Annotated in this window: 44 protein-coding genes and 1 pseudogene (1 of these 45 cut by a window edge); 32 read left to right on the top strand and 13 right to left on the bottom strand. The window is 39.2% G+C overall.

Annotated features, from left to right (window positions below; genetic code table 11):
• Positions 1-174: 174 nt before the first annotated feature.
• Both CSV79_RS06410 and CSV79_RS06405 read right to left on the bottom strand, forming a co-directional pair.
• Entirely contained in the window at positions 175-1,167 is a 993-nt protein-coding gene (locus CSV79_RS06410) for an NADPH:quinone oxidoreductase family protein (protein ID WP_099688212.1), read from the bottom strand.
• A gap of 176 nt (positions 1,168-1,343) precedes the next feature.
• Positions 1,344-1,940: a TetR/AcrR family transcriptional regulator gene (locus CSV79_RS06405; protein ID WP_099688211.1), complete on the bottom strand. Its 597-nt coding sequence runs from the start codon at positions 1,938-1,940 to the stop codon at positions 1,344-1,346.
• Between the two features lie 322 nt (positions 1,941-2,262).
• On the opposite strand from CSV79_RS06405, the gene CSV79_RS06400 reads away from it, so the two are divergent.
• The 4 genes from CSV79_RS06400 (at position 2,263) to CSV79_RS06385 (ending at position 6,936) form a co-directional block, all read left to right on the top strand.
• Positions 2,263-3,063: an enoyl-CoA hydratase gene (locus tag CSV79_RS06400; RefSeq protein ID WP_233201383.1), complete on the top strand. Its 801-nt coding sequence runs from the start codon at positions 2,263-2,265 to the stop codon at positions 3,061-3,063.
• A 54-nt stretch (positions 3,064-3,117) separates the two neighbouring features.
• Positions 3,118-4,314, top strand: a complete 1,197-nt coding sequence (locus CSV79_RS06395; protein ID WP_099688209.1) for an iron-containing alcohol dehydrogenase — start codon at positions 3,118-3,120, stop codon at positions 4,312-4,314.
• Between the two features lie 25 nt (positions 4,315-4,339).
• Complete coding sequence (locus CSV79_RS06390; protein ID WP_099688208.1) at positions 4,340-5,797, top strand: CoA-acylating methylmalonate-semialdehyde dehydrogenase; 1,458 nt, start codon at positions 4,340-4,342, stop codon at positions 5,795-5,797.
• Positions 5,798-5,886: 89 nt separating this feature from the next.
• Positions 5,887-6,936 (top strand): enoyl-CoA hydratase/isomerase family protein, encoded by a 1,050-nt coding sequence (locus CSV79_RS06385; protein ID WP_158232482.1) that lies wholly within the window; start codon positions 5,887-5,889, stop codon positions 6,934-6,936.
• Positions 6,937-7,035: 99 nt separating this feature from the next.
• Here CSV79_RS06385 and CSV79_RS06380 read toward each other — a convergent pair whose 3' ends face one another.
• A complete protein-coding gene (locus CSV79_RS06380) occupies positions 7,036-7,596 on the bottom strand; it encodes a cupin domain-containing protein (RefSeq protein ID WP_099688206.1) in 561 nt (186 codons plus the stop codon).
• Positions 7,597-7,865: 269 nt separating this feature from the next.
• Between CSV79_RS06380 and CSV79_RS17280 the strand changes: the two genes are divergently transcribed.
• The 9 genes from CSV79_RS17280 (at position 7,866) to CSV79_RS06350 (ending at position 13,298) form a co-directional block, all read left to right on the top strand.
• Positions 7,866-7,988, top strand: coding sequence for a hypothetical protein (locus CSV79_RS17280; protein ID WP_255407423.1), 123 nt, complete (start codon positions 7,866-7,868; stop codon positions 7,986-7,988).
• A gap of 360 nt (positions 7,989-8,348) precedes the next feature.
• Entirely contained in the window at positions 8,349-8,471 is a 123-nt protein-coding gene (locus tag CSV79_RS17275; RefSeq protein WP_255407422.1) for a hypothetical protein, read from the top strand.
• 54 nt (positions 8,472-8,525) lie between these two features.
• The gene (locus tag CSV79_RS17270) at positions 8,526-8,648 is read left to right on the top strand and encodes a hypothetical protein (protein WP_255407421.1); all 123 of its coding nucleotides are present in this window, start codon (positions 8,526-8,528) and stop codon (positions 8,646-8,648) included.
• Positions 8,649-8,745: 97 nt separating this feature from the next.
• Positions 8,746-9,414, top strand: a complete 669-nt coding sequence (locus tag CSV79_RS06375; RefSeq protein WP_233201382.1) for a TetR/AcrR family transcriptional regulator — start codon at positions 8,746-8,748, stop codon at positions 9,412-9,414.
• An 18-nt stretch (positions 9,415-9,432) separates the two neighbouring features.
• Entirely contained in the window at positions 9,433-10,272 is an 840-nt protein-coding gene (locus CSV79_RS06370) for a substrate-binding periplasmic protein (protein WP_099688205.1), read from the top strand.
• Positions 10,273-10,293: 21 nt separating this feature from the next.
• Entirely contained in the window at positions 10,294-10,935 is a 642-nt protein-coding gene (locus CSV79_RS06365) for an amino acid ABC transporter permease (RefSeq protein WP_099688204.1), read from the top strand.
• Between the two features lie 14 nt (positions 10,936-10,949).
• Positions 10,950-11,696, top strand: coding sequence for an amino acid ABC transporter ATP-binding protein (locus CSV79_RS06360; RefSeq protein ID WP_099688203.1), 747 nt, complete (start codon positions 10,950-10,952; stop codon positions 11,694-11,696).
• 19 nt (positions 11,697-11,715) lie between these two features.
• On the top strand, positions 11,716-12,138 hold the full coding sequence (locus tag CSV79_RS06355) for an OsmC family protein (protein WP_099688202.1): 423 nt from the start codon (positions 11,716-11,718) through the stop codon (positions 12,136-12,138).
• 209 nt (positions 12,139-12,347) lie between these two features.
• The gene (locus CSV79_RS06350) at positions 12,348-13,298 is read left to right on the top strand and encodes a bile acid:sodium symporter family protein (protein ID WP_099688201.1); all 951 of its coding nucleotides are present in this window, start codon (positions 12,348-12,350) and stop codon (positions 13,296-13,298) included.
• Positions 13,299-13,347: 49 nt separating this feature from the next.
• Here CSV79_RS06350 and CSV79_RS06345 read toward each other — a convergent pair whose 3' ends face one another.
• Positions 13,348-13,536 carry a hypothetical protein gene (locus CSV79_RS06345; RefSeq protein ID WP_099688200.1) on the bottom strand — a complete coding sequence of 63 codons (189 nt, stop codon included), beginning with the start codon at positions 13,534-13,536 and terminating at the stop codon, positions 13,348-13,350.
• A gap of 113 nt (positions 13,537-13,649) precedes the next feature.
• Between CSV79_RS06345 and nagZ the strand changes: the two genes are divergently transcribed.
• From nagZ to CSV79_RS06320, 5 genes are all read left to right on the top strand, one after another.
• Positions 13,650-14,918 carry a beta-N-acetylhexosaminidase gene (gene nagZ / locus CSV79_RS06340; RefSeq protein ID WP_099688199.1) on the top strand — a complete coding sequence of 423 codons (1,269 nt, stop codon included), beginning with the start codon at positions 13,650-13,652 and terminating at the stop codon, positions 14,916-14,918.
• Positions 14,919-14,932: 14 nt separating this feature from the next.
• On the top strand, positions 14,933-15,565 hold the full coding sequence (locus CSV79_RS06335; RefSeq protein WP_099688198.1) for a PGAP1-like alpha/beta domain-containing protein: 633 nt from the start codon (positions 14,933-14,935) through the stop codon (positions 15,563-15,565).
• Positions 15,566-15,669: 104 nt separating this feature from the next.
• Positions 15,670-17,172 carry a Na+/H+ antiporter NhaC family protein gene (locus tag CSV79_RS06330; RefSeq protein ID WP_233201384.1) on the top strand — a complete coding sequence of 501 codons (1,503 nt, stop codon included), beginning with the start codon at positions 15,670-15,672 and terminating at the stop codon, positions 17,170-17,172.
• A 146-nt stretch (positions 17,173-17,318) separates the two neighbouring features.
• Complete coding sequence (locus CSV79_RS06325; RefSeq protein WP_099688196.1) at positions 17,319-18,113, top strand: VLRF1 family aeRF1-type release factor; 795 nt, start codon at positions 17,319-17,321, stop codon at positions 18,111-18,113.
• Positions 18,114-18,340: 227 nt separating this feature from the next.
• The gene (locus tag CSV79_RS06320; protein ID WP_099688195.1) at positions 18,341-19,636 is read left to right on the top strand and encodes a purine/pyrimidine permease; all 1,296 of its coding nucleotides are present in this window, start codon (positions 18,341-18,343) and stop codon (positions 19,634-19,636) included.
• 42 nt (positions 19,637-19,678) lie between these two features.
• Here CSV79_RS06320 and CSV79_RS16755 read toward each other — a convergent pair whose 3' ends face one another.
• Both CSV79_RS16755 and CSV79_RS06315 read right to left on the bottom strand, forming a co-directional pair.
• Complete coding sequence (locus CSV79_RS16755; protein ID WP_158232481.1) at positions 19,679-19,852, bottom strand: hypothetical protein; 174 nt, start codon at positions 19,850-19,852, stop codon at positions 19,679-19,681.
• A gap of 142 nt (positions 19,853-19,994) precedes the next feature.
• Positions 19,995-20,618 carry a Yip1 family protein gene (locus CSV79_RS06315; RefSeq protein ID WP_099688194.1) on the bottom strand — a complete coding sequence of 208 codons (624 nt, stop codon included), beginning with the start codon at positions 20,616-20,618 and terminating at the stop codon, positions 19,995-19,997.
• Positions 20,619-20,762: 144 nt separating this feature from the next.
• Between CSV79_RS06315 and namA the strand changes: the two genes are divergently transcribed.
• From namA to CSV79_RS06290, 5 genes are all read left to right on the top strand, one after another.
• Complete coding sequence (gene namA, locus CSV79_RS06310; protein WP_099688193.1) at positions 20,763-21,782, top strand: NADPH dehydrogenase NamA; 1,020 nt, start codon at positions 20,763-20,765, stop codon at positions 21,780-21,782.
• A 121-nt stretch (positions 21,783-21,903) separates the two neighbouring features.
• Positions 21,904-22,272, top strand: coding sequence for a carboxymuconolactone decarboxylase family protein (locus CSV79_RS06305; RefSeq protein ID WP_099688192.1), 369 nt, complete (start codon positions 21,904-21,906; stop codon positions 22,270-22,272).
• Between the two features lie 143 nt (positions 22,273-22,415).
• Entirely contained in the window at positions 22,416-23,150 is a 735-nt protein-coding gene (locus CSV79_RS06300) for a YqcI/YcgG family protein (protein ID WP_199171879.1), read from the top strand.
• Positions 23,151-23,227: 77 nt separating this feature from the next.
• Positions 23,228-23,566, top strand: a complete 339-nt coding sequence (locus CSV79_RS06295) for a CHY zinc finger protein (RefSeq protein WP_369824928.1) — start codon at positions 23,228-23,230, stop codon at positions 23,564-23,566.
• Between the two features lie 142 nt (positions 23,567-23,708).
• Positions 23,709-25,244 carry an AbgT family transporter gene (locus CSV79_RS06290; RefSeq protein ID WP_099688190.1) on the top strand — a complete coding sequence of 512 codons (1,536 nt, stop codon included), beginning with the start codon at positions 23,709-23,711 and terminating at the stop codon, positions 25,242-25,244.
• A 55-nt stretch (positions 25,245-25,299) separates the two neighbouring features.
• Here the strand turns inward: CSV79_RS06290 and CSV79_RS06285 are convergent, their stop codons facing one another.
• Complete coding sequence (locus CSV79_RS06285; protein ID WP_099688189.1) at positions 25,300-25,707, bottom strand: YugN family protein; 408 nt, start codon at positions 25,705-25,707, stop codon at positions 25,300-25,302.
• A gap of 173 nt (positions 25,708-25,880) precedes the next feature.
• Here CSV79_RS06285 and CSV79_RS06280 point away from each other — a divergent pair, with 173 nt between their 5' ends.
• A complete protein-coding gene (locus CSV79_RS06280) occupies positions 25,881-26,117 on the top strand; it encodes a hypothetical protein (RefSeq protein WP_099688188.1) in 237 nt (78 codons plus the stop codon).
• 48 nt (positions 26,118-26,165) lie between these two features.
• Here the strand turns inward: CSV79_RS06280 and CSV79_RS06275 are convergent, their stop codons facing one another.
• Positions 26,166-27,740: an amidohydrolase gene (locus CSV79_RS06275; protein WP_099688187.1), complete on the bottom strand. Its 1,575-nt coding sequence runs from the start codon at positions 27,738-27,740 to the stop codon at positions 26,166-26,168.
• 349 nt (positions 27,741-28,089) lie between these two features.
• Between CSV79_RS06275 and CSV79_RS06270 the strand changes: the two genes are divergently transcribed.
• Positions 28,090-28,392, top strand: a complete 303-nt coding sequence (locus CSV79_RS06270; protein ID WP_233201381.1) for a YunC family protein — start codon at positions 28,090-28,092, stop codon at positions 28,390-28,392.
• Positions 28,393-28,435: 43 nt separating this feature from the next.
• Here CSV79_RS06270 and CSV79_RS06265 read toward each other — a convergent pair whose 3' ends face one another.
• The gene (locus CSV79_RS06265; protein ID WP_099688185.1) at positions 28,436-28,672 is read right to left on the bottom strand and encodes a hypothetical protein; all 237 of its coding nucleotides are present in this window, start codon (positions 28,670-28,672) and stop codon (positions 28,436-28,438) included.
• A 29-nt stretch (positions 28,673-28,701) separates the two neighbouring features.
• On the bottom strand, positions 28,702-28,893 hold the full coding sequence (locus CSV79_RS06260) for a hypothetical protein (RefSeq protein ID WP_099688184.1): 192 nt from the start codon (positions 28,891-28,893) through the stop codon (positions 28,702-28,704).
• Positions 28,894-29,540: 647 nt separating this feature from the next.
• Between CSV79_RS06260 and CSV79_RS06255 the strand changes: the two genes are divergently transcribed.
• On the top strand, positions 29,541-33,389 hold the full coding sequence (locus CSV79_RS06255) for an AAA domain-containing protein (protein ID WP_099688183.1): 3,849 nt from the start codon (positions 29,541-29,543) through the stop codon (positions 33,387-33,389).
• Between the two features lie 4 nt (positions 33,390-33,393).
• Positions 33,394-34,128, top strand: coding sequence for a hypothetical protein (locus CSV79_RS06250; RefSeq protein ID WP_099688182.1), 735 nt, complete (start codon positions 33,394-33,396; stop codon positions 34,126-34,128).
• 76 nt (positions 34,129-34,204) lie between these two features.
• Here the strand turns inward: CSV79_RS06250 and CSV79_RS16985 are convergent, their stop codons facing one another.
• Positions 34,205-34,366 carry a hypothetical protein gene (locus CSV79_RS16985; RefSeq protein ID WP_199171878.1) on the bottom strand — a complete coding sequence of 54 codons (162 nt, stop codon included), beginning with the start codon at positions 34,364-34,366 and terminating at the stop codon, positions 34,205-34,207.
• 200 nt (positions 34,367-34,566) lie between these two features.
• On the opposite strand from CSV79_RS16985, the gene CSV79_RS06245 reads away from it, so the two are divergent.
• From CSV79_RS06245 to CSV79_RS06235, 3 genes are all read left to right on the top strand, one after another.
• Positions 34,567-34,863, top strand: coding sequence for a con-10 family general stress protein (locus CSV79_RS06245; protein ID WP_099688181.1), 297 nt, complete (start codon positions 34,567-34,569; stop codon positions 34,861-34,863).
• 112 nt (positions 34,864-34,975) lie between these two features.
• On the top strand, positions 34,976-36,322 hold the full coding sequence (locus CSV79_RS06240; RefSeq protein ID WP_099688180.1) for a sodium-dependent transporter: 1,347 nt from the start codon (positions 34,976-34,978) through the stop codon (positions 36,320-36,322).
• 263 nt (positions 36,323-36,585) lie between these two features.
• The gene (locus CSV79_RS06235) at positions 36,586-37,389 is read left to right on the top strand and encodes an alpha/beta hydrolase family protein (RefSeq protein WP_158232480.1); all 804 of its coding nucleotides are present in this window, start codon (positions 36,586-36,588) and stop codon (positions 37,387-37,389) included.
• A 107-nt stretch (positions 37,390-37,496) separates the two neighbouring features.
• Here CSV79_RS06235 and CSV79_RS06230 read toward each other — a convergent pair.
• Positions 37,497-37,768 (bottom strand): annotated as a pseudogene (locus tag CSV79_RS06230) (Fe-Mn family superoxide dismutase); the annotation flags it as partial.
• 149 nt (positions 37,769-37,917) lie between these two features.
• Between CSV79_RS06230 and CSV79_RS06225 the strand changes: the two are divergent.
• Entirely contained in the window at positions 37,918-39,843 is a 1,926-nt protein-coding gene (locus CSV79_RS06225) for an alkaline phosphatase family protein (protein ID WP_099688178.1), read from the top strand.
• 134 nt (positions 39,844-39,977) lie between these two features.
• Positions 39,978-41,024 (top strand): calcium/proton exchanger, encoded by a 1,047-nt coding sequence (cax, locus tag CSV79_RS06220; RefSeq protein ID WP_099688215.1) that lies wholly within the window; start codon positions 39,978-39,980, stop codon positions 41,022-41,024.
• A gap of 42 nt (positions 41,025-41,066) precedes the next feature.
• On the opposite strand, the gene nspC is transcribed toward cax, so the two are convergent.
• Positions 41,067-41,835, bottom strand: the 3' portion of a protein-coding gene (nspC, locus tag CSV79_RS06215) for a carboxynorspermidine decarboxylase (protein WP_199171877.1). The gene runs 368 nt beyond the window's last position; 769 of the gene's 1,137 nt are visible here — the last part of the coding sequence; its start codon lies off the right edge, out of view; it ends in the stop codon at positions 41,067-41,069.

The following is a 41,835-nucleotide window of genomic DNA, read 5'->3' as shown; positions in this document are numbered from 1 at the left end:
CCAGATCTGTAAAGTTCGACAATTGTTTGTTTAAATTCCTGGTTATAACGTTTTTGTTTCATTCCGGACACAACCTCTCTATTTATAGGATAGAGACTTAACTAACTTGTGTCCATACATCTATACTAGCTCCAAACTGATAAGTGGAATTGAAAGTTAGCGTCGCTTTACTTGTTATAATTTTAGAACCATTCTTCCTTTAGTTTTACCTTCCAAAATTAAAGACAATGTTGAAGGTAACTCTTCTAACATTACTTCGGTTGTAATTGTATCCAAGTTCGTAGGTTTCATATCAGTGGCCATTCTGTTCCATAAGGCACTACGAGTAGACATAGGACAATAAACAGAGTCAATCCCAAGTATATTCACAGCCCTTAATATAAATGGGAAAACAGTGGTTGGGACATTAATTCCGCCTGTTAATCCACTTACGGCTACGGAACCACCATATTTCATCGTGCTGACTATATAGGCAAGAGTATTGCCTCCAACGGGATCAATCGCTCCAGCCCATAATTGCTTATCTAAAGCTCTTAATTTTTCTGGTTGTAGATCTTGGCGTGAAATAATTTCATTTGCTCCAATTTCAACTAAGTAGTCATGCTCATCTTCTTTACCAGTGCTAGCCACTACATGATATCCTAACTTAGAGAGTATGGATACTGCAAAACTACCAACACCACCCGTTGCACCGGTTACAAGAACAGATCCCTTATCCGGTGAAAGACCATTCTCTTCCAATCGTAGTATTGAAAGTGCCGCGGTAAAGCCAGCTGTTCCGAAAGACATCGCTTCTTTCATGGACAAACCGTCTGGCAATGGAACAATCCACTCAGCAGGGATCCGCGCAAATTCACTAAATCCACCAAAACGTGAAACGCCAATTTCATAGCTTGTCGCAATTACTTCATCACCTTCTTTATAACGAGGATCAGTAGAAGAAATGACTGTACCCGCCATATCAATGCCTGGAATATGTGGATAGGAAGTAACGATTTTACCATTAGGAGTTGCTGCAAGTCCATCTTTATAATTGACACTGGAGTATGCAACTTTTATAAGAATATCACCTTTTGGTAAATCACTTACTTTAAAGTTACTAATAGTTGTTGTGAATTCATTTACATCCTGATTAACCATTAAAGCTTTAAATTGTGTGTTATTCATAATTAAACTCCTCCAATTGTGTATGTTATTCCGGTAGATACTGACCAGTCAATCTTTTTCTTGGTATACCTCAAGAAAATTAATGAGGTATTAGTTGGCTTCTCAATAAAAGCTACATGATATCCATTATACAATAAATATGTGACCGGTCAATCTTTTTTGGTAAGTAAGCATAATTATGCTTGCTTATAATTTAAGTAGGTAAGGATGGTTTCATAACAATTATCACGATAATAAGTATGTAGTGATTTATTATCTCTCATCAACCATTGTAAAAGACATCCATCAATTAACGCACGAATCATATGACTTCCGCTTTCAATTTCGACATTTTCAAAAATTCCCTCCGATTGACCTTTTTGAATAATTTCACTTCCAATAAACCAACAATTTTTATAGAAAGTATTATTCACCTCACGAAAGCGTTCATTTTGATTTACCTGAGCAAGAAATTCTAAGTAGACTCTGTAGAACACTCGGTTATCATCGGGGCTTTTAAAAGCTGCATTTACATAGGCTCTTAATTTATCAACGGCATATTCCTCTTTTTGGATAGCGGCATATTCATTTTGAAAAATTCGATCTGTCATTGCCGCTAGTAAGTGATAAAAAACATCTTCTTTGTTTTTAAAGTAATAACTAATAACTCCTTTACTAACATCAGCATAGTCTGCGATATCTTGTAAAGTAACCGTAGTAAAACCCTTGTCGCAAATTGCATTAAGTGTCGCACGTAATACTTGCTTTCTTCTTTCTTCCGCCTTTGTAGACATTGCTTCATCTCCTTAAGTTAAATCTATTAGTAAAATTATATCATTAAAATATCGATGAGAACAAGGTTATGTAAATGAATATTACTTCGTAACTACAATAAGCAAGTGTAAAAAGAAAAAAACATTCTGTCCGGTCAGATTTTCGTTGACTATATTTAACGGACGTATTAGACTAAGAATGTAAAGTATTTTGTTAATTTGAATAATTAAGAAAAGAGATTAAGGGGTATGGATTATACAAAGGGGAGGCAATGAATTCTAAATAACATCTAATATAAAAATCATGAAGGAATATACTATACCGAAATGGAGTGGAGAATAAATGATGAATGTAAAAACACAAGATTTTACTAATGTTGAGTTGAAAGTGGAAAATGGAGTAGGTTATATCTCAATTAATTGTCCTCCAGCAAATACATTAAGTACAACAACCATTAAAGGTTTGTCGGCATGTGTAGATTTTATCGAAGACGATCAGAGCATTAAAGCAGTCGTGATAACAGGTGAAGGTAAGATGTTTCTTGCGGGTGCCGATATTAAAGAATTCACAGATGCTTTTCATGATGAAGAAAAAGGTAAGAAGCTATCTGTAGATGCGCAAACAGTATTAAATAAAATTGAGAATTTAACAAAACCTGTCATTGCAGCAATTAATGGTGCGTGTTTAGGTGGAGGATTAGAACTCGCGATGAGTTGCCACCTTCGAATTGCTGCAAATGAAGCGAAACTGGGCCAACCGGAATTAAATTTAGGACTGATCCCTGGTTTTGGTGGTACACAACGACTGCCACGACTAACGAATAAGGCAAAAGCGCTTGAGTTAATACTGACTGGTCAATTTATAAGTGGGGTTGAAGCTGAGAAAATTGGATTGGTCAATAAGTCAGTTCCACTTGAAGAGTTACTAGATGAAGCAAAGAAACTTGCTGAATCAATTGTTTTGAATAAAAGTACACAATCGATTCAGGCGGCAATAACGGCAGTTAATGAGGGGACGAAAACGACGCTTGATGAGGGATTGAAGATTGAAGCAGAGCAGTGGGCTAATTTATTCGTTACTGAAGATATGGTAGAGGGCGTTAACGCATTTATTGAAAAACGTAAGCCGGTGTTCAAAGGGTGAGTAAAATTAATAACTACTACTTGATGTAACAGATGAAAGTTAGGGGGGGAATTAATGAATAGTATTCATGAGTTATTAATGCCAAGTGTAGTTCTATATGGGATTGGCTCTTTTCAAAAAGTTGGAGAAAAAGCAGCGGAATTAGGCGGAAAAACCTTAATAATCAGTGACCCCATTATGAATAAAATAGGATATGTTCAGGAGTGCAAGAATCTACTCAAGGAGAGTGGACTAGCTTACGCAGCGTATTTAAATGTAGATTCAGAACCGACAGATCTTCATGTTAAAGAGGCTATGGATATTTGTCAGCTAGAAAAATGCGATCATATTGTTGCAATCGGTGGAGGTAGTTGTATTGATACAGCTAAAGCTGTTTCTGTCTTGATGACGAACGGCGGTATGATGGCAGACTACTTCGGTACAGGAAAACAACTTACTAATGATCCGTTACCAGTTATTGCGGTGCCGACAACTGCGGGTACTGGATCTGAAGTAACAAAGGTTACAGTAATTACCGATAGTTCAACGGATGTTAAAATGATGTTGGCAGATAAGAGTTTATTGCCGGCAGTTTCCATTATCGATGCGAACCTGACTGTGTCTTGTCCGAAAGGTGTTACAGCTGCAACTGGGGTAGATGCACTTTGCCACGCAATTGAAGCGTATATATCCAGAAAAGCACATCCGATGACTGACGTGTTAGCGCTTACAGCAATTGATCACATTATAGGAAGTATTCGAACAGCCTATGAAGATGGAACAAATTTGGATGCTAGGTCAAACATGGCACTAGGATCTATGCTCGCGGGTGCCGCGTTCTCTAATGCTTCCGTGACACTAGTTCATGGCATGTCAAGACCAATTGGTGCGTTATTCCATACACCACATGGTATTTCTAATGCCATGCTCCTACCAGCTGTTTTAGAGTTTACTCTGGAAGAGTGTACTGATAGACTTGCAGAAATAGGTAGACGAATTAGCAAGGATACGGATGGTTATTCAGACAGAGAGTTAGCGATAGGAGTAGTAAATGAATTGAAACAACTATGTTCTGATCTTCATATTACTAATATGAGAGCATATGGAATAGATGAAGAATTATTTATGAACTCTTTAGCAAAAATGGGGGCCGATGCTATTGCAAGTGGCAGTCCTGCTAACACACCTAAAATTCCTACTTTGGAAGAGATAAAGGAATTATACCAAACGTGCTATGATTATGATTTTAGTCAGAAAATGCAATTAGTCTAACATACAAAATGAGGAGGGATTTTTAATGGTTGTTAAAATAAATGTAGAAGAAGTTAAGAACTTTATTGGTGGGAAATGGGTGGCTGCAGAAACGGGTCAATTTGAAGATGTTCCTAATCCAGCGACAGGTGAAATAATTGCTACTGTACCAATCTCATCTAAAAAAGATGTAGAGCAAGCAGTAACGGTTGCGAAAGAAGCCTTCAAAGTGTGGAGTAAAGTAGCTGTACCTCGACGCGCTCGTATTCTGTTTCGTTATCAGCAACTATTAGTTGAAAATTGGGTAGAACTAGCGAAGATTATTACGATTGAAAATGGTAAGAGCTATACAGAAGCATACGGAGAAGTCCAACGCGGCATCGAATGTGTAGAATTTGCAGCAGGCGCTCCTTCTCTAATGATGGGTGAACAATTACCAGACATTGCAACAGGCGTGGAGTCTGGAATGTACCGTTATCCACTAGGGGTTGTGGGAGGAATTTCACCATTTAACTTCCCTATGATGGTTCCGTGCTGGATGTTTCCGCTAGCAATTGCTGTAGGAAATACATTTGTCCTAAAACCATCAGAACGCACACCACTCCTTGCTAATCGTTTAGCAGAACTATTTAAAGAGGCGGGCCTTCCAGATGGAGTGTTGAATATTGTGCATGGTGCACATGACGTGGTCAATGGTTTAATGGAAAATAAAGAAGTGAAAGCCATCTCATTTGTTGGTTCGCAACCAGTTGCAGAATATGTTTATAAAACGGCTGCAGCAAATAAAAAGCGCGTTCAAGCATTAGCTGGGGCAAAGAATCATTCAATCGTTATGCCGGATGCAGACTTGGATAATGCGGTAACAAATATTATTGGTGCTGCATTTGGTTCGGCGGGTGAACGATGCATGGCATGTTCCGTTGTTGTAGCAGTTGGAGATGTTGCGGATGAATTAGTCGATAGACTTGTAAAAGCATCGGATGAAATCATCATTGGAAATGGCTTGAACGAAGGTGTATTCCTAGGACCGGTCATTCGTGACTCCCATAAGGAACGGACAGAAAGTTTCATCGAGATCGGTGAAAAAGAAGGTGCCACACTACTCCGTGATGGTCGTAATGATCAAGTGGAGGAATCTGGGTACTATGTGGGACCAACAATTTTCGATCACGTACATTCGGAAATGAAAATCTGGAAAGAAGAGATTTTTGCACCGGTACTATCAATTGTTCGAGTAAACAGCCTAGATGAAGCGATTGCACTTTCGAATGAATCCGATTTTGCAAATGGAGCATGTCTATATACCGACAGTGCGAAAGCCGTTAGACAATTTAGAGAAGAAATGGATGCGGGAATGTTAGGTGTAAATCTAGGGGTTCCAGCTCCAATGGCATTCTTCCCGTTCTCTGGCCATAAGGATTCATTTTACGGGGATCTCCATGCTAATGGTAAGGATGGAGTTAACTTTTACACAAGAAGAAAAATGTTAACGGCTAGATATTGAAATTATAAAATTTCACATCAAAAGGGTTAATTTAGACCTTTTGATGTGAATTCTATATTTATTTTAAAATATTGTAGGCGGTGAAGCATGTGGTCGTTATAACAGAAGTAGATAATGGAATTGGTTGGATAAAAATCAATCGTCCGCAAGTGTTAAACTCCATCAACCTAGAAGTAGTTGAACAACTAACACTGGCTCTTGAAAGATGGAAAAACGATGATGCAGTGCTCTTTATTTGTTTATCTGGAGCAGGTGAGAAAGGTTTTTGTGCGGGAGGCGATATGCGTAAATTCTACGATATGAAAGATGATGATGTTGTTTCATATGCAGAAGAATTCTTTTCAACTGAGTATCGTCTAGATGCTATGATCCATCAATATACGAAGCCAATAGTGGCATATATGAATGGTATAGTAATGGGTGGTGGTGTGGGTCTTTCGATAGGAGCCACACACCGTATCGTTACAGAAAAGACCAAATGGGCGATGCCAGAAATGAATATAGGTTTTTTCCCTGATGTCGGAGCAAGCTATTTCCTCAATAAAATGCCTGGATATGTAGGACGATATTTAGCTCTTACTTCAAAAGTAATTCAAGCTAGTGATACGATTTATTTAGGTGCTGCTGATTACTATATGGAAAGTAGTGATTGGGAAACTATTGAAAATGAGATGCGTCAAAAGCAATGGATAGCAGATTCAATTAGTTCAGATTTAGATGACTTTGTTCAATCGCATTGTTATAAAACTTTAAGCGTTTCACCAGTATTACTGGAACAGGAAAAAATAGATCGTCATTTTCAATATGAAACAGTAGAAGAAATCGTAGGTTCTTTACAAAGTGAAGTTATTTCAGGTAATACATGGGCAGAACAAACGGTTAATATTATTCTGTCGAAACCCCCTACATCGCTAAAAGTAGCATTACAACAACTTCTAAATGGAGAAAAACAATCACTTAATGAATGTTTGGAGATGGAGAAAAACATGGCACTTCATTTTATGGAGTCAGCAGACTTTTATGAAGGTATTCGTGCGGTGTTAGTAGATAAGGATCACTCTCCCAAGTGGAATCCCCCATCACTGCAACAAGTGACTACTGAGGATGTAGAAAAGTACTTTTCTGTAATTAAGGTATAAATACTCTAAGTAACTAGTATACGTATGTTGATATTACGTGTTAATCATAAGTTTTTCAAAAAAGACAAAGTACTCTTAAAAAGAGTACTTTGTCTTCTTTTATTCGTATTGCTGTTCAGTAGCGTCTGCAATTGCTTTTGTTTCATGTACGGTACCAAATGGATGCTCTGGCGGCGCATAGATTGAATATAATTTGATTGGTTGACTGCCGGTATTCTTGAGATTATGCCATTTGCCAGCTGGTATGATAAAGATATCGTCATCTTGAACGTTACGTACGAAGTCCAATCGCTCTTTCGTATCGCCCATTTGAACCAGCCCTCGCCCGTCTTCTAAACGTATAAATTGGTCAACGTCAGGATGCATTTCTAGTCCTATTTCTTCACCTGGATTGATACTCATTAATGTTAGTTGTAAATGTTTACCTGTCCAGAGAGCCGTACGGAATGTGTTATTTTGCTTTGTAGCTTCCTCTATATTGATAACAAGTGGTGCTGTGCCGTAATCAGTAAAGCTGTCGTCTCGATGGGAAACAACTTCATTCGTAGGCGTGTAAGCAGGCTGTAAAGGATAACTAGGACAAGGTATGATATAGAAGGGAACATAATAGCCGTTGTTCATAAAACATGGATGGTTGAAGATTAGACTCATTCCTTTCATAGCGCTTTTCCATCTAGTATATGATGTAGATCTATTGATGTGCCGGAAATGAAGTGAGTATGCCAATATAACAATTTGACTAAACGTACTATGCTTTAAATTCACAAACTTGACATATGTAAGCGTTATGACTTTGAATGAATTGTGAAAACCTTCACAAGATACTTCCTTTTGTTGTAGAACAGCGTATGATAAGAATAACAAAAGAAATTGGTTGGTAGATTCCATTCGGGGAAATTTATAACCAATTAAAAAGGAGACTGAACAACATGTGGGTAATTACATTATTTGATCAAGAGAACGTACGAATCTTTGAATATGCTGAGAAAGTTGAAGCAACAAACGCAATGAAGAAATTCAGTAAATATGCTGTTCTATCTTATACAAAATAATAGTGTAACAACTGTCTCACAGCCGTTCCTGCTGTGAGTTTTTTTATGTGGAAATGAAAAATTGAGATTAATTATGCTAGACGCTGGACAAAAAAGATCGTCGAATTATACATTATTTTGTTTGTATTTAAATTATGTTATTTGGGAAAGTCATGCATAACATCTCTTCCAATAACAAGAAAACGTTTGCAGACACAATTTTGCCTTATGTAAGCGTTATGACTTTGAATGAATTGTGAAAACCTTCACAAGACACTTTCTTTTGTTGTAGAACAGCGTATGATAAGAGTAACAAAAGAAATTGGTTAGCAGATTCCATTCAGGGAAATATATAATCAATTAAAAAGGAGACTGAACAACATGTGGGTAATCACTTTGTTCGAACAATCAAACGTACGGATCTTTGAATATGCGGAGAAGGCAGAAGCAACAAACGCAATGAAAAACTTCAGCAAATATGCAGTTCTATCTTACACAAACTAAGTTACGGCTGTTTATAACGGAATACCAATACAAACTCAAAGGAGACTGGAAAACATGTGGGTAATCACTTTATTTGATCAAGCAAACGTACGAATCTTTGAATATGCCGAGAAAGCAGAAGCGACAAACGCGATGAAAAAATTCAGCAAATACGCAGTTCTTTCTTACACAAAGTAATCTACTATCATCTAACCCGTAGCTAATATAGCTGCGGGTTTTTCTTATTCAACAATAATATTGACCAATCCTTTGTTTTCAGATAGGATTAATTTAATTGATCAGTCAGTCAGTTATGAAAGAGGTGAAGAGAATCCTTTCAAGTAAAACAAATCATAAAAAGTTGGACAGAAAAAGTCAGTTGATTGATATTGCTTTAGAGCTATTTGCTACGAATGGTTTTGAGGGTACGAAGATCTCGGATATCGTAGCAGCTGCCGATGTGTCACAGGGGACATTCTATTGGTATTTCAAAAGTAAAGAAAGTATAGTAATTGAAATAATTCTACTAAGTGGTAACGAGTTACTGCAAGTTGTTGGTCAAGGGTACCGTACAACTGGTGGAATGGTTCAAGAATCGGTTGATGCCTCCCGTAATTTATTTGTACAGCTATTTAATTTTGCTGAAAAAAACCGATACTTTATGGAAATTCTATTAAAAGGTATGCATTTTCAACCAGCGATTCAACGAGAGTTAGATGCTATTCGGTGTGATATTCAACATGCATTCACAAAAAACATTAAAAGAGCGCGAGAATTACAGATATTGCCTGAAACAACTTATCCAGAACGACAAGCAGCATTTTTATTATCTTTAGTGGAGGGTGTCATTACACGTTGGTTAATCGATAAGGAAAAGGGCAAATCACCTTTTGAAGGAATGACACCGGAAGAGTTAGCCGAGGAAATGGTAACATTTGAGTTCTATGGTTTAATGGGTATCTAAAAAGAAGGGAAGAGAAAAATGAAACATACAACAAAAGTGATGCTGGCAATGGTATTGATGTTATCCCTACTACTTGCAGCATGTGGTAAAGATGAAAACAAAGCAAAGGAAGGCACATCGGATAATGGGAAAGCGAGTAATCTTCTAGAAGAAATTAACGAACGTGGTGTTATTAAGATAGGCATGATGGGGACGTATGCACCTTATAATTTCCTAAATGAAAAAAAGGAAATGGACGGATTCGATGCGGATATTTCAAAGGAATTGGCAAAGCATCTTGGTGTAGAGCCTGAATTTATTGCGCAAGAGTTTTCGGGAATGATTCCAAGTCTTCAAGCAGGTAAATTTGATATCGTAGTGAGTCAAATGACGATAACAGATGATCGAAAAGAACAAATGGATTTTACGCAGCCATATATAACAAACGAAGTTAAGGTAATTGTGGTAGAGAACAATAATGATATTAAAGAAAAAGAAGATTTTGTTGGAAAGAATATCGGCGTAGGTCTTGGAACAAATGACGAGACGTATTTGCGAACAGTATTAATGCCTGAAATTGGTGATTTTACAATCAAAACGTATGATGATGTCATTACATCATTAAAAGATTTGGATGCTGGACGTATTGATGCAACGATTAATAATCTATATGCATTAAAACCAATCATTGCTGAAAATGGATTTAAAATTAAAGCTGTAGGTAAACCCGTGAAAGCTGATCCAGCCGGTGTAGCTGCCAAAAAAGGGAATGATGAATTAATTACTGCGTTAAATGAGGCGTTAACACAAATAAAAGAAGATGGAACGTATAAAGAAATCTTCAAGAAATGGTTTGGTGAAGAACCTCCAGCAGAATGATGAAAGCGGGATGGAATCTGGATGAATATAGTTATTGAAAATTTACCTTTCTTATTTAAAGGTGCTTACTACACATTATTAATTACAATAATATCCATGTTCTTTGGTTTGATCATAGGTGTGCTAACTGCGATTGCCCGTTTAAAGGGCAATCGTCTTCTTCAAGGAATCTCTCGAGTATATGTTTCGATTATTAGGGGAACTCCGCCACTCGTTCAAATTGTAATCGTATACTATGGATTAGTAGATTACGGTATTACGTTAGGTCCACTAACAGCAGCTTGTATTGCATTAAGTATAAATATAGGTGCGTACGTTTCAGAAACTTTTCGAGGGGCCATTCAAGCCATACCGTCTGGTCAAACTGAGGCAGCATTAGCTACAGGTATGTCTGAGCAACAAGCAGTACGACGAATTATTTTACCGCAAGCCATTAGAGTTGCAATCCCGCCATTGGGAAATACGTTTGTCGGGATGTTAAAAGAAACGTCGTTGGTATCTGTTATTGCTGTAACTGAATTATTGCGGTCAGCCCAATTGTTAGTTGCACAGTATTATGTCTACATGCCAATTTACTTGTCCATAGGCGTGATGTATTGGATTATGAGCACTGGTTTTACATTCATTTTAAATAAAGTAGAAAAACGGCTATCCGTGTATTAAAAGGAGGATCTGGTTTGATTCAGACGAAGAACTTATCCAAGAAATTCGTAGATAATGAAGTATTGAAAAATATTAGTGTGGACATACCAGATCAACAGGTAGTGGCGGTTATTGGACCTAGTGGATCAGGAAAAAGTACGTTTCTACGATGCCTAAACGGTTTAGAGGAAATATCAGGCGGGATTGTTGATGTAAACGGTTTGATCGTAGATGCCTTCGATGCTAAGAAAATCAGACAAAAAAGTGTTCGTTCCATTCGGCAACAAACTGGAATGGTATTTCAACAATTTAACCTATACCCACATAAAACGGCTTTAGAGAATGTGATTGAAGCATTACTTATTGTGAAAGTTATGAAAAAAAGTGATGCGGTTTCAATTGGTGAGAAACTTCTTCAACGCGTTGGATTAATAGATAAAAAGGACTCCTATCCGTCAAAGCTATCAGGCGGACAACAACAACGTGTGGCGATTGCACGTGCATTGGCAATGGAACCGGCTATTATGTTATTTGATGAACCGACTTCGGCATTGGATCCTGAACTAGTGGGGGAAGTGTTAACCGTCATTAGGGAATTAGCGGAGGAAGGAATGTCAATGATCATCGTCACACATGAAATGAGATTCGCACGCGATGTGGCGGATCGAATTCTTTTTATGGCAGATGGAGAAATTGTTGAGGATGCCACATCTGAACAGTTCTTTGAAAATCCGCGAACCAAACGTGCAAAAAAGTTCTTAGAAAAAGTAATTGAATACTAGGAGAAAGGTAGGGTTACTGATGAATGTTCAAGCGAAATGGTTAGGTGGTAGAGCTTTTACGGCAGTTGGTCCTTCTGGATTTGATATGTCAATGGATGCAACAGCAGCCTATGGAGGAGAAGGAAATGGAAATACACCGACAGAGATGTTGCTAGGTGCTTTAGCTGGGTGTATAGGGATAGATATCACGATGATTTTGAATCCCCACCTTGATCAAATTAAAAGCATTGATATAGAAGTAAAAGGTACTAGACGAGAAGAGCTACCTACTGCATTTACAGCAATTGAGATTGTTTTTACGATTGAAGGAGAGATTACTCCTAAAAAGGTTTGGCGTGCCATTAGGTTGGGTAAGGATAAATATTGCGCTGTCTCTGCTTCATTAAAAGCGGATGTTCACTTCTCACTTATGTTAAATGGGGTACAAGTTGAGGAAGTATAACTACTAGAATATTGTTCGTTTAATACATAACCCGTAGCTTTCGTAGCTGCGGGTTTTTCTATGTACTTCGTAAGAAAACTAGTTGGAATGGAATGAACGATTGATTTCATGTGCTAGAATATCTCTATATCAATCTTTTGCATATAGAATGATATAACTAAATTTTACAATTTCTATTGGAATCACTTTAATAAAGAAGGGGCTTTTTTATGTTAGCAATGGTAAATACGTGGTTACAACGAAGGATAGCGATTTTAACACCGATTAGTTTAGTGCTAGGTGTGTTATTCCACCAAGTAGGAGAGCAGTTACTATTCGTCGTCTCCTGGTTGTTTGCTTTTATGACGTTCGTAGGTAGTTTAGGCATGAATGCAAAGGAAACGAAAATGGTCGTAAAATACCCAAGTTTCGTTCTCGCAAGTATAGCTTTTTTGCATATACTCATGCCGGTTTGGGCTTATTTTCTCTCTACTTTATTCTTTGATGATCACTTACTGACGGTTGGATTTGTATTGGCCGTTGCCATACCTACTGGTGTAACAAGTATTATTTGGGTGTCAATTACAAGAGGGAATTTACCACTTTGTCTATCTATCATTTTGATCGATACGTTGTTAGCGCCTCTCATTATACCGGCAATAATTCATGTTGTGGCAGGAGAACGTATTGCGGTAGATACTACATCACTAATCTTGAATTTATTATGGATGATTGTATTACCAACGTTGCTTGGTATTGCATTAAATGAACTAACTAAAGGAAGAGTTCAAAAGACGCTAGTTCCTAAACTAGCTCCATTTTCCAAGCTGAGTTTATTTGCAATCGTCGGTATAAATGCTAGTGCTGCAGCACCTTATGTCAAAACGATTTCGTGGGAGTTGTTCGGTGTGATTGCGCTTGTACTGTTTATCGCTATTACTGGATATGCCGCTGCTTTAGTAATTGGGCATTTATTATGGAAAGATCCTGACATAGCGACAACGTTTATGTATGTGGCGGGGATGCGAAATATTGCGACAGGTGTCGTAGTTGCGACTACATTTTTTCCTCCTAAAGTTGTCGTGCCAGTCGTTTTCGGTATGTTGTTTCAACAAGTATTAGCTTCTGTCTATAGCAAGGTGGCCGAACGATATAGGGTGTATCAAGAACGCTTAGGGTAATGAAAAAACAAACTGCCGCCTTCTGTATGACAGAGAAGCGGCAATTTGATTATTTTCTTTTATTTTTTTTGTTCTTGTTCTTAGCTTTTGAATCAAATTCAGCAGACAATTCCACGTGCCTATTATCATTAGGATTGTTGTTATTACTATTGCTAGCATCTTTACTTTTGTTTTGATACGTCCCCAGTGGATTATGCGTACGTTCGTTCATCGTCTTATTATTGTTTTTGTTACCCATGTCGAACACCTCCTAAAGGATAGTATGGACGGTTTAGGGTAATTCATTCTATGCGCATGTTATTTTGAGATTAACAAAAAAGTGGTATTATATCTTGCGAAGGAGATGGGCGTATGCGGAACATAGTTAAATTTATGATCGTAGTTATCGTATGTACTTTACTTTCAGTGTTGACGGGATGTTTTAATAAACGTGAGGAACAGCCACAACAACTAGATGAGCAGCGACAAGAAGCCACAACAATCGAACCTATTTCCCAAATTGATAAGCAAAATGAAGAAATTCAAAACATAATCCACGAAATGTCATTGGATGAAAAACTAGGACAACTCATTTTAATGGGAATCGAAGGAACGCATCTAGATGCTAAAGCGAAAACCTTCATAGCGGAGCAATATATAGGTGGTATTATTTTATTCAAACGAAACTTTGACAATGTCACGCAATCGCTACGATTGATCAATGAACTGAAACAAGCGAATGCACAAGGAAGAACACCTTTACTAATTGGTGTCGATGAAGAGGGAGGTCGCGTCACGCGTTTGCCGCAGGAATTAATTAAGACTCCGACAAATCGCTATATTGGAAATGTTGAAGGTGGAAAGTTTGCATTTGATATTGGTGAAATTCTTGGAAAGAAGTTACAAGCATTCGGACTCAATTTGGACTTCGCACCTGTGTTGGATATTGACAGCAATCCGAATAATCCTGTGATAGGCGACCGCTCGTATGGTGCCAATCCGCAAATCGTCAGTGAAGCCGGAATTAGTCAAGCATTAGGAATGAAGTCGCAACACGTCATCCCGGTGGTAAAGCATTTTCCGGGTCATGGTGACACAAGTGTAGATTCGCATATTGATTTGCCGGTAATTACACACGATAAGAAACGATTGGATGAAGTAGAACTACTTCCATTTAAGAGAGCGATTGAAAGTGGAATTGATACGGTAATGGTCGGCCATTTAATTGTACAAGCGTATGATTTAACGACACCTGCTTCTATGTCTAAACCGATTATCCAAGGATTGTTGCGTAACGAGTTACAGTTTGATGGAGTAGTCATGACAGACGATTTAATCATGGGGGCAGTACAGAAAAATTACCCGATAGGTGTGACAGCCGTTCGAACGATTCAGGCAGGTGGTGATATTTTACTTGTAGGGCATGGATATGAACCTGTCGAACAAGTGCTAACCGCATTGAAAAATGCAATCACTTTAGGAAAATTGACGGAAGAACGTATAAATCAAAGTGTCGAGCGAATCTTGAAGTTAAAAAAGACTTATGAACTGGACGATATACAACATGATACAATAGATGTAGATGAACTCAATCGACAAACAAAAAAATTGCTAGAGACTATGAAAGCTAGCGAATACTAAGGGGAAATATGTAAATGAAAGAACAGGTACTTTTGCTTCACGGCTTTAATAAGACCGCACGTGATATGTTTACGTTAGCTGATAATTTGGAGAAACGTGGATATAAGTGTCAATCTATTAACCTACCACTAACTAGACATGAGTTTGATTTATCAACTGCACTTGTGGAAAATACTTTATACGATATGGCATCAAAACAAGATACGAAAATTCATTTAGTTGGCCATAGTACAGGCGGTTTGCTACTTCGCAACGTGTTAAAAGAAACGGAAGTTATTTCATCGATTGGCCGTTGCGTTCAGATTGCTACACCTAACCGTGGGAGTCAGCTCGCGCATATAGCAAGTAAAGTAATGGGGTATACACAGTATTTTAGGACATTAAAATCTTTACATAGCACCTATATAGAAAAACTGAATTTGCCTGACTTTACACCTTTCCCTATCGGTGGGATTGCCGGAACACGTAATCATTTATGGCTTGGAAAACTATTGAAAGGTGAGAACGACGGACTTGTAGAATTAGATTCTGTCCATTATCCAGGACTTTCTGATTTTATTACTTTGAATTATGGACATACAGAAATTCATCACAAACAGGAAGTGGCTGAATTAACTGCAAGCTTTTTGCAAACTGGTCGATTCTAATTGTACATTGCTATCCTTTCTGAAAATCCTTATAATAAAAAAGTATAAAAGTTGTATAATAATACAGAAAGTTATAAGAAAAGGAGCGAACCGTTTTGGAACATATGGGAATACTCTCGCTAGTGCCGCCACTTGTTGCGGTCATCTTAGCGATCATCTCGAAGAACGTCATCATTGCATTATTCTCAGGCGTCTTTATCGGCGTACTCCTTCTGGTGGGAGGCAATCCATTAACGGCTACAACAACAGCGATTGGCGATTATTTATTTCCCCAACTAATGGATGGATATAATGCTGCGGTATTGGTACTGTTATTTTTCATTGGTGGATTTGTTGCGCTAATGGAGAAGTCTGGTGGTGGTGCTGCACTAGCTACGTCTTCAGCAAAATTCTTCACAACCCGTGCAAGAGCGCAATTAGGGGCATGGTTTGGCGGAATTATTATTTTCTTCTCTGATTTAGGTACACCACTGATTGTAGGTCCTGTGTTTGAAAAGATTTTTGACAAGGCGAAAATTTCTCGTGAAAAACTAGCCTGGATCATTGACTCTACATCTTCACCGGTGGCGGTATTGATTCCGTTCATTGGTTGGGGTGTTTATATTATGGGATTGATTCGGGCGGAATTCGATAAATTAAATATTACGGACTCTGAATTCAGCACATTGATACAAGTCATTCCATTTCAATTTTATGCGATTTTAGCTGTAGCATTGGTTCCAATTATTGCCTTGACAAAACTGGATTTCGGTCCGATGGCAAAAGCAGAACGCCGTGTTCGTGAAACGGGTCAGCTGTATTGGCCTGAATCCAAACCGTTGCGTAAAGCTGAACTTACGGATGAATATACTACTGGAAGCCGTGCGATTTTAGTATGGTTACCTTTGCTCGTTTTATTTGTGACATTATTCGGTTTGCTTGTGTCATTCGGTTTCCCATTCGAACCAGTACCAGGTGGTGATTTCCGGGTCTCATTGAGCACAGCTTATTTATTTGCAGCGATTACAATCATTGTGTTGATGCTTATTTTCAAAATCAAAAAGTTTGGCGAGACCATCGATATTTATACAGCGGGCATGCAAAAAATGGTTTATGTAACAACGACTCTTGTCTTAGCTTGGGCATTAAGCCAAGTGATTGGTGAGATGGGCACAGCAAACTACATTGTGGAATTGATGAAAGGAAATGTTCCAGCATTTATCATTCCAGCCATTCTATTTGTTGTAGGTGCAGTTATGGCGATTGCTTCTGGAACTTCTTGGGGGACATTCGCCATTATGTTACCAATTGCGATTCCAATGGCAGTTGCTCTCGATGCGCATTTGTTAGTTTGTATCGGTGCGGTATTGTCTGGTGGGATTTTCGGAGATCATTGTTCTCCAATTTCCGATACGACTATTCTATCGTCCACAGGCGCGGGTGCAGATCATATCGATCACGTGAAGACGCAACTTCCTTATGCGTTATTGAATGCCATTGGCGCGTTCATCGGATTTATCGTTGCGGGAATCACTGGTAGCGTCTATACGATTTTCTTATCGGTTGCGCTCATCATGATTGTGGCGTTGATCTTATCGAAAAGACGAGCCCAAAACGTGGTCAATTAAATTCAATATAACTATCTAAACAGTACTCCTTTCATCTAGAGGGGAGGCTGTTTTTTTATTTGAAAAAATTCACAACTTCTAATACCTTTTAATATTCGTCTAAGCGGGCATGCTACCCTTGAGGGAATAGTGAGGAGGACGATTGGATGAGTATTTGCGAAGATGTGAAAAAGTTAAAGGCTTTTCGTTGTGATGACCGTTGTGTATTATCCGTATACTTGAACACGAATCCAGCAGATCCCGAACAACAGCAAGCGGCGTGGCGAATTCATCTGAAGTCTGGACTGAAACGATTGGATGAATATTTGGTCGCTTCAGGTAATGAAAAAGAATTAACTGCCTATCGTTCAGTGAAAGATCGAGTGATGAAAGAAGTGGAAGATAAACAAAATGATTTAGCGAAAGGTGTCGTTATTTTTGCGGCTGCAGATCCGGAAATTTGGTCTGTTCATTATGTTCAAGTAGCTGTCAAAACGAGTTTCCATTGGGAAAATCATGCCATGACTGAAGAGTTGGAGTATATGTTAAAAGCATACCCAGAGGCTGGAATTATACTCCCGAGTTATAGCAATGTACGCATTTTAGATACTGCGATGGGAAGAGTTCATGACGAAGTAGTATATGAATTCGATTCGGGTCTTGATGTGTGGAAAGAACAAAAAGGGGTTCAATCATCTATACAACGTGGTGTTGGGGGACATACGGACGGATTTGATATTAGGCTAAAAGAAAATCTAGATCGCTTTTACAAAGACATGGGAGCTGTTGTGGGTAAAATGAAAGCAAAACGTGGATGGAAAGAAATTCACGTGGCGGGTGAAGCCGAGCTTGCAAAAAGTTTTTCATCCATCTTGCGTGAAAAGCCTGAAAGCTGTATACACAAAAACTTCGGGAAATTGGGCAATAATCATATCATCCAAAAAGTCTTCGAATCCCGCTAATGTTGTACGGACATGCTGCCAGTGGCAGCATGTCTTTTTTGATTCGATAAGAATAAGGAGGAAAAACGATATAATTCTAAATTGTTACCGTAAAGTGGTAGGTAGGGTTAGCATTATAAAATGTGTCGTGGAAGAAAAATTACGTGTTCTAATAAAACTAAAAAGCTCTTCCGCATGTTATACTCAACTACATCAAAGGTCTACAGAAGCATCGGAGGTATTATCCAATGAAACATCTCGCAGGCGGTATCCAATGGACCATCTTCCTCATCGCTTCATCAATCGCAGCTCCTATCGCCATTGCACATGTTTTTGGAATGGATCCGATAGAAACTTCGCTATTCATGCAACGAACAATATTTGTATTAGGTATCGGATGTTTAATCCAAGCCTTTTTCGGCCATCGAATGCCAATTAACGAAGGGCCAGCTGGCTTATGGTGGGGAATTTATGTAGTATACGCGGGAATGGTCGGCATATTTTACACGACTTCAACAGATGCTCTACAAGCTCTGCAAAGCGGAATGCTTTATAGCGGAGTTCTATTTATTATTTTAGCCGCCACCGGTATCATCACGAAGATGAAGATGCTCTTTACCCCAGCGGTAACATTCACCTATTTATTGCTTCTTATATTGCAGTTGAGTGGCACATTCATCAAGGGAATGATGGGTGTCGAAGAAGCGGGGGATTATTTAGATCCTGTCATTTTAGGTGGAAGTTTTATTGTCTTATTAATTACATTCATTGCAATGGGCAATAAACGTCCCACAGTTTCCAAATATGCAGTACTCATATCGATTGTTCTTGGCTGGGGATTATTCCTGTTACTTGGCAAGACACCGGATGTTGCTAAAGTTTCAGATCAGCTCATTCAATTGCCGAAGATATTCGTCTATGGTACTCCAGTATGGGATAGTGGTGTACTCGTAACAGCTGTATTCATTACGTTACTGCTCGTGGCTAATATGCTGGCTGCGATACGCGTTATGGAATATTTATTAAAACATTCTTTTGATATCACACCACCTGACCGATTGCGTCAAGGTGCTTTTGCTTCAGGATTTATCCATCTGATTGCTGGACTATTCTCCGCAATTGGTTCAGTTCCAATCTCGGGATCGGCAGGATTTGTCGGTACGACGCGTATGCCGTCGATGAGGCCATTTATTGTGGGAAGTATATTACTAGTACTGATTACGCTTTTTCCTAGTGTTATGGCGATTTTCGCAGCACTTCCAGCACCCGTAGCATATGCTGTAACGTTCGCAATTTTTACCAAGATGGTATCTATGGCATTCAATGAACTCGATGCAGATCCGGAGAAGGATCGGGCTCGGCAAGCCGTTGCATTCGGTCTAATGGTCGGTGTCGGTACAATGTTTGTTCCTGCAGAAAGTTTATCACAGCTACCAGCTATCGTGGCTTCTACACTATCTAACGGATTGATTACAGGAACTATTTTAGCTATTTTGATTGAACAGTATATGATCCGTCGAATGAATAAAAGAACATATACATAATAAGTACAAAAGCCTAACACCAATCGTGTCAGGCTTTATGTATTATTTTCGTTTGTCTTCAGTTGCACGGTACACATCTTTTAAAGCCTCGCGATATTCCTTACCAGTAGCATTTTCACGAACACGTGCAGATTCGTCGGCACTCGCTTCAAACTCTAATCCCATTTCTTCGTTGATGGAGTCTTTATGAAAAAGACCTCTAATACGTTTATTCAATGTATATCCCTCCTTGTCATACTATGTCTTGTTTTGCTAGAAAAAATACATGGATGACAGGTTTTCGTTAGAAGAAAAATGCAGGGAAGAGAGATGACTGCTTATAGGGGAAAAGACGCAAAGCCCAGTAGCTTTACGTCTTTTACATAATGCCGCCAATAAGGAAGAATAACGAAATGACAATGATTGGAATGAAGAGCACTAACGCAATTCCAAAAATAATCACAATCACACCAAATCCGCGCCATGAAGAAAACTGATGAACAATCCCAATTCCTTTTGATAAAATAACTAGGCTGAAAATACCTAAACCAAACGTTAATAAATTAGTTAATAATAACAGTGTAGTCGGTAAACTCATCCATACTGTTGGTTCATTGGTATCCATAAATAAACTTTTACCGAATACCACGACTAGTAGTAGGTTAATAGGCAACATCCAAATTAAAGGGATAGAAGAAATAGGGATCATCTGGAACATATCTTTAAAGTTCCCTTTACCACGAAGCCACTTACCCACCCACGTGTATAGACCAGCAGCAATAAATAGACTGATGATACTTCCGATAAAAGTAGAAATGATTGCAAGTATAACGGTGGCTACTAACGAAAAGTCAGGTAGTATATCCGTATCTGCAAATGAGGTCAATCCCAAGCTGATAGCAGATAGAAATAAGATGAGAAAGCTATAAGTCCACGTTTTGTATTCCAGAACATAACGAATCGTTTCCTTTGGTTGTGTCCATATAGATACGAGTGGATTCATTAAGCACAACCTCCTTTCTTTCTATAGTATACGTTTCATCACTTTTATATGTTTCAAGAGTAGGGAATTATAATCCTCACTGCTTAAAAGTTAGCGTGTATTTGCTATACTTTCTCTTATAGTTACTTAAGGAGGACGAATTCAATGGCAAAATTATTCACACCTTATACAATCCGCGGCGTAGAATTTAAGAACCGTATCGCGATGGCACCGATGTGTATGTATTCCTCACATAATCAAGATGGGAAAGTACAGGATTGGCATAAAGTTCATTATCCAACACGTGCAGTAGGGCAAGTAGGTCTCATTATCGTGGAAGCGACAGCTGTTCAACAAGCAGGTAGAATTTCCAACGAAGACTTAGGGATATGGTCAGATGATCATGTCGAAGGATTGACCGAAATCGTTCAATTGATGAAACAATATGGCGCAAAGACAGGAATCCAGTTGGCGCATGCAGGCAGAAAAGCGACAGTAGACGGAACAATTTATGCACCGAGTGCCATTGCATTTAGTGAGGATTATAAGACACCAGCCGAGATGACTGTCGAGGATATCGAAGAAACGATTGAAGCATTCAAGCAAGCGACGATTCGTTCCAAGCAAGCAGGATTTGATGTTATCGAAATTCACGGCGCCCACGGTTATTTAATTAATGAATTCCTAACACCGTTATGTAATCAACGTACAGATGAATATGGTGGATCAGCGGAAAATCGTTATCGATTTTTAGGACAAGTCATTGACGCCATCCGTTCCGTTTGGGATGGTCCACTCTTCGTTAGAATTTCAGCGGAAGATTATGCAGATGGAATGGACACTGCACAATATATCGAGATGGCGCGCTGGATGAAAACGCAAGGTGTCGATTTGGTGGACGTTAGTACAGGTGGGGTAGTGCCGGCGACTATTCATCCATTCCCAGGCTACCAAATACCGTCTGCAGATAAAATTCGCAACGAAGCGCATATAGCTACAGGTGCGGTTGGCTTAATCACCTCGGCTCTTCAGGCAGAAGAAATTTTGCAAAATGGTCGTGCGGATATTGTGTTGTTTGCACGCGAGTTACTACGTAATCCATACTGGCCATACAGGGCGGCAAAAGAGTTAGGTGTAAAAATTGAATCGGCTGTTCAATATAATCGTGGTTGGACGTACGAATAACTGTAATAACAATCTTCATAGAAATCTTTCCCGTTAATCGCAGGTATTCATATCATTTCCGTTCTCACTGTATAGCAAACTAACTAGCGGATATACTACGTTTATATGGGAGGGGATTTTCATGGAAGATTTCACATTTACGAGTGCGGTATTACAGGATTACAAAACCGGTATGGGCGCAATGAGCGAAAAGATACCTAATGTAATCAAATCATTTAATACATTCTCAGAAGCTTGCTTTGAAGAAGGTGAAATTAGTCAAAAGCAAAAGCACTTGATTGCGCTTGCGGTGAGTGTTTATGCACATAGTGAATATTGTATTATCTATCATACAAAAGGTTGCATAGATAGCGGTTGTAGCACATTGGAAATTTTAGAAGCTATTAGTATAGCAGCAGCACTAGGTGGTGGAAGTGCGCTAAGCCAAGCGGTCACATTAGTGATGCAAACAATGGACGATTTGCAGGAAGATCCGAATCCAATTCAATGAAAGTGAACCTTACCGATAGTATTACGGTAAGGTCTTTTTTATTTTCACTATAGTAAATGGGTAACTCATAACCCAATTCAATTTACTCATATAGTGGACATTGTGTAGTGACTTATCGGATGATAATGTGGAGGGGAGATGAAATGTTGATTCAAACATCAAATGCTTTATTAACGAAGGAAGACTTTAAGGAACGAAAAGATTTACCTGAATGGTTGCTTAGAGAATATGGGACGTTCCATAGGATTGTGACAGATAAAACATTTCCGTGTTATTTCGGGATGGCGGGGGAAAACAAAGGGGAACTGCGCTATGCGTATATAACTCAAGAGGATTGGTCTAGTCTACCTCATGCGCTAGAAGCATTTTTAACATTGTTCGAAAACCCTAAGCATAAGCGCCACGGGTTATTTGTTTTTGTTGAACCTTTCAAAAGAGAAGGTAGTATAGAAGAATACCGTCAACAATTCTGGAATATTTTGCAGTATCTTCATAAACAAGATACAAAAGAATGGCCAGCTGACGCACCACGGGATCCAGATCACTATCTTTGGGACTTTCATTTTTATGGTGAACCAATATTTACATTCGGCAATGCTCCTGCATATAAACAGCGTAAAACTCGTGACTTAGGAAACTCACTCGTTATCGGTTTCCAACCGCGTAAAATATTCAAGGGGCTTGAAGGTACAGAAAAAGGGGGGATCAATTCACGTGAGAAAGTACGTGAACGGGTCGAGGTTTGGGATGCATTACCGAAGCATCCAGACATCAGCCACTTTGGTGATCCAACACATAACGAATGGAAACAGTTCTTCATCGGTGACGACTGCGAACCGCTGACTGGAAAATGTCCGTTCAAGCATAAGGAAATATAACTTGCGATACCTGAAAAGGTATCGCTTATTTTGATTGCGTTATAAGGTGTTCCACTTTTACTATAGGGATAGAAGGAGTGAAGAAAGTGAAAAAGTACAATCAAGAAGTTAAGGGGTTGTTAATTGATGACGAAACTCGTTGCGTCCATTATTCAACAGAAAATGACCGTATTGCGATTAAGTTCTACTGTTGCAAAATATATTATCCTTGCCATGCATGCCACGAAGAAAAAGGGTGTGGTCATTCTGCTGTATGGCCTGCAGATCAATTGGATAAAAAAGCAGTCCTTTGTGGAAGTTGTGGACATGAGTTGACAATTGCTGAATACTTTCAAAGTACATATACATGTCCGGCTTGCGAAGCTAATTTTAATCCTGGCTGTGGATTGCATAGGAATTTATACTTTGGTAGCTAACCAAGCTACTGAAATAGAACTTTTTCAGATAATAAAGTTGAAATAATTAGAAAGTACATATAAATCGAATAGAATATATGCAATAATGATATTTATTCGAGAAGTCGTCGATATAACTTTAGATACAGAGAGGAGAACGGCTATGGGCAATGAAGGTACAGCTAGAAAAGAAAGACGTGGGTTATTCAATCGCTTTCTAGATTTTATTGAAAAGTATGGGAATAAATTACCGGATCCGGTGATGCTTTTCGTATATATTACTGCTATTATTTTAATTTGTTCCTTTATTTTTGGTAAGCTCGGGACTACGGCTGTCAATCCTGGAACGGGCGAAGAAATAGCAGTTATCAATCTTTTAAGTAGTGAAGGATTCATTAAGATGATGACGAACTTAGTCGTGAACTTTACGAGTTTTCCACCGCTTGGTTTAGTATTAGTTGTTATGTTCGGTGTGGGACTTGCAGAATCTACGGGTCTAATTTCTGCAGTGATGAAGGTAACCATTTTAAATGCACCGAAAAAGATTATTTTACCGGTCATCGTGTTAGTAGCTATTTTAGGAAATGCTGCTGCTGATGCAGCTATGGTCGTATTGCCTCCAATTGTTGCGATGATTTTCATTGCGCTCGGACGTCATCCAATTGCTGGTTTGGCGGCAGCTTATGCATCTGTTGCAGGAGGATTTTCTGCAAACTTGATCTTGAGTGTAATCGATCCATTAATCGCAGGATTTACGGAAATCGGCGCACAGATTTATGATCCAACGTATACAGCAAATCCGGCGATGAATTACTATTTCCTTGCTGTGTCCGCTATCATTTTAGTACCCGTAGCTGTATTGGTTACGACGAAAATAGTGGAACCACGTTTAGGGGTTTACGAGGGGGAAATGGAAACAGTTGAAGATTTGTCTTCTGTTGAAAAGAAAGGCTTGTTATGGGCAGCGTTGTCTGTCGTGGCTTTTGTAGCTATTATCTTATACTTATCCATTCCACAAGACAGCCTATTGCGTGATCCAGAGACAGGATCGTTGACTAAATCACCTTTAATGGATAGTATCGTACCATTTATGATGATTTTGTTTATGCTTCCTGCTTTAATTTATGGGAAGGTTGTTAAAGAGATCAAGGACTCAAAAGACTTTGCGGATCACTTAGCAAGAGCGATGTCTGGCATGGGAATGTATATCGTTATTGCGTTCGTAGCAGCGCAGATGATCGCGTACTTCAGTTGGAGTAACCTGGGGCCGATTGTTGCGATAAAAGGAGCGGAAACGTTGGAGGCATTTGGCATGAAAGGGCTTCCGCTGTTCATTGGTTTCATCATTGTAGCGGCTTTGATTAACTTCTTAGTCGCGAGTTCTTCTGCGAAGTGGGCGATTCTTGCACCGGTGTTCGTACCGATGTTCATGATTCTAGGTTATGACCCGGCAGTTACACAAGTGGCTTATCGAATTGGAGACTCTATTACGAATCCAATTACGCCAATGCTTGCCTATTTTGCGATTGCTTTAACATTTGCGAAAAAGTATGACCCGAGAATGGGAATTGGTACGTTTATGACGTCGCTCCTTCCATATTCGATTGCATTCAGTATTATGTGGCTTATATTATTCGGGATCTGGTTTGTACTTGGATTCCCACTAGGTCCAGAAGGTAATATTTTATTGAATAAATGATGAAAAGGGATATCCATTCAGGGTATCCCTTTTTCATTCACCGGTGGTCTTTAATTCATTCTAGGTACTGTAAAATATCTTCAATCGCCAATTCACCAGCTGTTTCCCAACGGCTTTTATCACGGATTTCTGCATCTTTATCTACTGGCTCCTGAAATTGATTAAATGAACCGCTTAATAAAGAACTTGCATTGCGGTCAAGGCCAGTGTTAACAACATGTTTAATTACATAGGGCTTTTTGAATTTGATATACGTATTATAATCATCTAACTCACCATCATGAACGACGAACGGGACACGCAAGTAAATCGTCTCTCCACCTTCACGTGAAAGAATGGAATCAAAATGCCCCCTATTATAATCCCAACCGCCCCCAAAATGATACCCATGATCCGAAACTTTATCGCGAAGCGTTCCAAAACACGCAAGTTTACCTTCAATTGGCGTATCTAATTCCAGCATGCAATCACTCCTTTTCATCAGAATCTCTATATTCATTGAGGTTTATACATGTAATATGAATTTTCGTGCAAGCGTATCTAAATTTGACGAAGGGGTAAATTTAGCAACACCCTTGTGTACCTATTCATCGTCAGGTAAAATGAATGCAAAGCTACCGGGAAGGGGAAGAGTGTATGTTAAAGCATCCGGGTATTGCAGCCGTACTAAGTTTTTTCTGGACTGGTGTCGGACAAATCTACAATGGACAAATACTTAAAGGGATTCTACTTATTATCTTGCAAGCAATTAATGGTTTACTCATGTTTGTGGTCATCGGATTCATAACCTACCCAATTGTATGGATTTGGGGAATGTATGATGCCTATAAGACCGCTGAACGAATGAATCGCAACCAAACATACTATCAATAAAAAAATGTCCCGCCATACATGGCAGGGACATTTTTTATTAAACAGATTTTAAGCAGGAACCTCGTACATAACTTCGCCAGCAACCACAGTTTTTTCTACTGTGATCTCGGGGATGTGATCGACAGCTACCGAAAAAATATCTTCTGCTAAAATCGTGAAATCTGCATCGAATCCAACTTCTAGGCATCCACGTACATGTTCTTTTCCAATCGTAGCTGCTGCGCCGGACGTGAAAAGTTGCACTGCTTCATAGCGATTAAGTTTTTCTTCTGGCAAATATCCTTCATGCTGTTCCATTGGTGATCGTCTCGTAATAGCAGCGTGAATTCCAAGCAAAGGATTAGGATCTTCTATTGGTGCATCAGAGCCCCCACCACATATAAATCCTTTATCAAGAAGTCTCTTCCAAGCATATGCCCATTCGAGACGATCGTTTCCTAGACGTTCTTGCACCCAAGGGAAATCAGAAGAGACGAAAGCAGGCTGAATATCCAAGACGATTGGCAATTTCTCCATGCGTTCTACTAAATCTTCTCGCAATAAGATGACATGTATAAAGCGGTCTTTTTTACCCTCAGGAACAGGATGTTTTTCGATAACATCAAGCGCTTTTTCAGTAGCTAAATCACCAATTACATGGATCGCGACTGCTTCCTCGTAGCAACGGGCCAACTCTACGTAGTTTTCCAGTTCCTTGTCTGTCAGTACAGCAGTCCCGACATTTCTGGCATCATCTGAGTAAGGCTGGCTTAATAATGCTGTACTTCCACCAAAAGCTCCATCTATGAAAAACTTCATCTCACCTGGCTCTACCCATGGCTCATTATATGAAGCATGTTCTTTTATCAACTGCTGAAATACGCTGAAATGGCGCAATAAATGCGTGCGGAACTTTCTTTTGCCCCCTAGTACGTTATTTAATGCTTGTAAAGGGGTCTGGTAGTTACCATAATAACCTAAGTCATCTGTCACCACACCAGTTAACCCGACTGACAATAAATGATCTACTGAAGTTTCTAACGCTTTTGTTATATAACCTTCAGTAGGTTCAGGTAGTAGCTGTAAAATGCGATGCATGGCACCTTCCTTTAACAGTCCAGTCGGTTCTCCATGTTCGTCACGCTCAATTACACCATCATCTGGATCGGGTGTAGCTTTTGTAATGCCAGCCAGTTCCAATGCTTTAGAATTAACGAGTGCCGCATGCCAACAAGTACGTTTTAAAAGCATAGGTGATTTCGTAATTGTGTCGAGTTCATAACGATTAAAGATTTTTTTGTCGGAAAAGTTATTTTCATCCCATCCTTCGCCTATAAACCACTCATCTTCTGGCAAATCTTTATATGCATGCATCAACTGATCCATCATGTCAGCAGAGGATGTAGCCCGCGAAAGGTCTAATCGAAGCAACTTCTCTCCTTGACCGATAATATGCATATGATTATCAATGAACCCAGGGTAGACAAATGCGCCTTGTAAGTTTATATCTTGTGTTGCTTGACCTTTGAGTTGTTCATAGGAACCGCTTGCTGTAATTTTTCCGTTTTCCGTTATCAGGGCATCCACTGTTTGCCCTTCTCTTTGTAGCGTATAAAAAACTGCATTATGCCAAAGCGTCTTCAAACCGATACCTCCCTACTTTCCACTCTACTTATAATAAACCGCAAGTGGAGAATGGACAATAAAAGAGACACAAAACAAAAAACTGTTGTAAGAATCGTAAAATACGACTTCTTACGACAGTTTTTCACTTAATACATCTTCATATATCGCTTAAATTCCCAAGAATGGGCCAGAATACGGTAACTTTCCAATTCCAGACGTTGCCCTTCACTGAATTTCGCATACGTATATGCACCTACTGCGTCTTGAATCGTCAGGTTTTCAGGTAATTCAATCGTTTCTTGATCTGAATTTGTAGGAAACTTCTCTAGCTATGTATCATATAGTGTGTGGTAAAGGAGTGGATCAGTTGATAGAACATCGAGTACTTACGATTGATGGAAAGGATTTTCAAGCAGTAACAGTGAAATTACCGAAGACAACACTTCTGACGATTTCGAATGACAGGGGCTATATTATGTGTGGTGCGTTGGATGTAGGTTTGTTGAATAATGTTCTGGCAGATCGAAAAATCATAGCAGGTCGTGCAGTCGGAGTAAAGACGATTGAACAGTTACTTGCAGCACCGTTAGAATCAGTGACGCTCGAGGCGGAAAGTATTGGCATCAAAGCAGGTATGGTGGGATCAGACGCATTGGTGAAAATGACCTAAAAAGTGGCGCCCCTATATGGGGGCGCCACTTTTTAGGTCATCGTTATTCTTTTTCGTATTTCTCTTCGGTGGATGAACGATTTTTTGTTTTGCGATGATGTCTCTCTTCTTCCTCTTCCATTCGGACATCTTCCAAAGGAATTGCGTCTACAGTTTGCATATCTTCGTGCATGTCATAAATACTTTCTTTATCTGTCTTTATATTTTCAGGATTATCCATGTATCCACCTTTTGCATCTTGACGGTCTTTTTCTGTGAAAACTTTTTTCTCTTCACTCATTAAAATCAACTCCTTTGTATTCTAGTGATTTAATTTAAGAATCTACCGAGTAAGCCTTTATTGGATTTTTGCTGTTGTTGCTGTTTGTGTGAACGATCACCGCGCATTGGTATGTCGTTAAACGCATCTAATTGGTCGGTTAATTTCTCGCGTGATTCTTTATTACGCATCAAATAGGCTGCGCCTAGTCCGATTGCTGTCAAAGCCATTTTTTTATTCATGAAATTACCTCCTTCTTCTGAGTGGTTAGTTATATTTTCCCTAATTCATTGAAATTAAACACACACATAGTAAAGAAAAAAGTAGAGGGCTGCCATTCGTCAGAAAATCCTGACATCTGGCCGCCCTCTACTTTTCAATCAAGCTGCGGAAAATTTTATGTTTCGAACTACACCATACTGACGAAAATTGTACGCTCGTCGTATGCGTCTTCTACTGCTCGAACTACTGTGTGAGCAGATATTTCAATTGCACTTACACAAAAAGCTTTCTTCGCACTACTTGGTAAACCTGTCTTACGATGGAATCTTAAAAACAGATTCCTTAACCGAGTGTACCTAATTGCCAGTAAAGAAAATTTTCCGCCAAGGCTGTGCAGCTCTTCCGGACCTAGCAAATCACTTACCTAACCCGATCTACTAGTTTCCTTCAGTTTGCCTTGTAGTACTAGTATACCCGGATAAACCATTCTTAAACATCTTTTTTAAAATTAATTTAAAAACTTATTAAAGATTTTTCTTGCTCGCGGTAAATGCGCTGATGATCTATAATAGAGGACTGAGGTGAGAGCTTTGAACAATGAAATAGCAGGGAAAAGCATGAACATCCATCTTGCTGTAAAACCCTATTATGGAAAGAAAACTAAACGATGAATACTATACAGAATTCGGAAATGATACCTTGCAGTCTTGAAATTACGAAAAATGCCCGCAAAGGCGTGGAGCAGTGGTTTTTAAATGAACAGGCATTTGTTTCATCGGAATCTACTTTTGATATACATATTGAGAAAAGACCAGCCAATCGTCAAGGAAACCAGTCATTCGCACTATTCTTTGATCCACGTACCAATAAGAAGTTTGCCAAAGAGGTACAGCAGCGAGTAGCTGTTATGGAATGTGTGCTAAAGCCAGATGGTCTAGTTGCGACTGGGTTTCATGTCAGAGGAACAAGAGAACCTGTACGGACGAATCGTCGACTTCATACAGCGATGAAGTTTCGATTGAATCGTGTGGGGGTTGCTTTGCCAATTGAGTTTTATACGAAATTACGTGATCTACCAATTGCAGAAGAGCGCTCAGAGTACGTCAAGAAAAGAATTGAAAGTTGGGAAGGTTATCTTCAAATCGCAGAGAAAAATGCCGATGTGGAGGATATTTCTTGTACCTTTACGCAAAGCAGATTTTCAAGTGATTTTACGAAACTGCATCTTCACTGTAAGGACTTGCAGACGAAGAACTGGAAGCAATTGCGAGGGTTTAGTGTGAAAATGCTAGAGCTTTCTACAGAAGTCGGGCAGATTATTGATGTCCAAAAATCGCAAAAGATCATCATCGTTGAACTCACTCAACGTTTCCAAAAACGAGCGCGTCAAGAAAATTGGTTGCCTACATCAAATAAAAAATTAGTGCTAACGAACTTTGCTGAATTAAGTCAGATCAGAAGACTACGCAAAGGGTTTAAAGACTTGCAAGAAGGGCTTGCAGCAAACGCTAATCTGGAGAAGGTATTATTTGAAGAACGCCCAGTCGTGCAGATTAACAATAAGCAACTTGAACTTGAATATCATAATAATTTAAATGAATTTCAACGAGAGGCTGTGTCAGGTGCGATGAAAGCACATGATCTTTTCGTCATTCAAGGACCTCCAGGCACAGGGAAAACAACGGTGATTTCTGAGATTTGCTATCAAAATGTTAAGGCGGGATTGCGGACATTGGTTGCTTCCCAATCGAATCTAGCTGTAGACAATGCACTTGGGCGTTTACTGACAGATCCAGCCACCCGAATTTTGCGTTATGGACGATCTGAAAGTATTGAAGAAGAGGGCAAACGTTTCATAGAAGAAAATGTCGCTTTCCATTGGCGAAATGAAACGCTCGAAGCTGTCCAAGCGACACGTGCGATTTATCAAGAAAAAAATCGAGAAATGTTGCAACAAGTAGAACAGCTTGAACATAAAAAACTACAAAAAAGGAATAAAGAATTAGAACTGACTGAACAGCTACGTCAGCAAAAGTCTTTAAAAATAGAATTACGTGAGGTAGAGAAAAGTCATTCCACGGAGCAAGCCCTTCTAGATCAAGTGGCACAAAGACTATCTGATAAAAAACAAGCGATAATTCAAGCGGAACAACAACAACAGTTACTAACAGAAGAAATTAATGTCCTGCAAGCAAAACTAGACCTTCTAGCGAATAAAGATGAAGTGACAGAAAAACTTAAAAATCTACAAAATGAGCAGCAATGGTTAAAGCAAGTAGAAGAGTACGTTACGTTACAAACTAAATTACAACAGTCGATCAACGACCGTGAACACATTATAAAAACTATAAAAGAATGGCCAACTACGGAGCATTCGTTTAGTGCCGCACAACAACAAATTAGAACAATAACCAAAATGGATGCAGTACAAAATGTGTTGTCTGAACAGCAGATTGAATTACCAATCCATATTGTTTTACAAATAAATGAGTTGCACCGCCTTATCAAATCGATTGAATCAGGTGAATTCACGTATGAATTTCAAGAGTGGAAAGAACTGTTTGAACGATTTCAAACAGCGATTGACAAAACAGAACAGCTCTTGTTGAGTCAACGATATCCTGTAGCTACTATTGAAAAACGTTCTACCGAAAACTTCACGACCATTCAAGAAATGCACGAGATGATTGATCGACTCGGAAGGTTTCTAGTAGATCCGACAACGAAAAAGACGTTGCAAATTAAAGGGGATAGTCCAGAAAAAACTGTAGTCTTGAAAAAGATTGCACAAGGTATGTCTCTGTTTTATGTAAAGGAAGAAATTGTTCGTGATAAAGGGGCAGCCATTAAGCAACAGCAAATTCAAGCAGTAAAGCAGCTATTTACCAATATTAAAAATGAAATACTCAACTTTCTATCTAGCCAACAACGTGAAATACAAAAGAAAAAACAACAACTACAACAGCAAGATATGCAACTAGAGAAACAACAACAAACAATACAAAAAGCGTTGGGCGAATGGCTACAAGTAAACGACACACCACAAGAACCTTTAGAGTTACAGCAAGTTGCCGATGAAATTAGTGAACTGGAAGTGATGATTTTCGAGTGTCAGCAACAATTACAACAAATCATTCAGACGACTTCATCGTTAGATACAGCACAACAAAAATTGTTATCCAACACACAGCAACAAAAAGACCGTCAGCAACAACTCATCGTAATTGAGCAAGAGCAACAACACATGCAACAACAATGTAGTCAACTTACGGCACGAATCAATGAAATTAAAAGCAAACTGGATCCGACTATTGAAAGTCAATTAACGCAAACAGCGAATGAATATCACGAAACAACAGAGCAATTGCAAGAACTCAATAAAGAACGTGAACAATTGCCGATCCTCCAAGAACTTCAGGAACAGTGGGAGCAACTATTACAAGAAGCCAATGATTATGATTTAGACGAAATACGAAAACTGTATGTTGAACATGCGAATGTAATCGGTACGACTTGTGTTGCTTCCGCCTCCAAAAAGTTCATGGATGAATATCCTGTATTTGATGTCGTGATTATTGACGAAGTTTCTAAGGCGACACCTCCCGAATTGCTTTTACCTATGTTAAAAGGAAAAAAAGTGATACTTGTTGGTGACCATCATCAGTTGCCCCCGCTTGTCGGCCAGGAAACGATGGATGAGTTAGTTGATCAGCAAAAAGATCCTGAAGTACAACGAGAAATGAAAAAACTATTGAATGAATCGTTATTCGAGCGTCTGTTCCGAACGTTGCCTAAGCAGAATAAAACGATGCTCAGTATTCAATACCGTATGCATGAAAAGATTATGGCGACAATTGCGCCGTTCTATAAAGAAGGGAACTATCAATTGCAATGTGGCTTACCTGATTCAGATGCTATGCGTGATCATCTACTCGAAACTACAACGATTAGGCGTGAAGACCATCTGTTATGGCTAGACACACCGAATACAAGTCCATTCTTTGAAGACAAAGTCAAAGGTGGTACGAGTCGATTCAACGAAGCAGAGTTAAACATTATAGAACAAACGCTAGTAGATTTAGAGGAAGCGACAAAACAAGCGAAAGTTGCTGGACGTATGAAAGAAGAAGACAAGAAGAGTGTGGGCGTTATCAGTTTTTACGGTGAGCAAGTGAAGCGTATTGACCGCTTGATTCAGCAAGAGATTAAACCGAAACAATTACATTGCCGCACAGGTTCAGTCGATAAGTTTCAAGGGATGGAAATGGATATCATCATTTTAAGCTTTGTAAGGAATCATGGAGACCCTAGTGGAGACATTGGATTTGCAAAAGACTATCGACGGTTGAATGTGGCATTATCCCGAGCACGAGAATTGCTTATTATCGTTGGAAGTTCCGAAATGTTCACGATCAAAACAAAGAACGCATCTACACGCGATATGTATCGTCAACTGAAAGAAGTTGTTAAGTCCCAAGATGGTTTGAAAAATGCAGCATCAAGTAAGGGAAGGTGAGTGTATGGACTCTCTTCGGAAAAAGCTACAGCGAGAGATACAGCAACAAACAGATATCCAAATACAACAATCTGATAGTTGGGGGTTGCCTATCGACCTCGTCAAAATACCTTATACGACGATTAAACGAACGACGATGGATATTTTGATGAAGATGATTTTATTGACGGTGCAAAAATTAGAAGTTTCTAAGCCGAAGATGATTGCGGAGTTTTTGGCCGTAGAGCCTTTATTTGTAGAGGATTTATTCACCAGGATGGAAGTAACTAATATGATTGAGCAGAGAAAACGCATCTATCGGCTGACGAAAGTAGGAATAGAGCAACTTCAATCAGGTATCTATGAACATCCGGCGAAAAAAAAAGACACAAATTTTTATTATAGTTCCTATCATGATTCCATCTTGAGCCAATACGGTGAAGGACCTAGAAATGAAAAACTCAAGCCCTTTCGACTAGCTACGAAGCAACAGAATGGAGCAGAGGATCTACCAAAAGAACAATTACGAACTGCACTTCTTCAGGCAGGTGTAGAAGAGGCAGAAGGTTCACTACAAATCGTAATAGATAAAATAGGTATTCCTATGACTATGGAAAGCCAATACATTCCTTGTGTAGAGTTTTACGTCTATAACCGTACCGAGGATCGTTATTATACAAGAGTTTGGAATACGTTACTTGAGCAATGGGATGAACGTTTAGAGAAGTTAATTGATGAACTAGATCCGTTGAAGAAGTGAAAGTGAATTGAAAAGGCAGTGAAGGGTAAAAACCCTTCACTGCCTTTTAATCATTCGCTTCACGTTAGCCATGAATTTAAGAATTTTTTCTTCCTGGATTTTTAGGTTGTTTTCGTAACTCCGCTAATTCTTTTGCCATCTCTTCTCTCATATCTTTTGGAGCAATTTTTTGATTCTTTGGTGTCTGTGGTAAAGAACCAGAATTATTGCTACCAGTCTTATTGTCATCGCGTCCCATAGTTCCACTCCTTTCTGACATGAAGTTCTTGTTAGGTTGGTCTAATGGTATGGGAATATACGCTTCAATTCACAATAGAATATCTGTTGTTAAAACACGTTGATAAATTGGCAAATTGTTTAGTGTGTAGCGAATTGGGAATATAAGCACTAAGCTCACTAACAAGCTAGTAAATAAAAATACTAGGAGGAAGAATATATATGACGAATAAAAAAGGTTCCAAAAACAACGAAAAGAGAATGACATTAGAAGAGGCGGGACGTAAAGGAGGACAAGCAACTTCAAAAAAGCATAATCGAGAGTTTTATGAACAAATAGGACGTAAAGGTGGAGAGGCTACAGCTCAAAAACATAGTACTGAATTTTATAAGGAGATTGGTCGAAAAGGTGGACGTGCAACATCGGAAAAGTACGATAAAGAATTTTATGAGTCGATTGGTCGAAAAGGAGGAGAAGCACGAGCGAGTCAACGTACTGATCAGGTGGATTCTGAGTGAATTTGATAGTATTCACACGCATGAATGTAGAATAGATGAAAATCCTCTTGTTTCTACTGAAAGAGTACAGTATAACTGTAATTAGTAGAAATGAAAGGAAGTAGGTGAGACTGTGGATCAACGGAAAGAACAATGGTCATCAAAGCTTGGGTTTATCATGTCATCAGCAGGTGCAGCAATCGGTCTTGGGGCTATCTGGAAGTTTCCTTATGTAACCGGGATGAGTGGCGGAGGAGCATTTTTCCTTCTATTCGTAGTCTTTACAATTTTAATCGGTTTGCCCATGCTAATATCAGAATTCATTATTGGACGTGGTGCTGGTAAGGAAGCAGTGAGTGCCTATAAAAAGCTAGCCCCTGATAGTGCGTGGCCTTGGATCGGTAGATTGGGCGTGGCAGGTTGTTTCTTATTGCTGTCATTCTATAGTGTCGTAGGTGGATGGGTTTTCGTATATAGCGGCCTAGCGGTACAAGGAAAGATTATCAGTGAAGGAGCCTCCTATTCTGAGCAATTTGGTTCGGTCGTAGGTTCATCAGTAACAACATTAATCGGTTTATTGTTATTTACGATTATTAACGTTTTAGTTGTTTCATCAGGCGTTCAAAACGGTATCGAGAAAGCGAATAAATATATGATGCCTTTGCTATTTATCTTTTTCATTATTTTAGTCGTACGTTCGTTAACATTAACAGGTGCAATGGAAGGTGTATCATTTTTCTTGAAACCAGACTTTTCTAGTATTACAAGAGAATCTGTTCTTTATGCACTAGGTCAATCTTTCTTTTCACTAGCTGTCGGTTTTTCTTGTATGGTCACCTATAGTTCGTATTTAAAAAGAGATGTTAGCCTTACGTCATCAGCCTCTTCAGTTGTTGGAATGAATTTGTTCGTTTCATTATTAGCAGGACTAGCTATTTTCCCAGCAGTCTTTGCATTTGGTCAAGAGCCAGCTGCAGGTCCTGAACTATTATTCATGGTATTGCCAGCAGTATTTTCTCAGCTACCATTCGGACAAGTATTTTTGGCATTGTTCCTAATATTGTTCTTATTTGCGACCTTGACGTCTTCATTCAGTTTGTATGAGATTATCGTGGCGGCACTGACCGCTAGCGGAAAACGATCTAGAAAAGCCGTTACGTGGATTATCGGACTCGTTGTGTTTATTGCGGCGATACCATCCGCACTATCGTCGAGTACATTATCTAGCTTTACCATTTTCGGTAAAAGTGTTTTTGACGCCACGGATTTTTTGGTCAGTAATATCTTACTACCGACAGGCTGTCTAATGATCGCTGTTTTTATCATACGGAAAATGGATCAAGTGCTGGTACGTGAGGAATTTACATTAATGAGCCCCCAATCAACAAGTTTCTATCCTTTATGGCATCTATTGATGAAGTGGGCCGTTCCTTTAACGATTATTATCGTATTCTTAAATACATTAGGTATTGTTCAATAACTGTGAGACTCTCATTTTATGGGAGTCTTTTTGTTTTGAAACAAAAGAGTTAGGGAGTTGAAAGTATACCATTTCACTGCGTTCAAGGCGGACGCCCTCTAGAAAGCCTCCCTCCTGTAGCGTACATCACGAACAGATTATCAAGTAGAAATTTCTATTTATGTTTTTTAATGAAATTACCGTACATTTGACATCTAATAATTTCAATTGTATAATACCTATTAAACATGTTGGAATAATATATTATAAAGAGGAGAATGGCAATGCAGAAAAATATAACGATCCGTTCTGGAGAAAATAACTTATCTGGCGCCTTGCATCTTCCTGAATATACGAAAACAAAAATACCATTGATCATACTTATTCATGGATTCGTCGGGAGCAAAGTAGGAGAACATCGTCTGTTTGTAAAAGCCGCACGCTATTTTACAGAGCGTGGCTATGGGGTATTCCGGTTTGACTTTAGTGGCTGTGGGGAAAGTGATGGGGATTACGGAGACGTCACGGTAACGAAACAGTTACGGGAAGTGAAAGACGTAATAGATTACCTAAGTCTAATACATGAAATTGATGAAGATCGTGTGACGTTGATAGGCCACAGTCTAGGTGGTGCAGTCGCATCATTAACAGCGGCAAAGGATTCGCGCGTGAAGCATCTACTTTTGTGGTCTCCGGTAGGCACACCATATGAAGATATTACGGGTATTCTCGGGCCGAAAGCGGTTCGTGAAATCTCTAAAGAAGGTCAGCACGACTATCTAGGATTTATGATTAGCAAAACGTTTATCCAAGACTTGAAAACACATCAGCCACTTGAAGCAGTTCGTTCATACACTGGGCCTGCACATATTATTCATGCAAAAGCAGATGAACAAATTCCAAAAGAACATGCTGTACGTTATAGTAATTCGTTTAATAAAAGAGCGCATACAGCAGCCGTTTACGCTCAATATATTGAAAGTGCAGATCATACTTTTTCTAGTTATTCATTTGAAGATGAATTATTCAGCAAGAGTATCGCGTGGTTAGAAGGACATCCAAGTGATCAAATTGCCTTGCAACTTTGAACGATAAAAAGTAAATAAAAAAGGTGGGCTGCATGTAATCTGTTTCCGCAGATCATGCAGCCCTAAATTGGAATGTAGGATAAAACTAGAAAGAAAGAGAAAGAAAATTAATCCACCACTGATTTATGAGCCTGTAGGAAACGTTCATTGACAACGTCCCAGTCTACTGTATGCCACCAATGTTGAACGAACTCAGGACGACGATTTTTGTATCCTAAATAATAGGCATGTTCCTAAACATCGATGACAAGTAATGGCGTTTTATGATTTTTCAACGGTGTATCTTGGTTTGGTGTGCTCATAACAGATAATTGACCATTATCTAGTAAGAGCCAACCGTACCGACTATCGAACGGCCGATAGCAGCTTTGGATAATGAAGAATCGAATAAATTGTAACTAATATTGTAAATGATTTATGAAACGAGTCAAAAGAACCAGTAAACTATCTCTATTTTTATCATAGCTAGTTTGTAAGTTTACCTTATTTTCTTCAGGGGAATAGTGCTACAAAGCGAGGGATGCTGGTATGATAAAAAAAATGATAATCACCATTATTTTGATTCTTATGAGTAGTAGTGCAATAGACGAATCTGTATACGCTATAGAATCTACTGGCACAATTAGTGTGGTTTCATTCGATGGGATGGGCTATATGGATACGCAACGTTATAAAAATAAAGGAGTTATGAAGAACCTTGAAGAACTAGAGAGAAAATCTGCTTACGCGACGAATTTTATTACGGTCACACCTTCGTTGACCGCTCCTTCTCATGCAGCGATGGCTACTGGCGCGGGACCTGCAAAGACTGGAATCGTTAGCAATAGCTTTCACTCTACAGGAGAAAAGGTAAAGGATGATCAAAGTGGATTCTCTCAGACATTAGGCGTAACTCCGATTTGGAAAGAAGCTAGAAACCAAGGGAAAGTAACTGCTACTGTAGCTTTCCCAGACTCCAATCCGGATAATGCTTCAGCAGCTACGTACGCCGTGTATTCTGGCGGAACGCTAGCTGATGCAAAGTTGCATGATTTGAAATTCACATCGATTGATGATCAGCGTATAGAAACTTTATCGTCTGGTGGCGTTGGGGTTAAGGAAGCTGTCATTGCCTTGAATATAAAAAATATACCTTCTAAAGAATTATATGTATTAGTAACTGACGAAAAGGAACCAGCTATTTATCTATCCACAGATAAAAAAGAACTGGGACAGCAAGTTTCCACAAAAGATTGGATTGCTGTGGACCTCGATCTTCCAGACACGGAAAGTACGGGGTTTTATGTGAAACTTAAAGGAGATGTTGATAATTTAGAGACACTTAAGTTATTCCAAGGGACGGTAATGGGAAGTATTTATAAAGGTCCAGATGGATTTGCTGAAACTATTTCATCTGAATTTGGATTTTATCCGTCTCCAGATGAGATAGATGCTTTTAAAGAAGGGGACATCACAAGAAAAGAGTATGAACAAGTAAGTGAACGTTTCACGGATTGGGTTACGGAAGTCAGTCTATTTATTAAAGAACAGTACACACCAGATTTATTATTTTACTATTATCCCCATTTAGATAATGAGTTGCATAACTTTTTGTTGATTGATCCAGCGCAACCTGGGTTTGATATGAAAACCTTCAATAAAAATGAAGGCTATGTCAGATGGGCATTTCAACAAGCTGATCAAGCGATTGGGAGGATTAACAGTGCATTGACTCCAAATGATCATTTATTAATTGTATCAGATCATGGTGTGGAGCCGATTCATACAAGACTCTCACCAAATAAGGTGCTAGAAGAGGCCGGCCTGCTTGTGAAAAATGAAAATGGAACTATTGATGCTTCAAAAACAAAAGCGTATGCAGAGGCGAGTGGAACGATTGCGCACATATATGTGAATTTGAAAGGTCGAGAGAAAAGGGGAATTGTGAAACCTGAAGAATTTGAAGCAGTGAAGAGTCAAATTGTAGAGATATTTAAAGACTCTACACTATTCTCAAGCTTTTCTTTTAATCCATCAGATACTGGTGTACCTGCATTCCGCTTGTTGTTAGGGAAGAAGGATTTTGCCTACAGCTATCCGCTTGTGCCTAAATTCTCTACGCATTCTCAGTCAAGTTTCCAACCATATGAGAAAGTATGGGAGAAAGGAATGCCGGAATATGATGGGATGGCTAATGATAATAGTGGAGATATATATTTATCAGCAGCATCGGGGTATTTAATGGGGAAAGATGCAAGGACAGCTATCGAGCCAACCGAGGAATTAGGCAGTCATGGGGGAGATCCAACGAGGCCGAGATTGCGTCCAATTCTTTACGCATATGGTCCAAAGGTTAAGACCGGTGAATTATCCGAGCGAATATCAATGATAGATATCGCACCGAGTGTATATGAATTATTAGGTATACCGGCTCCGGAATTCGTAGAAGGAAGTTCAATTTGGGGGAGAAGATAAGTATAGGGTGACTAGTTAATCATTCGTAAATTTAAGACTGTGCCTATAGGCTACAGTCTTTTTTATCTTGACAGTTTGTTCGTTAGAAAAATGGGGAAGGATATAACAAAATAAGTAGAAATGAGGTGGAGGAACTGAATAAAGTATTTACTGCCTTGGCATTTATAGGTGTACCATTAGTTTTGATCGGTTCCTATTTAAAGTGGTCAGACTTATGGATTTTTGCACTTGCTTGTATTAGCATCATTGCTTTAGCTGCATTCATCGGTAGAGCAACGGAGAGCTTGGCTATTGTTAGTGGGCCGCGAATCGGTGGTTTGCTAAACGCAACGTTTGGTAATGCAGTCGAACTTATTATTTCTATATTTACGTTGAAAGCTGGATTGATTGGAATTGTATTAGCTTCTTTGACAGGTTCAGTTTTGGGGAACTTACTTCTGGTGCTTGGTTTATCGTTTTTTGCCGGGGGACTGAAACATAAGCGCCAAAATTTCAGTATCTATGACGCACGCTATAACTCCGCGTTACTGATTTTTGCGGTCATCGTAGCTTTTGTAATACCGGAAGTATTTTCGGTGACAATGGATACGCGAACGCAGCTGAATCTAAGTATCGGTATCTCAATAATACTAATTCTTCTCTATTTGGCAGGTCTTTTGTTTAAACTATTTACTCATCGGGGGGTCTTCGGCTCCGATAATCATGAAACAGAAGAGGTACCTGAATGGACGAAAAAGAAAGCTTTGCTCGTGTTATTGTTATCCACGGTAGCAGTAGCGTTTGTTTCTGAAAAGCTTGTGCACACCTTTGGTACATTAGGTGAAAGGTTTGGATGGACGGAGCTATTTATCGGTGTCATCATTGTAGCAGTTGTAGGAAATGCAGCAGAGCACTCATCTGCGATTACGATGGCAATGAAAAATAAAATGGATGTTTCCGTTGAGATTGCAATTGGCTCAACTTTACAAGTAGCGATGTTTGTTGCACCGGTGCTCGTATTGATTTCTCTTATGATGCCGCAAGCGATGCCGCTCATATTCACATGGCCAGAGCTCATCGCCATGATTACCGCCACGCTCTTAGTCGTTAATATTTGCCATGATGGCGAATCGAACTGGTTTGAAGGGCTGACACTATTCGCCGCATACTTGATTATGGGCATTGGATTTTTCTTGCTATAATTACAAAAGACCGATTCGCATCTAGATGCGAATCGGCTTTTATTAGGATAGACGTTGTTTGAAATCTTCATAGCCAAATTGTTTTACAACTTTAATTTGTTGATCGGCGGTATGAAGGACGATAGATGGCAAATTCACACCGTTAAACGTATTGTTTTTCACCATTGAATAGTGTGCCATATCGCAAAACACAAGACGGTCACCGGGCTCCAATGGTGCATTAAATGAATAATCACCAATGACGTCACCTGCTAGACAAGTCGGTCCACCAAGTCGATACGTGTAGGCTTTTTCGTTTGGCATACCCGCATTGATAATTTCTGGACGGTATGGCATCTCCAGTACGTCTGGCATATGGCAAGAAGCCGATGTATCCACTATCGCAATATCCATACCATTATGCATAGTATCTAGCACTGTTGCGACGAGGAATCCTGTATTGAGGGCAACCGCTTCGCCTGGTTCCAAGTAAACTTCTAGACCATACTTATCTTGCATAAAACGAATGGAGCGAATTAAAGTTTCGATATCATAATCAGAGCGAGTAATATGATGTCCGCCACCGAAGTTAATCCATTTCATTTGCTGTAAATAGGGTCCGAACTCTTCGTCGATAATTTGGATGGTCCGCCATAGTGTATCCGAGTTTTGCTCGCACAACGTATGGAAATGTAATCCACTAATTCCTTCTAGTTGATCTGGTTCAAAGTTCTCCAATGTGACACCGAATCTTGAATAGGAAAAGCACGGGTTATACATATCTACTTCGATTTCGGAGTATTCTGGATTAATCCGAATACCGCATTCAACG

Origin of the sequence: Sporosarcina sp. P13, from assembly GCF_002743055.1 — a bacterium.
In the GTDB taxonomy this organism is placed as follows: Bacteria; Bacillota; Bacilli; order Bacillales_A; family Planococcaceae; genus Sporosarcina.
The sequence above is the reverse complement of the archived record's forward strand: the minus strand, read 5'-3'. Positions and strand labels throughout refer to the sequence as shown.

What these genes read in the sequence shown, in the direction of transcription:
- CSV79_RS06410 (WP_099688212.1), bottom strand. Translation starts at nt 1,167, where the DNA reads ATGAATAACACACAATTTAAAGCTTTAATGGTTAATCAGGATGTAAAT.
- CSV79_RS06405 (WP_099688211.1), bottom strand. Translation starts at nt 1,940, where the DNA reads ATGTCTACAAAGGCGGAAGAAAGAAGAAAGCAAGTATTACGTGCGACA.
- CSV79_RS06400 (WP_233201383.1), top strand. Translation starts at nt 2,263, where the DNA reads ATGATGAATGTAAAAACACAAGATTTTACTAATGTTGAGTTGAAAGTG.
- CSV79_RS06395 (WP_099688209.1), top strand. Translation starts at nt 3,118, where the DNA reads ATGAATAGTATTCATGAGTTATTAATGCCAAGTGTAGTTCTATATGGG.
- CSV79_RS06390 (WP_099688208.1), top strand. Translation starts at nt 4,340, where the DNA reads ATGGTTGTTAAAATAAATGTAGAAGAAGTTAAGAACTTTATTGGTGGG.
- CSV79_RS06380 (WP_099688206.1), bottom strand. Translation starts at nt 7,596, where the DNA reads ATGAAAGGAATGAGTCTAATCTTCAACCATCCATGTTTTATGAACAAC.
- CSV79_RS17280 (WP_255407423.1), top strand. Translation starts at nt 7,866, where the DNA reads ATGTGGGTAATTACATTATTTGATCAAGAGAACGTACGAATCTTTGAA.
- CSV79_RS17275 (WP_255407422.1), top strand. Translation starts at nt 8,349, where the DNA reads ATGTGGGTAATCACTTTGTTCGAACAATCAAACGTACGGATCTTTGAA.
- CSV79_RS17270 (WP_255407421.1), top strand. Translation starts at nt 8,526, where the DNA reads ATGTGGGTAATCACTTTATTTGATCAAGCAAACGTACGAATCTTTGAA.
- CSV79_RS06370 (WP_099688205.1), top strand. Translation starts at nt 9,433, where the DNA reads ATGAAACATACAACAAAAGTGATGCTGGCAATGGTATTGATGTTATCC.
- CSV79_RS06365 (WP_099688204.1), top strand. Translation starts at nt 10,294, where the DNA reads ATGAATATAGTTATTGAAAATTTACCTTTCTTATTTAAAGGTGCTTAC.
- CSV79_RS06355 (WP_099688202.1), top strand. Translation starts at nt 11,716, where the DNA reads ATGAATGTTCAAGCGAAATGGTTAGGTGGTAGAGCTTTTACGGCAGTT.
- CSV79_RS06350 (WP_099688201.1), top strand. Translation starts at nt 12,348, where the DNA reads ATGTTAGCAATGGTAAATACGTGGTTACAACGAAGGATAGCGATTTTA.
- CSV79_RS06345 (WP_099688200.1), bottom strand. Translation starts at nt 13,536, where the DNA reads ATGGGTAACAAAAACAATAATAAGACGATGAACGAACGTACGCATAAT.
- nagZ (WP_099688199.1), top strand. Translation starts at nt 13,650, where the DNA reads ATGCGGAACATAGTTAAATTTATGATCGTAGTTATCGTATGTACTTTA.
- CSV79_RS06335 (WP_099688198.1), top strand. Translation starts at nt 14,933, where the DNA reads ATGAAAGAACAGGTACTTTTGCTTCACGGCTTTAATAAGACCGCACGT.
- CSV79_RS06330 (WP_233201384.1), top strand. Translation starts at nt 15,670, where the DNA reads ATGGGAATACTCTCGCTAGTGCCGCCACTTGTTGCGGTCATCTTAGCG.
- CSV79_RS06325 (WP_099688196.1), top strand. Translation starts at nt 17,319, where the DNA reads ATGAGTATTTGCGAAGATGTGAAAAAGTTAAAGGCTTTTCGTTGTGAT.
- CSV79_RS06320 (WP_099688195.1), top strand. Translation starts at nt 18,341, where the DNA reads ATGAAACATCTCGCAGGCGGTATCCAATGGACCATCTTCCTCATCGCT.
- CSV79_RS06315 (WP_099688194.1), bottom strand. Translation starts at nt 20,618, where the DNA reads ATGAATCCACTCGTATCTATATGGACACAACCAAAGGAAACGATTCGT.
- namA (WP_099688193.1), top strand. Translation starts at nt 20,763, where the DNA reads ATGGCAAAATTATTCACACCTTATACAATCCGCGGCGTAGAATTTAAG.
- CSV79_RS06305 (WP_099688192.1), top strand. Translation starts at nt 21,904, where the DNA reads ATGGAAGATTTCACATTTACGAGTGCGGTATTACAGGATTACAAAACC.
- CSV79_RS06300 (WP_199171879.1), top strand. Translation starts at nt 22,416, where the DNA reads ATGTTGATTCAAACATCAAATGCTTTATTAACGAAGGAAGACTTTAAG.
- CSV79_RS06290 (WP_099688190.1), top strand. Translation starts at nt 23,709, where the DNA reads ATGGGCAATGAAGGTACAGCTAGAAAAGAAAGACGTGGGTTATTCAAT.
- CSV79_RS06285 (WP_099688189.1), bottom strand. Translation starts at nt 25,707, where the DNA reads ATGCTGGAATTAGATACGCCAATTGAAGGTAAACTTGCGTGTTTTGGA.
- CSV79_RS06280 (WP_099688188.1), top strand. Translation starts at nt 25,881, where the DNA reads ATGTTAAAGCATCCGGGTATTGCAGCCGTACTAAGTTTTTTCTGGACT.
- CSV79_RS06265 (WP_099688185.1), bottom strand. Translation starts at nt 28,672, where the DNA reads ATGAGTGAAGAGAAAAAAGTTTTCACAGAAAAAGACCGTCAAGATGCA.
- CSV79_RS06260 (WP_099688184.1), bottom strand. Translation starts at nt 28,893, where the DNA reads ATGAATAAAAAAATGGCTTTGACAGCAATCGGACTAGGCGCAGCCTAT.
- CSV79_RS06255 (WP_099688183.1), top strand. Translation starts at nt 29,541, where the DNA reads ATGAATACTATACAGAATTCGGAAATGATACCTTGCAGTCTTGAAATT.
- CSV79_RS06250 (WP_099688182.1), top strand. Translation starts at nt 33,394, where the DNA reads ATGGACTCTCTTCGGAAAAAGCTACAGCGAGAGATACAGCAACAAACA.
- CSV79_RS16985 (WP_199171878.1), bottom strand. Translation starts at nt 34,366, where the DNA reads ATGGGACGCGATGACAATAAGACTGGTAGCAATAATTCTGGTTCTTTA.
- CSV79_RS06245 (WP_099688181.1), top strand. Translation starts at nt 34,567, where the DNA reads ATGACGAATAAAAAAGGTTCCAAAAACAACGAAAAGAGAATGACATTA.
- CSV79_RS06235 (WP_158232480.1), top strand. Translation starts at nt 36,586, where the DNA reads ATGCAGAAAAATATAACGATCCGTTCTGGAGAAAATAACTTATCTGGC.
- CSV79_RS06225 (WP_099688178.1), top strand. Translation starts at nt 37,918, where the DNA reads ATGATAAAAAAAATGATAATCACCATTATTTTGATTCTTATGAGTAGT.